This is a genomic window from Pseudomonas tolaasii NCPPB 2192 (assembly GCF_002813445.1).
GTDB lineage: Bacteria > Pseudomonadota > Gammaproteobacteria > Pseudomonadales > Pseudomonadaceae > Aquipseudomonas > Aquipseudomonas tolaasii.
This window is the reverse complement of sequence record NZ_PHHD01000001.1, coordinates 5,837,504-5,894,420: the sequence shown is the minus strand read 5'-3', so window position 1 is coordinate 5,894,420 and position 56,917 is coordinate 5,837,504. Positions and strand designations below refer to the sequence as shown.

The 56,917-nt window shown below is 61.9% G+C and carries 51 protein-coding genes and 1 pseudogene (2 of these 52 cut by a window edge); 34 read left to right on the top strand and 18 right to left on the bottom strand.

Annotated features, from left to right (window positions below; genetic code table 11):
• The 4 genes in view from ATI14_RS26780 to ATI14_RS26765 are tightly spaced (at most 57 nt apart) and all read right to left on the bottom strand, a layout consistent with a single transcriptional unit that may run on beyond the window.
• Window positions 1–463 carry the beginning of an LLM class flavin-dependent oxidoreductase gene (locus ATI14_RS26780; protein WP_016971874.1) on the bottom strand. 527 nt of this gene lie to the left of the window's left edge, so 463 of the gene's 990 nt are visible here — the first part of the coding sequence; its start codon is at window positions 461–463; its stop codon lies off the left edge, out of view.
• Complete coding sequence (locus tag ATI14_RS26775; RefSeq protein WP_016971873.1) at window positions 460–1,374, bottom strand: 5'/3'-nucleotidase SurE; 915 nt, start codon at window positions 1,372–1,374, stop codon at window positions 460–462. The genes ATI14_RS26780 and ATI14_RS26775 overlap by 4 nt, the downstream gene beginning before the upstream one ends.
• A complete protein-coding gene (locus ATI14_RS26770) occupies window positions 1,371–2,708 on the bottom strand; it encodes an LLM class flavin-dependent oxidoreductase (protein ID WP_016971872.1) in 1,338 nt (445 codons plus the stop codon). Before ATI14_RS26770 ends, ATI14_RS26775 begins: the two co-directional genes overlap by 4 nt.
• Window positions 2,709–2,765: 57 nt before the next feature.
• The gene (locus ATI14_RS26765; RefSeq protein WP_016971871.1) at window positions 2,766–5,201 is read right to left on the bottom strand and encodes a TonB-dependent receptor plug domain-containing protein; all 2,436 of its coding nucleotides are present in this window, start codon (window positions 5,199–5,201) and stop codon (window positions 2,766–2,768) included.
• Between the two features lie 307 nt (window positions 5,202–5,508).
• Between ATI14_RS26765 and ATI14_RS26760 the strand changes: the two genes are divergently transcribed.
• Entirely contained in the window at window positions 5,509–6,504 is a 996-nt protein-coding gene (locus ATI14_RS26760) for a P1 family peptidase (protein ID WP_080520087.1), read from the top strand.
• 122 nt (window positions 6,505–6,626) lie between these two features.
• Here ATI14_RS26760 and ATI14_RS26755 read toward each other — a convergent pair whose 3' ends face one another.
• Complete coding sequence (locus tag ATI14_RS26755; RefSeq protein ID WP_016973366.1) at window positions 6,627–7,973, bottom strand: tetratricopeptide repeat protein; 1,347 nt, start codon at window positions 7,971–7,973, stop codon at window positions 6,627–6,629.
• A 316-nt stretch (window positions 7,974–8,289) separates the two neighbouring features.
• Here ATI14_RS26755 and ATI14_RS26750 point away from each other — a divergent pair, with 316 nt between their 5' ends.
• The 6 genes from ATI14_RS26750 to ATI14_RS26725 all read left to right on the top strand — a co-directional run bounded on the left by ATI14_RS26750 (window position 8,290) and on the right by ATI14_RS26725 (window position 14,939).
• A complete protein-coding gene (locus tag ATI14_RS26750; RefSeq protein ID WP_016973367.1) occupies window positions 8,290–9,873 on the top strand; it encodes an ABC transporter substrate-binding protein in 1,584 nt (527 codons plus the stop codon).
• Window positions 9,870–10,847: an ABC transporter permease gene (locus ATI14_RS26745; protein WP_016973368.1), complete on the top strand. Its 978-nt coding sequence runs from the start codon at window positions 9,870–9,872 to the stop codon at window positions 10,845–10,847. Before ATI14_RS26750 ends, ATI14_RS26745 begins: the two co-directional genes overlap by 4 nt.
• Window positions 10,847–11,674, top strand: coding sequence for an ABC transporter permease (locus ATI14_RS26740; protein WP_017254890.1), 828 nt, complete (start codon window positions 10,847–10,849; stop codon window positions 11,672–11,674). Before ATI14_RS26745 ends, ATI14_RS26740 begins: the two co-directional genes overlap by 1 nt.
• Entirely contained in the window at window positions 11,671–13,260 is a 1,590-nt protein-coding gene (locus ATI14_RS26735) for a dipeptide ABC transporter ATP-binding protein (RefSeq protein WP_080520457.1), read from the top strand. Before ATI14_RS26740 ends, ATI14_RS26735 begins: the two co-directional genes overlap by 4 nt.
• Before the next feature lie 64 nt (window positions 13,261–13,324).
• Entirely contained in the window at window positions 13,325–14,152 is an 828-nt protein-coding gene (locus ATI14_RS26730; RefSeq protein ID WP_016972039.1) for an alpha/beta fold hydrolase, read from the top strand.
• A 52-nt stretch (window positions 14,153–14,204) separates the two neighbouring features.
• Window positions 14,205–14,939 (top strand): ATP-binding cassette domain-containing protein, encoded by a 735-nt coding sequence (locus tag ATI14_RS26725; protein WP_016972040.1) that lies wholly within the window; start codon window positions 14,205–14,207, stop codon window positions 14,937–14,939.
• Here ATI14_RS26725 and ATI14_RS26720 read toward each other — a convergent pair.
• The 3 genes from ATI14_RS26720 to pmrG form a co-directional block, all read right to left on the bottom strand.
• Window positions 14,920–16,437 (bottom strand): ArnT family glycosyltransferase, encoded by a 1,518-nt coding sequence (locus tag ATI14_RS26720; RefSeq protein WP_016972041.1) that lies wholly within the window; start codon window positions 16,435–16,437, stop codon window positions 14,920–14,922. The genes ATI14_RS26725 and ATI14_RS26720 overlap by 20 nt on opposite strands.
• A gap of 27 nt (window positions 16,438–16,464) precedes the next feature.
• The gene (gene arnT, locus ATI14_RS26715) at window positions 16,465–18,120 is read right to left on the bottom strand and encodes a lipid IV(A) 4-amino-4-deoxy-L-arabinosyltransferase (RefSeq protein ID WP_016972042.1); all 1,656 of its coding nucleotides are present in this window, start codon (window positions 18,118–18,120) and stop codon (window positions 16,465–16,467) included.
• Between the two features lie 187 nt (window positions 18,121–18,307).
• Window positions 18,308–18,982: a lipopolysaccharide core heptose(II)-phosphate phosphatase PmrG gene (gene pmrG, locus ATI14_RS26710; protein ID WP_031320017.1), complete on the bottom strand. Its 675-nt coding sequence runs from the start codon at window positions 18,980–18,982 to the stop codon at window positions 18,308–18,310.
• Between the two features lie 273 nt (window positions 18,983–19,255).
• Between pmrG and ATI14_RS26705 the strand changes: the two genes are divergently transcribed.
• Genes ATI14_RS26705 through ATI14_RS26695 form a run of 3 tightly spaced genes read left to right on the top strand, consistent with a single transcriptional unit; the run spans window position 19,256 to window position 23,442 of the window.
• On the top strand, window positions 19,256–19,924 hold the full coding sequence (locus ATI14_RS26705; RefSeq protein WP_016972044.1) for an ABC transporter ATP-binding protein: 669 nt from the start codon (window positions 19,256–19,258) through the stop codon (window positions 19,922–19,924).
• 1 nt (window position 19,925) lies between these two features.
• Entirely contained in the window at window positions 19,926–22,388 is a 2,463-nt protein-coding gene (locus ATI14_RS26700) for an ABC transporter permease (protein WP_016972045.1), read from the top strand.
• The gene (locus tag ATI14_RS26695) at window positions 22,378–23,442 is read left to right on the top strand and encodes a lipocalin-like domain-containing protein (RefSeq protein WP_016972046.1); all 1,065 of its coding nucleotides are present in this window, start codon (window positions 22,378–22,380) and stop codon (window positions 23,440–23,442) included. The genes ATI14_RS26700 and ATI14_RS26695 overlap by 11 nt, the downstream gene beginning before the upstream one ends.
• Window positions 23,443–23,515: 73 nt before the next feature.
• Here the strand turns inward: ATI14_RS26695 and ATI14_RS26690 are convergent, their stop codons facing one another.
• A complete protein-coding gene (locus ATI14_RS26690) occupies window positions 23,516–24,871 on the bottom strand; it encodes an aspartate aminotransferase family protein (RefSeq protein ID WP_016972047.1) in 1,356 nt (451 codons plus the stop codon).
• A gap of 193 nt (window positions 24,872–25,064) precedes the next feature.
• Between ATI14_RS26690 and ATI14_RS26685 the strand changes: the two genes are divergently transcribed.
• The 13 genes from ATI14_RS26685 to ATI14_RS26625 all read left to right on the top strand — a co-directional run bounded on the left by ATI14_RS26685 (window position 25,065) and on the right by ATI14_RS26625 (window position 38,123).
• Window positions 25,065–26,438: a glycerate kinase type-2 family protein gene (locus tag ATI14_RS26685; protein ID WP_016972048.1), complete on the top strand. Its 1,374-nt coding sequence runs from the start codon at window positions 25,065–25,067 to the stop codon at window positions 26,436–26,438.
• A gap of 15 nt (window positions 26,439–26,453) precedes the next feature.
• Window positions 26,454–27,152: a haloacid dehalogenase type II gene (locus ATI14_RS26680; RefSeq protein WP_016972049.1), complete on the top strand. Its 699-nt coding sequence runs from the start codon at window positions 26,454–26,456 to the stop codon at window positions 27,150–27,152.
• Window positions 27,153–27,178: 26 nt separating this feature from the next.
• Entirely contained in the window at window positions 27,179–27,574 is a 396-nt protein-coding gene (locus tag ATI14_RS26675; RefSeq protein ID WP_016972050.1) for a RidA family protein, read from the top strand.
• Window positions 27,575–27,608: 34 nt separating this feature from the next.
• Complete coding sequence (locus ATI14_RS26670) at window positions 27,609–28,901, top strand: NAD(P)/FAD-dependent oxidoreductase (protein ID WP_231124364.1); 1,293 nt, start codon at window positions 27,609–27,611, stop codon at window positions 28,899–28,901.
• A 50-nt stretch (window positions 28,902–28,951) separates the two neighbouring features.
• Complete coding sequence (locus ATI14_RS26665; protein WP_080520459.1) at window positions 28,952–30,007, top strand: ABC transporter substrate-binding protein; 1,056 nt, start codon at window positions 28,952–28,954, stop codon at window positions 30,005–30,007.
• Window positions 30,008–30,097: 90 nt separating this feature from the next.
• A complete protein-coding gene (locus ATI14_RS26660) occupies window positions 30,098–31,162 on the top strand; it encodes an ABC transporter ATP-binding protein (protein ID WP_016972053.1) in 1,065 nt (354 codons plus the stop codon).
• Entirely contained in the window at window positions 31,159–32,340 is a 1,182-nt protein-coding gene (locus ATI14_RS26655; RefSeq protein WP_016972054.1) for an ABC transporter permease, read from the top strand. The genes ATI14_RS26660 and ATI14_RS26655 overlap by 4 nt, the downstream gene beginning before the upstream one ends.
• Window positions 32,337–33,128, top strand: coding sequence for an ABC transporter permease (locus tag ATI14_RS26650; RefSeq protein WP_016972055.1), 792 nt, complete (start codon window positions 32,337–32,339; stop codon window positions 33,126–33,128). Before ATI14_RS26655 ends, ATI14_RS26650 begins: the two co-directional genes overlap by 4 nt.
• A 24-nt stretch (window positions 33,129–33,152) precedes the next feature.
• Entirely contained in the window at window positions 33,153–34,661 is a 1,509-nt protein-coding gene (locus ATI14_RS26645; protein WP_016972056.1) for an aldehyde dehydrogenase, read from the top strand.
• A gap of 80 nt (window positions 34,662–34,741) precedes the next feature.
• Window positions 34,742–35,494 carry a GntR family transcriptional regulator gene (locus ATI14_RS26640; RefSeq protein WP_231124365.1) on the top strand — a complete coding sequence of 251 codons (753 nt, stop codon included), beginning with the start codon at window positions 34,742–34,744 and terminating at the stop codon, window positions 35,492–35,494.
• A gap of 93 nt (window positions 35,495–35,587) precedes the next feature.
• Window positions 35,588–36,256, top strand: a complete 669-nt coding sequence (locus ATI14_RS26635; protein WP_016972058.1) for an RraA family protein — start codon at window positions 35,588–35,590, stop codon at window positions 36,254–36,256.
• Window positions 36,253–36,918: an RraA family protein gene (locus tag ATI14_RS26630; protein WP_016972059.1), complete on the top strand. Its 666-nt coding sequence runs from the start codon at window positions 36,253–36,255 to the stop codon at window positions 36,916–36,918. The genes ATI14_RS26635 and ATI14_RS26630 overlap by 4 nt, the downstream gene beginning before the upstream one ends.
• Window positions 36,915–38,123, top strand: a complete 1,209-nt coding sequence (locus tag ATI14_RS26625) for a pyridoxal phosphate-dependent aminotransferase (protein WP_016972060.1) — start codon at window positions 36,915–36,917, stop codon at window positions 38,121–38,123. Before ATI14_RS26630 ends, ATI14_RS26625 begins: the two co-directional genes overlap by 4 nt.
• Here ATI14_RS26625 and trhP read toward each other — a convergent pair.
• A complete protein-coding gene (trhP, locus tag ATI14_RS26620; protein ID WP_016972061.1) occupies window positions 38,120–39,433 on the bottom strand; it encodes a prephenate-dependent tRNA uridine(34) hydroxylase TrhP in 1,314 nt (437 codons plus the stop codon). The genes ATI14_RS26625 and trhP overlap by 4 nt on opposite strands.
• 248 nt (window positions 39,434–39,681) lie before the next feature.
• On the opposite strand from trhP, the pseudogene ATI14_RS26615 reads away from it, so the two are divergent.
• Both ATI14_RS26615 and ATI14_RS26610 read left to right on the top strand, forming a co-directional pair.
• Window positions 39,682–40,170: pseudogene (locus ATI14_RS26615) on the top strand (thioredoxin family protein); the annotation flags it as partial.
• Between the two features lie 107 nt (window positions 40,171–40,277).
• Window positions 40,278–41,345 (top strand): AI-2E family transporter, encoded by a 1,068-nt coding sequence (locus ATI14_RS26610; protein WP_016972063.1) that lies wholly within the window; start codon window positions 40,278–40,280, stop codon window positions 41,343–41,345.
• Between the two features lie 10 nt (window positions 41,346–41,355).
• Here the strand turns inward: ATI14_RS26610 and ATI14_RS26605 are convergent, their stop codons facing one another.
• The 3 genes from ATI14_RS26605 to ATI14_RS26595 form a co-directional block, all read right to left on the bottom strand.
• A complete protein-coding gene (locus ATI14_RS26605; protein ID WP_016972064.1) occupies window positions 41,356–41,535 on the bottom strand; it encodes a hypothetical protein in 180 nt (59 codons plus the stop codon).
• A gap of 94 nt (window positions 41,536–41,629) precedes the next feature.
• Complete coding sequence (locus ATI14_RS26600; RefSeq protein WP_016972065.1) at window positions 41,630–41,824, bottom strand: hypothetical protein; 195 nt, start codon at window positions 41,822–41,824, stop codon at window positions 41,630–41,632.
• A gap of 235 nt (window positions 41,825–42,059) precedes the next feature.
• Window positions 42,060–42,413, bottom strand: a complete 354-nt coding sequence (locus ATI14_RS26595) for a hypothetical protein (protein ID WP_016972066.1) — start codon at window positions 42,411–42,413, stop codon at window positions 42,060–42,062.
• A 156-nt stretch (window positions 42,414–42,569) separates the two neighbouring features.
• Between ATI14_RS26595 and ATI14_RS26590 the strand changes: the two genes are divergently transcribed.
• Window positions 42,570–43,388 (top strand): shikimate 5-dehydrogenase, encoded by an 819-nt coding sequence (locus ATI14_RS26590; protein ID WP_016972067.1) that lies wholly within the window; start codon window positions 42,570–42,572, stop codon window positions 43,386–43,388.
• 120 nt (window positions 43,389–43,508) lie between these two features.
• Here the strand turns inward: ATI14_RS26590 and ATI14_RS26585 are convergent, their stop codons facing one another.
• Window positions 43,509–44,156, bottom strand: coding sequence for a YceH family protein (locus ATI14_RS26585; protein WP_016972068.1), 648 nt, complete (start codon window positions 44,154–44,156; stop codon window positions 43,509–43,511).
• A 115-nt stretch (window positions 44,157–44,271) separates the two neighbouring features.
• On the opposite strand from ATI14_RS26585, the gene ATI14_RS26580 reads away from it, so the two are divergent.
• Window positions 44,272–44,781, top strand: coding sequence for a DUF1993 domain-containing protein (locus ATI14_RS26580; RefSeq protein ID WP_016972069.1), 510 nt, complete (start codon window positions 44,272–44,274; stop codon window positions 44,779–44,781).
• Window positions 44,782–44,942: 161 nt separating this feature from the next.
• Window positions 44,943–48,152 carry a hypothetical protein gene (locus ATI14_RS26575; RefSeq protein ID WP_231124366.1) on the top strand — a complete coding sequence of 1,070 codons (3,210 nt, stop codon included), beginning with the start codon at window positions 44,943–44,945 and terminating at the stop codon, window positions 48,150–48,152.
• A gap of 58 nt (window positions 48,153–48,210) precedes the next feature.
• On the opposite strand, the gene sstT is transcribed toward ATI14_RS26575, so the two are convergent.
• Window positions 48,211–49,431: a serine/threonine transporter SstT gene (sstT, locus tag ATI14_RS26570; RefSeq protein WP_016972071.1), complete on the bottom strand. Its 1,221-nt coding sequence runs from the start codon at window positions 49,429–49,431 to the stop codon at window positions 48,211–48,213.
• Window positions 49,432–49,672: 241 nt separating this feature from the next.
• Here sstT and ATI14_RS26565 point away from each other — a divergent pair, with 241 nt between their 5' ends.
• On the top strand, window positions 49,673–50,794 hold the full coding sequence (locus ATI14_RS26565) for an MFS transporter (RefSeq protein WP_080520460.1): 1,122 nt from the start codon (window positions 49,673–49,675) through the stop codon (window positions 50,792–50,794).
• 39 nt (window positions 50,795–50,833) lie between these two features.
• Here the strand turns inward: ATI14_RS26565 and nhaR are convergent, their stop codons facing one another.
• Entirely contained in the window at window positions 50,834–51,736 is a 903-nt protein-coding gene (gene nhaR, locus ATI14_RS26560) for a transcriptional activator NhaR (RefSeq protein ID WP_016972073.1), read from the bottom strand.
• Window positions 51,737–51,870: 134 nt separating this feature from the next.
• Between nhaR and ATI14_RS26555 the strand changes: the two genes are divergently transcribed.
• Window positions 51,871–52,122 carry a hypothetical protein gene (locus ATI14_RS26555; RefSeq protein ID WP_016972074.1) on the top strand — a complete coding sequence of 84 codons (252 nt, stop codon included), beginning with the start codon at window positions 51,871–51,873 and terminating at the stop codon, window positions 52,120–52,122.
• A 31-nt stretch (window positions 52,123–52,153) separates the two neighbouring features.
• On the top strand, window positions 52,154–52,903 hold the full coding sequence (locus tag ATI14_RS26550; RefSeq protein WP_016972075.1) for a TerC family protein: 750 nt from the start codon (window positions 52,154–52,156) through the stop codon (window positions 52,901–52,903).
• A 56-nt stretch (window positions 52,904–52,959) separates the two neighbouring features.
• Here ATI14_RS26550 and ATI14_RS26545 read toward each other — a convergent pair whose 3' ends face one another.
• Complete coding sequence (locus ATI14_RS26545; RefSeq protein WP_016972076.1) at window positions 52,960–53,661, bottom strand: hypothetical protein; 702 nt, start codon at window positions 53,659–53,661, stop codon at window positions 52,960–52,962.
• Between the two features lie 253 nt (window positions 53,662–53,914).
• Between ATI14_RS26545 and ATI14_RS26540 the strand changes: the two genes are divergently transcribed.
• The 3 genes from ATI14_RS26540 to hemB all read left to right on the top strand — a co-directional run bounded on the left by ATI14_RS26540 (window position 53,915) and on the right by hemB (window position 56,549).
• On the top strand, window positions 53,915–54,613 hold the full coding sequence (locus ATI14_RS26540; RefSeq protein ID WP_026083363.1) for a glutathione S-transferase N-terminal domain-containing protein: 699 nt from the start codon (window positions 53,915–53,917) through the stop codon (window positions 54,611–54,613).
• Window positions 54,614–54,616: 3 nt separating this feature from the next.
• Window positions 54,617–55,459, top strand: a complete 843-nt coding sequence (locus ATI14_RS26535; protein ID WP_016972078.1) for a PhzF family phenazine biosynthesis protein — start codon at window positions 54,617–54,619, stop codon at window positions 55,457–55,459.
• A gap of 115 nt (window positions 55,460–55,574) precedes the next feature.
• Entirely contained in the window at window positions 55,575–56,549 is a 975-nt protein-coding gene (gene hemB / locus ATI14_RS26530) for a porphobilinogen synthase (protein ID WP_080520461.1), read from the top strand.
• A gap of 92 nt (window positions 56,550–56,641) precedes the next feature.
• Here hemB and ATI14_RS26525 read toward each other — a convergent pair whose 3' ends face one another.
• Window positions 56,642–56,917, bottom strand: partial view of a hypothetical protein gene (locus tag ATI14_RS26525; protein WP_016974647.1) — the 3' portion only. 114 nt of this gene lie beyond the right edge of the window; 276 of the gene's 390 nt are visible here — the last part of the coding sequence; its start codon lies beyond the right edge, outside the window; it ends in the stop codon at window positions 56,642–56,644.

Sequence of the window (56,917 nt, the reverse complement as noted above, 5' to 3'; positions counted from 1 at the left end):
GCAAGCGCGAGCCGTTGTCGGTCAGCGGCGCATTGCCAAAGGCGTTGAGCAACTGTTGCAAGTGCTGTTCGTAGTCGCGGTGGCGTGACTCATGCTCGCGGCCAAACGCCAGGAACGTCTGGGGATCAAACCCCGCGCCAAGCCCCAGTTCCAGGCGGCCATTGCTGAGCAGGTCCAGTACCGCCGCATCTTCGGCCAGGCGCAGCGGCGCTTCCTGGGGCAACACGATGATGCCGGTGCCGAGGCTGATACGCCGCGTGCGCTGGGCAATCGCGGCCAGTAACACCAATGGCGAGGGCAGGCGCCCATGTTCGCTGGCGAAGTGGTGCTGGGCCACCCAGCCGCTGTCGAAACCCAGTTCTTCGGCGACCTTGAACAGCTCCAGCGTGTCGCGATACACCTTGGGGTCGAAGCCCGGGCTGTAGACCCGGCTCAGGAACCCCAGGGAAAAGCCTGCGCTCATGGTTTTACCTCCTGGGCCAATTGTTTTTGCAGGGCCGCACTGGCACTGATGGATTCCGGCAGGCCACTGAACGGGCTGATGGTCAGGTACCCCTTGTTCAGCCATACCGCCTCATCGTTTTGTTGCGCGGCAGTGGCGGCAGCGCTGTACTGGAAGCCGATGCCGGGTTTGCCCGGCAGGTTGAACTGTTTGAGATCGTCGGTGTACAGCGCCTCAAACCCTACATAGCTGCCGATTCGGGTGAGCTTCACGCCTTTGATCTGCGTGTCTTTGGGCAGGTTGATATTCAGCCCCAGGCCTTTGGGCAGCAGGGCGCCATCGGGCTGGCGATGCCTGTCGAGGGCGAGCACCAGCTGTGCGATCAACTGCGCGGCGCGTTGCGGGTCTTTCTCCTTTAAATCGGTACTCACTGCCAGCGCCGGAATGCCCGCCTGCACAGCAGCGCTCGCGGCGTTGAACGTGCCGGAGGCCATGTTGATGGCGCCCAGGTTGTTGCCGGGGTTGGGACCGACGATCACCAGATCCGGATGCGGCAGCAGTTTGTTCAGGCCCAGCAGCAGCGCCATTACCGGCGTGCCGCTGATCTCGATCTGCACGTCTTTGCCCGCGCAATCCGGGCTTTGGCACACGCCTTTTTCGGTGGTGCTGATGAAGTAGCTGTCCGGGTAGGCCGGGTCGCTGTCGTGGCCGACCGTGACCTCACGGCCAAAAAAGAACGCACCGCCGCGAGCACTCTGGTCACTTTGCGGCGCGGCAATCCTGACGTTATGCCCTTGGGCCTTGAGCTCGGTGTACAGCGCCCGGATGTTCGGGTGCTGATAGCCGTCGTCGTTGGTGAGCAGGATATTCAGGGCGAAGGCTTTGGAGGCAATCAAGCCGGTGCAGGCGAGCATCCATGCGCGGCGTTTCATGTTGGCGCTCCTTGGGTAAACCGATTGACAGGGCGGGGCAGGCCGAGGTTTTCGCGCAACGTGGCGCCTTCATATTCGCGACGGAACAGCCCGCGCGCCTGCAGCAGTGGAATCACGCGCTCCACAAACAGGTCGATGGCGCCGGGGAAGTACGGAAAGAACACATTGAAGCCATCGCAGGCGCGGGCCTGGAACCAGGCTTCAAAGTGATCCGCGACATCCTCAGCCGTGCCGATCACCGGGTTGCCACCGGCCAGGCGCAGGTACAGCTGGCGGATGCTCAGGTTTTCCGTGCGCGCCAGTTCCAGCACCTTGTCACGACGGCTGCCGCGCTGGCCTACCGGCGTTTGTGGCAACGGGCCGTCGAGGTCATGCCCCGACAGGTCGATGTCATCGCCCAGGGTGTCGGCCAGTAAACGCAGGCCCAGCACCGGGTCGATCAGGGCCTGGAATGCTTCGAACAGCGCCTGGGCCTGTTCACGGGTGTCGGCGATAAACGGCGTGACGCCGGGCAGGATCTTGACGTGATCCGGGTCGCGGCCAAACGCCTCGGCGCGGGCCTTGATGTCTTGGTAGAACGTCTGGGCACCTTCCAGGTTGTGGGCGTGGGCAAAGATCAACTCGGCCACGCGGGCAGCAAGGTTTTTGCCCGGCTCCGAGGCGCCGGCCTGCACCAGCACCGGGTGGCCCTGGGGCGGGCGCGCCACATTGAGCGGGCCGCGTACCGAGAAGTGCTCGCCACGGTGGTTGAGGGTGTGCAACTTGGCCGGGTCGAAGTACTCGCCGCTGGCCTTGTCGCGGGTGAAAGCGTCGTCGTCCCAGCTGTCCCACAAGCCCTTGACCACGTCATGAAATTCTTCGGCGCGTTGATAGCGGTCGCCATGGCCCACGTGGTGTTCGCGGCCGAAATTCCAGGCTTCGTCAGAGACGACCGACGTCACCAGATTCCACGCGGCACGGCCTTTGGACAGGTGATCGAGGGAGGCGAACTTGCGCGCGATATGGTACGGCTCGTTGTAGGTGGTGGTGGCCGTGGCGATCAGGCCGATGTTGCTCGTGACGGCAGCAAGGGCGGACATCAACGTCAGCGGCTCGAAGTGTTCGGCGCGGGCGGTGCGGCTCAGCGCGTCGTGGTGGTGGCCCCACAGCGCGACCACATCGGCAATGAACAAGGCATCGAACTTGCCGCGTTCGGCGGTCCGGGCGATGTGTTTGAAGTGGTCGAAATCCAGGCTGGCATCCGCCTGGGCCAGGGGGTGACGCCAGGCGGCGACGTGGTGGCCGCTGTTGGCCAGAAACGCCCCCAGCTTGAGTTGATCGGTGCGGCGGGTCATGAACAGGCTCCCATGCAGGTCAGGCACGAGGCCGGCAAACCGGCCCCGCGCACTGGGTTAGAAGTTGTAGGTCACGCCGGTGTACCAGTAGCCGCCGGTGGTGCCGTAAGGCGAGAAGTTGCCGTAGGGGAAGGCGCCCGAGCTGCTGGCCAGGCCGGTGCGTTCCGGGTACTTGTTGAACAGGTTGTTGGCGCCGGCATTCAGGGTGACGGCCTTGGTCAGGTGGTAGTCGACGTTCAGATCGGTGATCCACGCGGGCGAGAAGGTGCGGTCGTAAATCTCGGCGGTGCCGTACTGGGTGTACTCGCCGTAACGGGTCAGGTTCAGCGCCACTTCCAGCTTGTCGTAGGTCCAGGTGGTGCCCAGCAGCAGTTTGGATTGCGGCAAGCCGTACTTGAGGTTGCCCTGGCGCTGACGGTCGTAGCCGCCGTCCGGGCCCAGTGCCTGGGTGGCGACGGAGGAGGCGTGGATGGAGTCGATCTGGGTGGTGTTCCAGTTGAACCCGGCCGAGTATTTCAGGCTGCCGTAGGCACCGATGTCCTGGCGGTAGTCGCCCACCAGGTCGACGCCACGGGTGGTGGTGTCCAGGGCGTTGGTGAAGTAGGTCACCGCCTGGTTCGGGTTGAGGCCCGCAGCGGCGAGAATCGCGCTGATCTGCGGGGTGCCGCCGAGGTAGCCGGTCTGGGCGATGCGGTCCTTGATCTTGATCTGGTACGCATCGAGGGTGATGTTGGTGGCATCGGTGGGTTGCAGGGTAAAGCCGAGGCTGAAGTTGGTGGATTTTTCCGGCTTGAGGGTGTCGGCACCGAGGGCCTTGGCCACGTCGGAACCCACGGCCACGTTGCGGTAGTCGAAGAGTTGGCCGTTGACGCTGGTTTGCGAGGTCGAGCTGTAGATCTGCTGGGCCAGCGACGGCGCACGAAAGCCCGTGCTGAACGTGCCGCGCACGGCCAGGATAGGAGTCAGCTGATAGCGCGTGGAGAACTTGCCGTTGGTGGTGGTGCCGGAGCCGTCGTTGTAATGCTCATAGCGACCCGCCAGGTCGACGTGCCATTTGTCGGTGAAGTCCTGCCCGATCTCGCCGTAGCCGGCCAGGCTGATGCGGCTTTTTTCGGCCGCGTCGGCGGGCGTGGTGCCGGCGCCGGAAATGGTTCCCGGGGGAATCAACGCACCGTTGGCGCCGGTGTTGAACGGCCCGCTGGCGTAGGAGGCAACGTCGCCCTTGCCGATCTTGTAGTCCTCGTATCGCTGTTCCAGGCCCCAGGAAATCTGCGTCGGCTTGTACAAGCCAAGGTCAAAGGCGCGGGTCAGGTCGAGGTTGTTGGTCCACTGGCTGAAGGTTTTCACGCCGGTGTCCACCGAGGTCGGCGAAGTAGGGCCGTAGCTCAGGTTGTAGGTGTCGGTGAGGGTGGCGCGCGCATGGTCCTGGCCGTAGGTGCTCGACAGGTCATAGTCCCAGCCGGCAGCCTGGCCCTTGCCACCGAACGCGACCTGGAAGTCGTCTTCGATAAAGCGCAGGTTGTCTTCGATACCTTGGGGGTAGGGCGTCTGAATGCCGTTGAAGCTCGGTGGCTGGTGGAAGGCCAGGGGTTTTTCCGAATTGCGGTGGGTGAAGGTCGAGAACGAGTAGAGGGTCAGGGCGTCGTCCACCGGCAGCTCGGCGTTGTAGCCCAGGCTGAAGTTTTTCGCCTCGGGCAGGCCGGTGCCGTAGTAGGTGTGACGCTGGCTGGTGTTGCCGGCGGCGTCGGTGTACGGCGCGTCATCGGAACGGTCGGAGACGTTTTGCTTCTTCACGTCCAGCGCGAGGTTGATGAAGCCGTCGTTGGGCAGGGCCAGGCCGACGTTGCCGGTCTGGCGCACGGTTTCGCCGTCGCCGTTTTCATAGTTCTGGCCGTAGCTGGTGGACAGGCTGCCACCGTGGTCGGTCTGCTTGAGCACGATGTTGACCACGCCGCCGATGGCGTCCGAGCCGTATTGTGCCGAGGCGCCGTCGCGCAACACTTCAACGTGGTCCACCAGAGCGGTGGGGATCATGTCCAGGTCTACCGGCTGCGAGCCGGAATTGAGATAGGTGCCGTTGTTCAGCAGCGCGCTGTTGTGACGGCGCTTGCCGTTGACCAGCACCAGCACCTGATCACCGTTGAGGCCGCGCAGGCTGATGGGGCGGACCACCGACGTGGAACCGAAGCCCGAAGACGCCGGTTGGTTGAGCGACGGCAGCACTTTGCTCAGGGCACGGGTCAAGTCGCCCTGGCCGGTGGCGAGCAGTTGCTTGGACGAGATCACATCCACCGGCGCCGGGCTTTCGGCCAGGGTGCGCGCCTGCCCGCGGTTGCCGATGACCACCACGGTGTCCAGCGGGTTGTCGCTGGCCGGGGCGTCGGCTGCCAGGGTCAGGCTGCTGTAGCTCGCGGCCTCGCACAGGGCCATAAATAACAGGGTGTGGGCGAAGGCCTTGCCGGGTCGGCTGGCGGTGGCGCGTGATGCATTCATGATGGGAAACACTCCAGTGGTTGTAGGCGTTGGGCCTGATCGGGGGCGGCTTGTTGGGTGCAAGCTCTGGTGAAAGGCTGGAGAGCAAGGGCTGTGCCATCTGAAAAAAATGTTTATAAACAGATGGTTAGTGGTCTGTTGGCGAAGGTGTTGGTGTTTTTCTAACAGGCCGGAAGGCAGGCTGTTGTTTTTTGTGCAGAGGATTTCCGGGGCCAGGGAGTGGCGAGCCGCGTGGTCGGGCCGAGGCGGCTTGGCACATCCCTTGCTCTCCCCACGCCATACCTGAACCCAAGGAAGTTTTTTCTGTATGCCCAGACCCGGCCCACGCAACGCCCTTACTGATATTCCAGGCCTCACGGTCGGCCACGCCACGGACCTGCACGCCGACACCGGCGTCACGGTGATCCGCCCCGATGGCTTCTGGACCGCCAGCATCGACATTCGCGGCGGTGGCCCCGGCGGCCGCGAAACCGCCGCCCTCGAACCGGAAAACATGGTCGGCCAATTACACGCGCTGGTGTTCAGCGGCGGCTCGGTGTTCGGCCTTGGCGCGGCGGATGGCGTAGCGGCGAAGTTGTCTCAAGACGACGTAGGCCTGCATTTAAAACCCGGTGCCCCGGCGATTCCCATCGTGCCTGCGGCCGTGCTGCATGACCTGGCCAATGGCGGCGACAAGGCCTGGGGGCTTGAGCCGCCTTATCGACGCCTGGGGTTTGAGGCACTGGCCAACGCCGGCGAAGACTTCGAACTGGGCTCGGTCGGCGCGGGCCGTGGCGCCATGGCCGGGGTGCTGAAGGGCGGCCTGGGCACGGCCTCGCTGGATCTGGGCGACGGGTTGATCGTTGCCGCGCTGGTGGTCGCCAACCCTATTGGCTCGGTGTACATGCCCGACGGCAAAACCTTCTGGGCATGGCCCTGGGAAGTGGCGCGGGAGTTTGGTGGGCATCGCCCGGTTGACGTCATGGATTGCAGCGACCCCATGCCGGAGTTGTCGCGGCTTGATTCCATGGGCCGTTTGCAGGCCGGGGCCAATACCACGCTGGTGGTGGTTGCCAGCACCGCGCGGCTGAGCGTGGCCGAATGCAAGCGCGTGGCGATCATGGCTCAGGACGGGATTGCACGGGCGGTGCGGCCGGCGCATTTGCCGTTTGATGGGGACACGGTGTTTGCCCTGGCGTCGGCGGGGGTGGCGTTGACCGACGGGCCCCGCAGGCAGGTGGAGATCGGCCGGATTGGCTCGGCGGCGGCCGATTGTGTGGCGCGGGCGATTGCCCGAGGGGTGTTTGCTGCCAGAGGTGTTTGAGCCAGACTCGGTCAAACTGTGGGAGCTGGCTTGCCTGCGATAGCAACCTTTCAGTTAACAGAAATGTAGCTGACCCACCGCTATCGCAGGCAAGCCAGCTCCCACATTTGGATTGGTGTGTGTCAGGTGAATCGTGACACTCGGGCCTGGGCTTTGGCCGCCTGCTCCGGCAACCCCAACGCTTCATACACCTTCACCAGGCTGCGGTTCGTCGGCACATCCCAGCCGTCATACCGGCGCCTCAGTTCCAGGGTTTGCTGCGCGCCAAACCAGTCGCCCGCGCGCAACCGCGCATCCAGTTCCACCTGCGCAAACAGGTCACGCTGGGCGTGGCTGCCGCCGATCTCGTTCAGTCGCGGCAGGGCGATTGTCAGTTGCTCCAGTGCCTGCTGCCAGTCACCGCGCGCATGGGCCAGCAACCCCTTGGCCAGCGGCAAGGTCACCTCGCCCCACACGGGCCTCGCCTCAACGCTGTGCCTGCGCAGGGCTGCCAGCAATTGATCTGCCTCCGGCTTGCCCGCCCGCGCCAGCCCATACAGGTACTGCACGCTGAGAAACGGCTGCACCGTGTCGCCCATCCGGCTTTGCAGGTACGCCGCCAAATCCTGCCAGCGCTTGCCCACTTCAACCCCGGCCAGTTCCAGGCGTGCCAGCAAAGACACCGCGCCCACCTGGTCCTGGGAGTATTCCGGCAAGATGCCCCACACGTGCTGATCATAAATGTCCAACACCCGCTGATCTTCGCCGCGCGCCAGGTAGAACAGCGCCAGGTGCCACCAATTGTGGGTGTACATGAACGAATTCAAGCCGGCCCAGTGGTGCGCCACGCTCTCCAGAAACGCCGTACCCTCCTCGATACGCCCCTCGGTCAGCATCACATGGGCCAACGCATGCTGGGCCCACGGCTCGGACGGGTCCAGGCGCAGGGCTGCCAATGCGCTGGTCTCGGCCTCTTCGATCAGGTGGCACTGTTCATAGGCGAAGGCCAGCAGGCCGTGACTGTGGGCGATGTCCGGCGCGCCGGCCACCGCTTTCAAGCCAATGCGCAGCAGCGCCGGCCAGTTGCCGCGGTTGAATTCCAGGTATTGGTTGAGCTTGGCGGCAAACAGGTCACGCGGGTAATGGTCGAGCAACTGTTCGCTCAGGTGCAGGACGTGATCGAGATCGTCGCGTACCCACGCGTCGAGCAACGCCAGATAACGCCGGGCACGCGGGTGGTCGGTGTTCACGGCGGCGGCGCGCTGGCGGTAGTGTTCGGCCAGCGTCGGGCCTTCGGGGGACTCGATAAACATCAGCAGCAGCCCGGCGAAGGCATTGGCCAGCGCGGAGTCGGGGTCGGCATCGGCGGCGGCGAGAATGCCCTCGGCGCGGGGCTGATAGCCGAGGAAGCCGCCGATGAAATCGTCGAGGCCCTGGCGGGTGGCGGGGTGTTGGGTGTCGATGGGGTTGCCCAGGTAATCCAGTGACATGGTAGGGAGGCTCAGTGGTTCGGATGGAATGACAGGGGCAAACCTTGTGCCAGCTGACACCCTGCGATCCCTGTGGGAGCTGGCTTGCCTGCGATAGCGGCCTGCCAGTTAACAAAGATGTGGCTGATCCACCGCTATCGCAGGCAAGCCAGCTCCCACATTTGGTCTGCGGTGCTGTTGCTTTTTGCACAGTCACGCAGACCGCTGTGGTTTTTTCATCAGTTTGCCTGCATCAAAATCCAGTATCACTGGCCCAAACCCCCATGGCACAGCCCTTGCAAAATCCCTCGCCTACCTTTCAAGCCGAGGAGGCTCCATGCGCTCATTCTCTTTCCGCCGTGCCCTCTCGTCCGTAGGGCTGTGCGCCGCCTTGCTGGCTGGCCAGGCCCAGGCACAACCCCAGGATGGCGGGGTGCTGAACCTGGTCGCCCAACCGGAACCGCCGTCGCTGATGCACGGGGTGGTCAGCCATGTGTCGACCCAATACGTCAGCGGCAAGATCCTGCAGGGCCTGCTGACGTTCGACACCGACCTCAAACCCAAACCGGTACTCGCCAAAGCCTGGACGATCTCCCCGGATGGCCTGACCTACACCTTCGACCTGCAGGACGGTGTGCACTGGCACGACGGCCCGGCCTTCACCGCCGATGATGTGGTGTTCAGCTTCCAGACCTTCTACCCCGAGGTGGACAAGCGCCTGGGCGGGATCATCACCGAGTACGTCGACAGCATCACCGCCAAGGGCCCGCTGCAGGTGGTCTTCCAGCTCAAGAAACCCTTCGCGCCCTTGCTCTCGGCACTCGGTAGCGGCCTGCGGCCGGTGGTGCCCAAACACCTTTACGAGAACACCGATTTTCGCAACAACCCCTACAACCTCAAGCCGGTCGGCACCGGGCCGTTTGTGTTTGTGGAGTGGAAGCGCGGCGCCTACATCAAGCTGGCGAAGAATCCCGACTACTGGAAGAAAGGCCTGCCCCACCTCGACGGCATTGTTTTCCATGTGATCCCCGACGGGTCTTCGCGAGCAGCCGCTTTTGAGCGCAATGACGTGCAAGTGCTGCGCAGTGGCGATGCCGATTACTCCGACCTCAAGCGTCTGAGCGCCTTGCCGAATGTGCAGTCTTCCGAGAAAGGGTGGGAGTTGTACGCGGGCCTGGCTTTCCTGCAAATCAACACGCGCAAGCCGCCGTTGAACAACCCGAAAGTGCGCCAGGCGATTCTGTATGCGCTGAACCGTCCGTTCATCGTCGACAACATCTTTTTCGGCTCCGGCAAAGTGGCCCAGGGCGAGTTCGTCTCGACCACGCCGTACCACGACCCACAACTGCCGCAATACAGCTATGACGTGAAAAAGGCCAAGGCGCTGATAGCCGAGTCCGGCGTGGATGTAGGCGCGGTACGCATCCGCCTGCTCAATGGCGAGAAGGGCGGGGCGTGGGAACGCCTGGCCGAATACACCAAGCAGGCGCTGCAACCGCTCGGCTTCAAGGTGCAGGTGGTGACGTCCGACGCGGCGACCTGGTTCCAGCGCGTCAGCGACTGGGATTTTGACCTGACCTACAACTTCATCTTCCAGATCGGCGACCCCTACCTGACCAGTGCCTACCTGTATCGCTCCGACTACATTCTCAAAACCTCACCCTTTGCCAACGTCAGCGGCTACAGCAGCCCCGAGGCCGACGGGTTGTGGCAGAAAGTCGCCGATACCCCGAACGGGCCCGAGCGTACGAAACTCTACAGCCAGCTGGAAAACGTGCTGAACACCGACCTGCCGATCGCGCCAATCTTCGAGATGCGCTACCCGACGCTGTTCCACACCCAAGTGAAGAACCTGCTGCAAACCGCCACCAGCCTCAATGAGGATTACGAGAACGTTTACCTCGACGCGCCCGCGCCATGAACGGCGTGCTGTATGTCGGTGGGCGGCTGTTCAAGGCGTTGCTGATGGTGGTGGCAGTGCTGGTGTTGAGCTTTGTGCTGATCCACCTGGCGCCGGGCGACCCGGCGCTGTTGCTGGCCGGCGAAGCGGGGGTGGACGACGTGCAGTTTATCGAGCACCTGCGTCAGACCATGGGCCTGGATAAACCGTTGCTGCAACAGTTGCTGATTTACCTGGGCAATATCGCCCAACTGGACCTGGGGTATTCCTACCGTAACCAGACGTCGGTATGGGCGCTGATTGCCGAGCGCTTGCCGGCCACACTGGCCTTGATGGGCTCGGCGTTTGTGCTGTCGTCCGTGTTGGGTGTGACGTTGGGCGTGCTGGCCGCGCGGGCGCGTCAACAGCGGCACTGGCTCGACGGGGTGATTTCCCACGGTGCCCTGTTGCTCTACGCGATGCCGCCGTTCTGGCTGGCGATGCTGCTGATCCTGCTGTTTTCCGTGAGCCTGGACTGGTTGCCGGCGTTTGGCATGGAAACCGTCGGGCAGGACTTTTCGCTGCTCGACCGTGCGCAGCATTTGCTGCTGCCGTGCCTGTCGTTGAGCGTGCTGTTTCTTGCCTTGTACATCCACCTGACCCGCGCCGCCGTGCTCGACGCCCTCGGCCAGGAATACGTGCGCACCGCCCACGCCAAGGGCTTGCACCCACGGCGAATTCTCTACGTGCATGTGCTGCGTAATGCGTTGTTGCCGGTGGTGACCTTCGCCGGGCTGCAGCTGGGTCAACTGGCCAGCGGCGCGCTGTTGGTGGAAGTGGTGTATTCGTGGCCCGGTATTGGTCGCCTGATGTACGACGCCCTGGCCCAGCGCGATTACGGCGTGTTGATGGGGGGCTTTTTGGTGATTTCGATTTTGGTGGTGGGCTTTAACGTGTTGACCGATGTGATCTGCCGTTTTCTCGACCCGCGCATCGGCGCCGGAGGGCAGGGCTGATGGCGGTGTTCAAGCGCTTTATCCGCCAGCCGTCGGCGCTGGTCGGCGCGGTGTTTTTACTGCTGCTTGCGGCGCTGGCGATTGCTGCGCCGTGGCTCACAAACAGCTCGCCGTGGGAGATGAATACCCGGCCGATGCTCGCGCCGTTCCAGGATCCGGCCCACTGGCTGGGCAGTGACTTGCTCGGTCGCGACCTGGGCAGCGGTTTGCTCTATGGCGCGCGGGTGTCCCTGGCCGTCGGCGTGCTGGCCAGTCTGGCGACCTTGCTGGTGGGGCTGTTTATCGGTGCGCTCGCCGGTTACTTCGGAGGCTGGCTCGACGCAATCCTGATGCGCATCGCCGAGTTCTTCCAGATCATCCCGCAACTGGTGTTGGCGGTGATTCTGGTGGCGGTGCTGGAGCCGTCCCTGGGCACCATCGTGCTCGCCATTGCGCTGGTCGCGTGGCCTGGGGTGGCACGGCTGGTGCGCAGTGAATTCCTGACCCTGCGCCAGCGCGAGTTCGTGCAGGCCGCGCGGGTATTGGGGCAATCGCCGCTGGGTATCATCACCCAACAAATTTTGCCGAATGCCCTGGCGCCGTTGCTGGTGGTGATGACCTTTGTCATGGCCACCGCGATCCTTACCGAAGCGGCCCTGGCATTCCTCGGCCTGAGCGACCCGGAAGCCATGAGCTGGGGTTACATGATCAACGCGTCCCGTGGGCTGCTGCGTGATGCGTGGTGGATGAGTTTCCTGCCGGGCCTGGCGATTGTGCTGTGCGTGCTGGCGGTTAACCGGGTGGGCGAAGGCTTGCGCGTGGCCTTTGAACCGGGGAGGTCGCGATGACCCTGTTGAGTGTGGAAAACCTGCGCATTGCCCTGCCGGCAGGCGCGGACCGCAGCCATGCGCTGTATGACCTGTCGTTGCAACTGAACCGTGGCGAGTGCCTGTGCGTGGTGGGCGAGTCCGGCTCGGGCAAGTCCATGTTGGCCAAGGCGCTGCTGCGCCAATTGCCGGTGCCGTTGACGCTGGAAAGCGGCCGCCTGCTGTTTCGTGAGCACGACCTGGCCGCGCTTGGCGAAGAGGGCATGCGCCAGCTGCGCGGACGCGATATCAGCATGGTGTTTCAAGAGCCCATGAGTGCACTGAACCCGCTGCTGCGCGTGGGCGAGCAGATCGATGAAACCCTGCGAGCCCATGGCGTGAAATCGTCACGCGAGCGTCATCGGCGTGTGGTGGCGTTGCTCGGCTACGTCGGTTTGCCGGACCCTGAGCGCTTGCGTCTGGCCTATCCCTTCGAGCTGTCCGGCGGCCAGCGTCAGCGCGTGGTCATCGCCATGGCGCTGGCGTTTGATCCGGCGGTGTTGATCGCCGATGAGCCCACCTCGGCGCTGGATGTGACTACTCAGGCGCAGATTCTGGATTTGTTGCGCAAAATTCAGCAGGACAAGGGCATGGCACTGTTGTTTATCACCCACGACTTTGCCGTGGTCGAGGCGATTGCCGACCGCGTGCTGGTGTTGGAAAAGGGCCACGTGGTGGAGCAGGGCAGTGCCGGTCAGGTATTGCGTGAGCCGCAGGCGTCGTACACGCGGCAACTGCTGGCGGCGGTGTCGGCCCAACCATTGGCGCCGCGGGCGGCAGTGGCGGGTGCCGTGGTGCTCAAGACCGAGCAGTTGAGCAAGGTATTCAGCACGCGCAGGGGTTGGCGGACCCGGCGCACCACGCGTGCGCTGGACGCGGTTCAGTTGCAGCTGCGTGAGGGGGAAACGCTGGGGATCGTGGGGGAGTCCGGCTCGGGTAAATCCACCCTGGGTCGTTGCCTTGTGCGTTTGTTGCAGGCTGACAGCGGCCGGATTCAATGGCTCGGGCAGGACGTGGCGGGGCTGTCTGAAAGGCATCTGCGACCCTTGCGCCGTGACGTGCAAATGATCTTCCAGGACCCGTTCGCCTCCCTCAACCCGCGCCAGACGGTGGGCCGCATCATCATGACCGGGCCACTGGTGCAGGGCCATTCCAGCGCCGAGGCCGAACGGCGTGCGCGCGAGTTGCTGACGCTGGTGGGCCTGCCGGTCACGGCGTCTGAACGCTACCCCCACGAATTTTCCGGCGGCCAGCGCCAACGCATCGGCATTGCCCGTGCCTTGGCCGTTGAGCCTAAAGTGTTGATTGCCGATGAGTGTGTGTCGGCGCTGGATGCACTGATTCAGGTGCAGATTCTGGAACTGTTGGAGTCGCTGCAACGGCGTTTGAAATTGAGCATTGTATTTATCACTCATGATCTGAGGGTGGCGGCGCGTTTGTGTGACCGCATTGCCGTGATGCAAAACGGGCGGGTGGTGGAGCAGGGTGAAACCGGTAGTCTGTTTGCCGAGGCACGGCACCCCTATACCCGGACGCTGCTGCAGTGTGCATTGGCTGACGCGATTTAATGTGGGAGCTGGCAAGCCAGCTCCCACAGGGTTTACCGAGTTTTCATTGAGGAATGGGGTATTTATGAGTGCCGGTTTTAGTGAACTGCCTGTAGTACGCGGCGAAACCGTGGAAATCCGCCCTAACCGCCACTTGAGTATTGCCCTGCACCAGGGCACTACCCAGGCAGGCACCGTGGTGTTCTTCTGCCACGGCGCCGGCGGCAACAAGGACCAATGGCGCCTGCAATGGCAGGCGTTGCAAGCGCAAGGCTACAGCCTGGTCGCCTGGGATTTGCTCGGCCACGGCCAGAGCGCCAAACCGCGTCAGGCATCGGCCTACGCCTGGGCGGAACTGGTAGCTGATTACGGCGCGATTCTTAAACGCTACGCCGGGCCGCGCAACCTGATCGTGGCGCACTCTTTCGGCACGGGCCTGACCCTCAGCACCTTGCTGACCCGTCCCGCAGCGCCTGTGGAGGCGGTGCTGTTGTTGGGCACGCTGCTGCATCGCCCCGTGGCCAGCGGCGGCTTGTTGTCGCTACCCGCGTGGATTCTGGAGTGGCTGCGGCCGTTGTTGGCCAAGGGGTTCCGCGAGCGCGCCTGGCATTCATCGGCTGACCCTGCGTTGGTGGCCTACGAGGAAAAGCTCACCGAACGCAACCCGTTGTACATGTTCAAAGCCCTGATGAAAAACGCCAGTTGGCCCGACGTCGAACAGATTCCCGACCTGGCCTTACCCATCAGCATTCTGGCCGGTGACAGCGATGGCCTGACCCCCGCCAGCGCCGGGCAGGCATTGGCCGAGCGATTGCCCAACGCACGGTTTGAGGTGCTTGCGCGCTGTGGCCATCAACTGATGCTGGAGCAACCCGAGGCCGTGCTTAAAGCTTTCAGCGCTTTGACGGAATAAACCGGCGCGCTGAGGCGTTGTAGTGACTCATTGTTTCGTTTAGAGATTTGCCATGAGCCACACCACCGAGCCCCTGCTCCGTGTCAGTCACCTGAGCAAGACTTTCGGCGCCGTACAGGCGCTGGATCAGGTCGACCTGACTATTTATCCCGGTGAGGGTGTGGCCTTGCTCGGTGCCAGTGGCGCCGGCAAATCAACGCTGGTGAAAGTCCTCGGCGGCCAGTTGGCGGCGCAGGCTGGCGAGTTGTGGGTTGACGGCCAGCGGCAACGTTTTACCTCGCCGTTGTCGGCGCGACGCGTGGGCATCGTCGCCGTGCATCAGCGCCCCGATGAAGGCATCGCCCCCGGCTTGAGCGTGGCCGAAAACCTGTTGCTGGATGAGCTGTGCCTGCCCGGCGCGGACTTTCTGCTCAACCGCAAAAACCTGCTGCTGCGCGCCGAAGCCATCGCCGCCGTGCTGGGCCTCGACCTGCCGTTGCAGCATCCGGTAGAGCGCCTGAGCCAATCTGACCGGCAACTGCTGGTGCTGGCCCGGGCGTTCGCCTTGCAGCCCCGGCTGTTGATTCTCGATGAGCCTACGACCGCCTTGTCGGACGCCGACGCCGAACGCCTGCTGGGCCTGATCGAACGCGAGCGTAGCCGTCGTGGCATGGCGGTGTTGTGCATTTCACAACGGGTGGCGGATTTGCAGCGGGTGACCAGCCGGGCGGTGGTGCTGCATGAAGGGCGCATGGGCTTCAATCGCCAACGCGCCAAGGCGCAGGCGGTCAGCGCGGCGTGGGGATAAACGCCACACTCCCATCCTCGCGCTTCTGAAACAGCCGCTCGCCGTTATCCGGCTGGGTGGTGATCACCTGATGATCGGCGCCCAGATAAGCCAGCGGGGTCGGGTCTTCCTTTGAGTACTGCGCAAGGATGATCGTGCGTTGCGGGTCGAAGTGGCGGCCGCTGGTTTTATCCAGCCAGGCCATGAGCGCGGCGCTGTCGCCCTGGCGCGGGAAGTCCTGGGTTTCGCTGACGTAGTAGAACGGTTTTCCGCCGTTTTGCAGGTACATCGGCAGCTTGTTGTCGACTTCCACCATCACCATTTGCCAGTCGCTCCAGGGCGCGGTTTTCTGCGCCTGGGTTTGCACGTCTTCAGCAAAACGGGTGACGCCGCCGTTGCCGGTGGTCCAGGGGTAGATCACGCCCAGCACCAGTAACAGCAGCCCGGCGGTGCAGCCGAAGCCCTTCTGCCAACGTGGCCAGCTGGCGGTTTTTCTCTCCAGCCGTTCGCTCAGCCACCAGGCCGCCAGCAGTTGGGCAAAGGGCACCAAGGGCAGCACGTAGTAACTGCGACGGCTGCCACTGGCAGTAAAGAACACGAACAACAGGCCCAACCCCCACACCAGCCAGCGGACGTTGGGCGGCGTCTGGCGCCAGTGCCGCAGCGCCAGCCACAGGCCGAGCATCCAGCAGGGCGCCCATGGCAAGGTGTAGGCGGGCAGGTAGATCAGGTAGGTGTAGATCGGCCCCATGTGGTCGAAGGGGTCGAAAAAGCGCACGACGTTTTCCTTGAACACCAGCGCCAGGCCGCTTTCACCGTAGGTGGGCGCACCATAGAAATGCGACAGCACAAACGGAATCGCGTAGAACGCGGCGGCGATCAGCAAGGCCAGCATCAGCCGCCCATTAAGGTGGCGCTTGTAGCGATGTTCGCTGAGCAGGTGCGGCAGTAGCACCAGGCCGGGTAATACGAAGCCGATCAGGCCTTTAAACAGTGAGGTCGCCGCCAGCAGCAGGAAAAACACCGTGTAGCGGCCCAGCCGTGTGTCGTCCGGCCCGCGCCAATACCACCACACGGCCGCCAGCACGCCGCACACGGTGAGCACGTCAGCTGTGGCGACGCGGGCCCAGAACAGAAAATAGAAGCTGGTGGCAAGCATCCAGCCGGCAATCAGCCCGGTGCCTTTGCGAAACAGGCGTTCGCCGATCAGGTACACCAGCCAGATGCTCAGCCATGCCGCCATCACCGACGACAGGCGCAGCGACCACGGCCCCAGGCCGCCCATCAGCTTGGCTGCGCCTGTGATCAGCCAGTAGGAAGGCAGCGGTTTGTCGTAGTACGGCGCGCCCTTGAGGTAGGGGTCGAAGTAGTCACCGCTTTGCAGCATTTGCAGGGCGATGTTGGCCCAGCGGGTTTCCGGCCCCCACAAATCGCGGCTGCCCAGGCCCAGCAGCAGGAGAAGCGCCGAGACGCCCAGCAACAAGATCAAGGCGCCGCGGTCGGTTTTCCAGAAGCGCATGGGGTGGTTCCTGTGGCAGGCCTGATATCAGGGAAGCTGCGGGTAAATGATCATGAGCATGGGGCCTTTGCGATAACGCTTGCCGCCCGCAGGCAACTGGCCTTCTTCACGGTGTTCGCTGGTGCTGCGCACACGCATCAACACGCCGACCGAGCCCTCCTTGCGGGCTTCGCTCAGCCAGGGCTGGATGTTCTCCAGGCTGACTTTGCGATGGGCCGAGTCCTCGTATTTGAGGCCGTAGCGCAGTTCGCCTTCGGTGTCGTAAAACGCGACTTGCGGCCTACGCAGGCGCCAGGACAACGCCGACGCCGTGCCCAGTTCGTTGCTGATCAAAGCATGGGTTTGTTGCAATTCATCCAGATGCTCAAGCACAAACTGGTCGGGCATCTCGGTGTCGGTGATTTCTTCCGGCATGCCGGCGGGCAACAGCGCCACCAGCAAGCCGATTGCCAGCGCGGGCATCGCCCACAGCGTGAGTGGCCGCGACACCTGCAACACGTTGGCGAGGATCCAGCCCAGCAACACGATAAAGCTCAGCGACAGGCTGAACATTTCCGCGTGGCTGTTGCTGTACAGCGGGTTATCGATTTGCAGGTAAATCAGCGCGGCCATCGCACCCACGCCAATGACCAGGTTAACCACGCCGTTGGCACGCAGTGAGCGCGTCTTGCCGCTGTTGATCAGGTCGATCAGCGTGTGGCCCATCAGCAAGGCCAACGGCAGCAGGCACGGCATGATGTAGGTCGGCAGTTTGCCGCGGCTCATGCTGAAAAACGCCAGGGGCAGCAGCAGCCACAGAGCGAGGAAACCAATCGCCGGTTGGGCTTTTTCTTTCCAGGTTTTGAGCAGGGTGCCCGGCAACAGCGCAGCCCACGGCAGGCACGCCACCACCATGATCGGCAGGAAGAACCACCAGGCTCGGGCGTGTTGGGCATTGTCCGAAGAGAAGCGGCGAATGTGCTCATGCCAGAAGAAGAAACGCCAGTAGTCCGGTTCCTGCACATGCACCGCCAATACCCATGGCAGGCAGACGAGCGCCGCCACCAGGATCGCCAGCGGGCCGTGGCGCAGCAGCTCGCCCAGGCGCCGTTGCCAGGCCATGTACGGCACGGCAATCAGCACGGGCAGCAGCCACGCGAGGAAACCCTTGGTCAGAAAGCCCATGCCACACGCCAGCCCCAACAGCGCCCAGGCGCCCAGCCGATGTTTGGGGGTGCGGCCATCGAGGGCAAACCACAAGGCCACCAGGCTGAGGTTGACCCAGAACGTAAATTGCGGATCGAGGTTGGAATACCCGGCTTGCCCGGCAACCAGGCCGAAGCTCATGTAGAGCAGCGCACAGGCAAAGCTCTTGCGCGGGTCGTTCCACAGGCGCCGTGCGATGAGGTAAGCCAGCAGCACGCTAAGGCCGGTGGTCAGGGCCGAGGCGATGCGCACGCCGAACAGGTTTTCGCCAAACACGGCCTGGCCGATGGCGATCAGCCAATAGCCGGCGGCCGGTTTTTCGAAGTAGCGCACGCCCATGAAATGGGGGCTGATCCAGTTGCCGCTCAGCAGCATTTCCTGGCTGATTTGGGCGTAACGGGTTTCATCCGGGATCCACAAACCATGCAGGCCCATGGGCAGCAGGTAAAAAACAGCAAAGGCCAATAACAATAAAGGCAGGGGTTTGACACGGGTCATGAAAACGTCGCTCCTTGACGTTCGATGGCGGGGAATGTGTGGATAAAAGTAATAGAAGAAAAAGTCACAAAGTTCACTAAGTCGCTGAAATTATTCATGACGCCGTCAAATAGCGGGCGCAGTTAAACATGCCAGAAGAGGCCTGTCGTTTTGCTGAACATGAAAGAAGGTATATGTAAAAAAGTGTCTAGAGCTTCTTCAAAACTGCGAGCCACGCCGGGCTGTTCATAACGCCCAGGGTCTCGAATTTGCCGTTGGGCAACACGCGTACAAACAAGGCGCTGCCATAGTGGGGAAAGGTGGCGCGAGGGTAGCCCAAGGCACTTTCGAAGTCGGCGATGCAGCCGCTGTGGGTGACGAACACCAGGTTGCGCCCGGCCTGTTTGCGACTGAGCAATTCCTCGCCCATGGCCGCACCGCAGATGGCTTGCTGGCCGGACGTCAATTGCGCAGCGCCGAACATGGCGTGGGCCGTCTGGGCGGTGCGCACAGCGGGGCTGGCAACCACATCGCTGTTCTGCATGCCCATTGCCTTGAAGGCCTTGCCCAGTTCTTCGGCGCGCTGGCTGCCGATCACGGTCAGGCCTTCCAGTGGGCCGAGGCAGGGGTTGGTCGAGCGGTCGCAGCGTTCTTCATGGCGCACCAGCACGATCAAATCGCCATCGCGCCAGGTCGGTAAAACCTTTGAGGTGAGCAGGCGATTGCCCACGCCGAGGTCACGCGGCGATGACGGCCAGAACATGAAACCGGTCAGCAGCAAACCGACAACGGCGACGCCTGCGCCCCACTTGCGTAATCGCTTGATAGTGGCGCGGCGCGAGCGCGGTTTCGTCAGGGTAAGGTCAACCACATCATTCACCATGGGCACTGTCGCAATGTTTTATTAATTAGGCGCAACGCTGTTACGGATGCCCGTAGTTGAGCGAGAGCCTGTCACAGGGCTGCTGTCTTTTGGCTGAACATTCAGCAGGTAAAAGTTGCCGCGTACGGCAACTAACAAGTTGCCGGTTAGCAGCCATTGGCGGGCAATTTAGAGAGGCGAGGGTGGGCGGCCAGTGAAATCCATGTGAAAAATTTGCGTAGGCGCGGCGGTGAGCCGTTATTCTCGTTTGCAGTCCTTCAAGCGAGCGTTTTTATGTTGCAGGTGCAAGGTGTGTTGAAAAGCTACGCCACCCCTCAAGGGCCACTGACGGTACTGGCGGGCGTCGACCTGCACCTGGGCGAGCGCAGCAGCCTGGCGCTGATGGGCGAGTCGGGCAGCGGCAAGAGCACGTTGTTGCACCTGGTGGCCGGGCTCGACCGCATGGACGGCGGCCGCATCCAGGTGGGCGAACAGCAGCTGGACCAATTGAGCGAAACGCAACTGGCCCACTGGCGTCGTACCGAAATCGGCCTGGTGTTCCAGCAGTTCAACCTGATCGGCAGTTTGCGCGTGGACGACAACCTGGCCTTCCAGGCCCGTCTGGCCGGGCGTTTCGACCCGCAGTGGCAAGCCGAGTTGGTAGAGCGCCTGGGCCTGGGCGACTTGCTCAAGCGTTATCCCGAACAACTCTCCGGCGGCCAGCAACAACGGGTGGCGGTGGGCCGCGCGTTGGCCTCACGCCCCGGTTTGCTGCTGGCGGACGAGCCCACCGGCAACCTCGACGAAGCCACCAGCGATGACGTGCTGCAACTGATGCTCGACCTGCTGCGCGACAGCCCCACCAGTTTGTTGATGGTCACCCACAGCCCACGTATTGCTGCACGCCTGGATCACCAGGTGGTGCTGCATCGCGGGCGCGTGGTGCCGGCGGACGCACGCTGAGATGGCGGTATTTTATTGGGCGTTGCGGGCGCTGCTCAGCCATTGGCGGCGCCATCCGGTGCAGTTCTTCAGCGTGCTGACCGGCCTGTGGCTGGCCACCGCGTTGTTGACGGGCGTGCAAGCCCTCAACAGCCAGGCGCGGGACAGTTACGCACGCGCCAGCCAACTGATCGGCGGTGAACCCCAGGCCAGTTTGAGCACGCCCGACGGCGCGGCTTTTCCGCAAGCGTGGTTTGCCGAACTGCGTCGCGCAGGCTGGCCGGTGTCACCGGTGGTCCGAGGCCGTCTGGTGCTCCAGGGGCACGATGACCAACGCTTGCAATTGATGGGCATTGACCCGCTGTCGTTGCCCGGCAGCGGTGCGGTGGCCGGGCAGCGTTTGAGCCAGGCGCAGATGCTCGCGTTTTTTGAACCGCCGGGGCGCACCTGGATAGCGCCGCAAACCTTGCAGGCGCTCGGGTTGCACGAAGGCGATCAGCCACTGGCCACCAGCGGTCAAACGCTGCCGCCCTTGCAGGTTCAACCCGATATGGCCCCCGGCCTGTTGCTGACAGACATCAGCTTCGCCCAGCCGTTGCTGGCGATGCCCGATCAATTGTCGCGCCTGTTGCTGGACAAGGCTTTCGCCGCTACCCATCCCACGCCACCAGTGGCGCTGCAACTCAAGCTCGGCGAAGACAACAACCTCGCGCGCCTGACCGAGAGCTTTCACTTGAACCTGGATGCCCTGGGCTTTTTGTCGTTCGTGGTGGGGCTGTTTATCGTCCACGCCGCCATCGGCCTGGCGCTGGAGCAACGGCGCGGGTTGCTGCGCACGTTGCGTGCCTGTGGGGTGAGCGCGCGCCTGTTGATCCTCAGCCTGGGCGTCGAACTGGGCGCCTTGTCATTGCTGGGCGGCGTGCTGGGGGTTGCCAGTGGTTACCTGTTGGCCAGCCTGTTATTGCCGGATGTGGCCGCCAGCCTGCGCGGTTTGTATGGCGCCGAAGTGCCGGGGCAACTGAGCCTCAGCCCATGGTGGTGGCTGGCGGGGTTGGGCCTGAGTTTGTTCGGCGCCTTGCTCGCCGGTGCCAGCAGTTTGTGGCGGGCGGCGCGCTTGCCGCTGTTGGCGCTGGCCAATGCTCAAGCCTGGCACGAGGCCCACGGCCGCTGGTTGCGACGTCAGGGCTGGGTGGCGGCGACGGCACTGGTGATCGGGCTGTTCGCGCTGTGGCTGGGGGATAGCCTGGCCGCCGGTTTTGTGCTGATGGCCGCGTTGCTGCTGGGCGCGGCGCTGGGCTTGCCGGTGCTGCTCAACGGATTGTTGAAGGCCGTTTTGGGGCGTAGCCGTTCGGTGCTGGGGCAATGGTTTCTCGCCGATTGCCGCCAGCAGTTGCCCGCCCTGAGCCTCGCGCTGATGGCTTTGCTGCTGGCGCTGGCGGCGAATATCGGCGCGGGGTCCATGACTTCCGGTTTTCGCCAGACGTTCAACAACTGGCTGGAGCAACGCCTCACCGCCGAGCTGTACGTCAACCCGCAAAACCCGGCTCAGGCCGAGCAATTGGCGACCTGGCTGGCGCAGCAGCCGCTGGTTCAAACCGTGTTGCCGGCCTGGGAGGTCTCGCTGCAATTACAGGGCTGGCCTGCCGACTTGTTTGGCGTGATTGACGATCCGACCTACCACCAGCACTGGCCTTTGCTGGAGGCGGCCAGCGAGCCGTGGTCGCAATTGCTCAACGGCGACAGCGTGATGCTCAGTGAACAAATGGCGCGACGGTTGAATGTTCATTTGGGCGAGTCGATAAACATCCCGGTGCCGCAAGGTTCCTGGGCGCCCCGCGTCGTGGGTATTTACGCCGACTATGGCAACCCGAAGGGGCATTTGATCGTTAACTATCGGCACCTGCTGGCGCATTGGCCGACGCTGGCCCCCGTGCGTTTCAACCTGCGCGTGTTGCCGCAGAACGTGCCGACAGTGGTGCGTGAGATGCAGCACGTCTTTGCCCTGGAAGACAGCCGTATCGTCGACCAGCAGCAACTCAAAGGCTGGTCGAGCCAGGTATTTGAACGCACGTTTTCCGCCACGGCTGCGTTAAACAGCCTCACCCTCGGCGTCGCCGGCGTGGCGCTGTTTATCAGCCTGCTGACCCAGAGCCAAAGCCGCCTCGGCCAGCTCGCACCGCTTTGGGCTCTGGGCGTAACCCGACGCCAACTGATGCTGCTCAACCTGGGTCAAACGTGGTTGCTCGCCGTACTGACCCTGATTCTGGCCTTGCCGCTCGGCCTGTTGCTGGCGTGGAGCCTGGACGCGGTGATCAATGTGCAGGCGTTCGGCTGGCGCCTGCCGTTGCAGGTGTTCCCGTGGCAACTGGCGCAATTGTTGGGCCTGGCCATGCTCGCGACGTTGCTGGCCTCCGCCTGGCCGCTGTGGCAGTTGTACCGCAGCCGCCCGGCGGATTTGTTGAGGACTTTCGCCCATGAAGATTAGAGCGCTGCTGTGCGCTGCGCTGTTGCTGCTCAGCGCCTGTGACAAGGCGCCCGCGCCGCCAGAGAGCTTCGCCGGGCTGGGCAGCGCCGCAGCGGACTTCGCCCAGGTGGTGCCGGGCAAGGTGTTCAGCTTTCCCGAAGACCACGGTCCCCACGACGGCTTTCGCATCGAGTGGTGGTACGTCACCGCCAACCTCAAGGATGCCGAGGGCAATGTCTTCGGCGTGCAATGGACATTATTTCGCAACGCGTTGAAAGCCGGGCCGACACAGCCGGGCTGGCACGACTCGACGGTGTGGCTTGGTCACGCCGCCGTCACATCGGCCACCCGGCATTACGCGGCGGAACGGTTTGCCCGTGGCGGTGTGGGGCAGGCAGGTGCTCGGGCGGTGCCATTTGATGCCTGGATCGACGACTGGCGTTTCACTTCTCGCCCGGGCGCCTCCACTGCCTTGGCCGACATGCAGCTCAAGGCTGGCGGGCCGCAATTCGCCTACGATTTGCACCTGACGTCGAGCCGGCCGCTGGTGCTGCAGGGCGACAACGGCTACAGCCGCAAGTCCGATCAGGGGCAGGCGTCTTACTACTACAGCCAGCCGTTTTTCACCGCTGCCGGCAGTGTCAGCATCGACGGCAAAACCTATGAGGTCAGCGGCTCAGCCTGGCTCGACCGCGAGTGGAGTAGCCAGCCCCTGGCCGCCAGCCAGACCGGCTGGGACTGGTTTTCCCTGCACCTGGACCGTGGCGAGCAACTGATGCTGTTTCGCGTACGGCAAACCGACGGCGCCGGTTACCTGACCGGCACCTGGATCGACAAGGAAGGCCACACCCAGACCCTGCACAATGCCGATATTCAACTGGCGCCGCTGGCAACAACCGACATTGACGGGCGCCACATTCCTACACGTTGGTCGCTGAAAATTCCTGGCAAGCAACTGGATATCACCCCCGAAGCCGTCAACCCGAAGGCGTGGATGAACCTGAGCATTCCTTACTGGGAAGGGCCGGTGAAGTTTGACGGCGGGGTGGGGTATCTGGAGATGACGGGGTACTGAAACCAGGCAGCCGACGGAGGCTGAATGGCTATCACTGTCCCCATGGCGAGCAGACTCGCCATGGGGTTTGGGTTTACTTCAATAACGTCGCCAGCACCGCCTCGGTTTCCGTCAGCAGGCGCGTGGCGTCCTTCTCGGAAAACACCAGCGGCGGCCGGATCTTCAATGTGTTGGCGGTAAAACCTGTGGCTGAAATCAGCACGCGGCGTTCGCGCAATCCATTGACGATGGCACTGGTGAGCGCCGCGTCCGGGGTCTTGGCCTCGCGGTCGCTGACCATCTCCACGCCAATGTACAAACCTGCTCCGCGCACGTCGCCAATCTGTTCATAGCGGCTGGCGATGTCTTCGAAACCGGCGCGGATAAAGCGGCCCACGCGCTCCGAGTTCTCCAGCAGCTTCTCTTCATTGATCACATCAAAGGTGGCCTGCGCCGCTGCGATGGCCACTGTGTTGCCACCGAAGGTGTTGAAGTAGCGCATGTCCTGGCCGAACCGCGCGACGATTTCCGGCGCGATGGCGATGGCCGCTACCGGGAAGCCGTTACCCATGGGTTTACCCATGGTGATGATGTCCGGGTCGATGCCGTGGCGCTGGTAGCCCCACAGTGCATCGCCGGTGCGCGCAAAACCGGACTGCACTTCATCGGCGACAAACAGCCCGCCGGCCTTGCGCACTACCTCTGCCACCGGCCCGAGCAGGTCGGTGGGGTCGGAGAACACGCCGTCGGAGGAGAAAATCGAATCGACGATGAACGCCGCCAGGCCTTCGCCACGGCGCTCCAGGTCCTGGATCTGCAGGCTCACCTGGTCGGCGAACCATCGGCCCATGGTTTCCTTGGGAATGCGGTACGAGTCCGGCGTCGGCACGCGGCGCACCCAGGTGCCCAATGGCGAGCTGGCGCCCAGCGACGGCGAGAAACCGGCAGTGAGGTGTGAATTCCCGTGGTACGCCTCGGAGGTAATGATGATGCCTTTCTTGCCGGTGTGGTGCTGGGCGATGCGCATCGCCAGGTCGTTGGCCTCGGAGCCGGTGCAGGTAAACATCATGTGCCCCGATTCACCCACGCGCCCGCCAAAGGTACCGAGCAATTGCTCGGCATAGTCGAGGATGCCGTCCTGGATATAGCGCGTGTGGGTGCACAGCGTGTGCGCCTGGCGGCTTATCGCGTCCGCCACTTTCGGGTGCGCATGGCCCACCGACACCACGTTGTTGTAGGCATCCAGGTATTCATTGCCGTGCTTGTCGTAGAGCAACACGCCCTGGCCACGGCCGACTTGCACCGGGTTTTGATAGAACAGGCGATAGGCCGGGCCCAGCAGGCGGATGCGCCTTTCGATCTGGTGACGGGTGTCAGCGTCGAGGTTCTTCAGGCTTTCGGGGTTGAAAGCGTTGACCATCGTGGCGTGACGCTTGGGCGTGTCAGTCATGGTGCACTCCGGGCGGGCAGGGCGGTTCGCCTGCGGGTTTAAGGTGGTTCAGACAGCAGGGAAGACAGGTGCCAGCATACCCATCAACTTTATTGTCGACAATAATCAATTTATTATTTCTAGCGTATTGTAATATTGTCGACATTCTTCAATAATCGATTTCGCCACCTTATCCACCGCCAGGAGAAACCCGATGTCCGGCACCACCATCAAGAACCGAGAGGTATTGCAGGGCAGCGGCGACACGGCATTGCGCCGCCTGGCCCTGAGCATTGCAGAGGCGGGCATTGCGTATGCCGACCCTGGCAATGCGTTGCCGCGTTTTGTGGCACTGGAAGGCGACACCCTGGTGGTTGAGAGTCGGCGTTATTCACTGGCAGACGGCGTGCGGGTGTTCGTGGTGGGCGCCGGCAAGGCGAGTTTCCCCATCGCCAAGGCGCTTGACGGGTTGCTCGGTGCACGCATCCATAAAGGGCTGGTCACCTGCAAATACGGGCAAGAGGGCAGCCTCGACCATATCGAACTGCGCCTGGCCAGCCACCCGATTCCGGACGAAGCCTCGTTGAAGTCGGCGACAGACACCGTCGAACTGCTCAAGGACGTGCGCGCCGGCGACATTGTGCTCGGCTGCTTCACCGGCGGCTCGTCATCCTTGTTCGTGGCGCCGGTGCCGGGCATTTCATTGGCCGAAAAGGCCCAGGCCAACGACCTGCTGCTGACCTGCGGTGCGAACATCGTCGAAATCAACGACGTGCGCAAACACCTCTCCACCGTCAAAGGCGGGCGCCTGATTCGCAACCTCGCCCCTGGTGCGGTGCTGATCAACCTCACTGTGTCGGACGTGATCGGCGACGCGCTGGACTACATCACTGACCCCAGCGTGCCCGACCGCTCCACCTTCGCCGACGCCCAGGCCGTGCTCGACAAATACCACCTGTGGGACCGCATGCCGGTGGCCATCGCCGCTTATTTACGCCTCGCGCCGCCGGAGGATGAAACCGTGCGCGCCGAAGAACTGGCGCACCTGACCTGCCAGGACGTGATCCTCGTGGCCGCCGACGCCGCCTGCATCGGCGCCTCCAACGAAGCGCGGCGCAATGGCTACAACCCGCTGTTGCTGTCGACCTTTTTTGAAGGTGAAAGCAGCGCCCTGGGCCGCAACCTGGTGGCCATCGCCAAACAAATCGCCCTCGACGGCCGTCCTTTGTTTCCGCCTTGCGTCTTGATCGGCGGCGGTGAAACCACCGTGACCACCGGCGGCCAGCGCGGCAGCGGCGGGCCCAACCAGGAATTCGCGGTGAGTGCCGCCCTGGAGTTGCAGGATACGCGCGGCATCGTGGTGCTTGGCCTCGACACCGACGGCACGGACGGGCCCACACGCTATGCCGGCGGCATCGCCGATGGCAGCACCGCGCAATGTGCGCTGGAGCTGGGTGTCGACCTGCACCAGGCCTTGGCCCGGCACAACGTGACGCCGGCGCTGGAGCAGATTTTCCATGCCATCGAGACAGGCGCGACGGGCACCAACGTCAACGACCTGAAACTCGTCCTGATCGCCAAACCGTAAACAAAGGAGAACCCCATGCTGACGGGCCAAAAACCGACCTGGCTGACGTTCGATTGCTACGGCACCCTGATCCAGTGGGATGAAGGTGTCCGCGCCGCATTGACCGAGATCCTCGAACGCCGTGGGCGTATCGACATCGACCTGAAACAGGTCATCGCCTGGCACGACGAGCGTGAACACGTGCTGGAGCAGTCGGTGCCGTTCATGAAGTTTCGCGCCATCGTGGCCCAGAGTTTTGTCGAGGCCATGACCCATTTCGGCGTGCCCACCGACCTGGCCGATTTCGATTTGCTGCTGCAACGCATCTCCGCCATGCCGCCGTTCCCCGAAGTGGTCGCCGCGCTCACCGAGCTCAAGCGCATGGGCTTCAAGCTGTGCATCGTGTCCAACACCGAAGACTCGGTGATCGCCGGCAACGTCGCGCAACTGGGCGGCACCATCGACCGTGTGATCACCGCCGAACAGGCGCGCGCCTACAAGCCTTCGCCGCAGCTGTTCAACCACGCTCACCGCGAGCTGGGCGTGGACAAGGCCGAGGTGGTGCACATCTGCGCCTCGCCGCTGCTCGACCTCACCGCCGCGCGGGACATTGGCTTTCGCTGCGTATGGATCGACCGGGGCACGGGCCGCAAGGCGCCCGCCGATTACACCCCCGATGAAATCTTCCCGAACCTGTCCCACGTTCCTGCGCTGTTCAAATCCCTGGGTTGGTAAACCCGCATATCACTACTGGAGGCACCATGTTTACGCGTTTGAATTACTCGGATCGCCCGGCACCCACCACGCAGTTTTCCGAAGCCGCGCTGGTAAACCGTTCCACGCGCCTGCTGATCACCTCCGGGCAGATCGGCGTCGGCCCCGATGGCCGCTTGGGCGAAACCGCTGAAGAGCAGATCGACATCACCTGGAAAAACATCCTGCAATTGCTCAAGGAAGCCGGCACTTCGCCCGAGTACATCGTCAAGGCCACGACTTACCTGACCAGCGCCGATGACATTGCGATCTACCGCAGCATCCGCAACCGCTACATCCCGACCGTGCGCGCCTGTTCCACGCTGGTGATCGTGCCGGCCCTGGCCGACCCGGGCTACAAGGTCGAAGTCGAACTGATCGTGGCCGTCCCCGACGCTGCCTGACCTCCGCCAATCCCCCCGCAGACAGGGTGCGCACATGAGCAAGATGAAGCTGAACTCGATTCTCCAACCACTGGACCGCGCCGCCTGGACGGCCACGGCCGAAAGCGCGCCGGTATTGCAGGCGTTGCAGGAAGATTTGGTGGTGGATGTGGCGATTGTCGGCGCGGGGTTTACCGGGTTGTCGGCGGCCATTGAGCTGGCCTCGCGCGGCGTGTCGGTCGCAGTGCTGGACGCCGGGCTGGTCGGCGGCGGCGCCTCGGGGCGCAACGGCGGGCAGATCAACCCCGGCCTCAAGCTCGACCCGCATGATGTGCTGGCCAAGCACCCGGAGATCTCCGACCACGCCCTGGATTTTTCTGGCCGTGCGCCCGATGTGGTGTTTGATCTGGTTGCGCGTTACGACATCCAGTGCCATATCAAACGCACCGGCTGGCTGATGCCCGCGCACCGTGAAAGTGCCGAGGCTGACCTTGAACAGCGCGCCAAGGGCTGGATCAGTCGCGGCGTGCCGGTGCGCACGTTGGGCCGCGACGAAACCCGGCGCATCACCGGCAGCCCGGCCTACACCGGGGCGATCATCGACCCGCGCGGCGGCAATTTGCAGCCGTTGAGTTATGTGCGCGGTTTGGCCCGTGCGGCGGTCAGCGAAGGGGCGCGCGTGTTTGAAAAGACCCCGGTGACCGCGCTGGAGCAAGCCGCTGATCAATGGCTGCTGACCACGCCCAAGGGCCAAGTGCGCGCGGCGCAGGTCATCCTTGCCACCAACGGCTACACCGACGGGCTATGGCCGGGGCTCAAGCAAACGATTATCCCGATTCACTCGTTCCAGATCGCCACGGTGCCGCTGTCGCCGGCGCTCGGCGCGACGATTTTGCCCGAAGGCCACCACGCCGCCGACACCCGTCGCCTTATCCAGTACTTTCGCCGTGACAGCGCCGGGCGGTTTTTCCTCGGTGGCGAAGGCAAGGCGGGCGGTGCCAAGACCCCGTCGGACTTCTCGCACCTGTACCGCCTGATGGTCCAGGCGTACCCGCAACTCGAAGGCGTGGCCATCGAATACGCCTGGTCCGGCCAGTTGGCCGTCACCCCGGGTTACTTGCCGCACGTGCATGAGCCTGCGCCCGGCATCAGCGCGGTGCTCGGTTGCCAGGGCCGCGGCATTGCCATGATGACCGCGATGGGCCAATCACTGGCTGCGCATTTGCTCGACCGATCTTCAGCGCTGGGCCTGCCCGTTACCCGTCTCAAGCGCATCCCGTTTCACGGACTGAACCAGCTCTACGCCGCCGTGGCCTCGAGCTGGTTCCGCATGATGGATGTGAACTGAAACCCTGCGCACGACAGGGCCACGCGTGACTTAACGATCAGGGGAATACCATGTTGAAGCACTTCAGATTGGCGCGTTGTATCGGCACCCTTGCAGTACTGACCTCGGCGGTTGCCGCAGGCCAGGCCTCGGCCCGCGACTTCACTGTGGTCGGGTGGGGCGGTGTGACCCAGGATGCGCAAAGGGCAATCTACTTTGCCCCGTTCTCCAAGGCCGTCGGCAAGCCGGTGCTGGAAGACTCCTGGGACGGCGGTTACGGCGTGCTGCAAGCCAAGGTCAAGGCTGGCAACCCCAACTGGGACGTGGTGCAGGTGGAGTCCGATGTGCTGGAGCTTGGCTGCGCCGATGGGCTGTTCGAGAAGCTGGACTGGAGCAAGATCATCCCCAGGGACAAGTTCCTGCCCGACGCCATCAGCACCTGCGGCGCCGGCGTTTACTACTGGTCGGTGGCCATGGGTTACGACGCCGACAAGTTCCAGGTCGGCCCGGCCAACTGGGCCGATTTCTGGGATCTGAAGAAATTCCCCGGCAAGCGTTCGCTGCGCAAGGGCGCCAAGTACAACCTGGAATTCGCGCTGCTCGCCGACGGCGTGGCGCCGAAGGATCTGTACACCGTGCTCGACACCCCGGAAGGCGTGGATCGCGCGTTCCGCAAACTCGACGAACTGCGCCCCAATATCCTTTGGTGGGACGCCGGTGGCCAGCCGCTGCAATACCTGGCCTCGGGTGAGGTGGCGCTGGCGGCGGTGTACAACGGCCGGCTGACCAACATCAGCAAGACCGAGCACAAGCATTACAAACTGGTGTGGCCGGGCAGCATCTATGCGATGGACAGCTGGGTGATCCTAAAGGGCGCCGAGCACAAAGACCTTGCCACCCAATTCCTGGCGTTCGCCAGCCGCTCCGAAAACCAGGCGAAGTTCCCGAGCCTGGTCTCCTACGGCGTGCCCAACCGTGACGCGGCGGCGCTGATTCCACCGGCTGATTACGTCGACCTGCCGAGCAACCCCGAGAATATGAAAGAGGCGATTCCACTGAACACCACGTTCTGGAACGACCATCTGGAAGACCTGACCGCCCGCTACAACGCCTGGCTCGCCAAGTAGGGCGCGCCTGGCTTTTGCACGTCCTGCCACGGTGAAGAGTGCGCCCCGCGTTGCGGGCGCACGACAAAAATACGCTCAGAGGATGCCGTTGTGACTGATTTCAGAATACGTTTTGCGGGCGTCACCAAGCATTATGGTGCGATCAACGTGATCGACAACTTGTCCCTGGACATTCAGGCCGGTGAGTTCGTCAGCCTGTTGGGACCGTCCGGCTCCGGCAAAACCACCTTGCTGATGATGCTGGCCGGTTTCGAAACCGCCAGCCACGGCGACATCATCGTCAACGGGGTTACCGTCAACGACCTGCCGCCGCACAAGCGCGACATGGGCGTGGTGTTTCAGAATTACGCGCTGTTCCCGCACAAGACCGTGGGCGAAAACGTGGCCTTCCCCCTGCGTATGCGCGGGGTCGGCCGCAGTGAAATCCAGCAGCGCGTGGCGCGCGCCCTGGACATGGTGCAACTGAGTGCCTTGAGTGACCGCCACCCCACCCAGTTGTCCGGCGGCCAGCAACAGCGGGTCGCCCTTGCCCGCGCGCTGGTGTTCGAACCGCGTGTGGTGCTGATGGACGAACCCCTCGGCGCGCTGGACAAACAGCTGCGCGAACAGATGCAACTGGACATCCGCGAGCTGCATAACCGCCTTGGCCTGACCATCGTGTTCGTGACCCACGACCAGTCCGAAGCGCTGACCATGTCCGACCGCATTGCTGTGTTCAACAAGGGCAAGATCGAACAGATCGGCTCACCGCGCGACATCTACGACCGCCCGCAAACACGCTTTGTGGCGCAATTTATCGGTGAAACCAACCTGCTCGAAGGGCGCCTGGTGAGCATCGACGGCGAGCGCGCCGAGGTGCTGCTGGGCAGTGGCGTGACCATCCGCGTGCCGGCGTCGGGCTTGAATGTGGGCCAGAACGTGATGGTTTCGGTGCGCCCCGAGCGCCTGACGCTGTCGGACACGCCACGCCCGGTCAACTCGCTGCCGGTGCGCATGGTTGATGCGGTTTACCAGGGCGACCACCTGCGCGCGCAACTGGCGGGCGACAACCTGACCCTCACTGCACGCCTGTGCCGCTCGCAGCCTGAACATTCCAACGGCACGCAGATGCAGGCGCATTTCGACCCCCGGGACTGCTGGATGATTGCCTCATGAGCACGCTGACCGTGGCCAAACGGCGCTCGGCGATCCTGCTGGTGCTGCCGCTGTTTCTATTTATGCTGGCGTTTTTCCTGTGGCCGCTGGGCACCGTGATGCAACAGGCGGTCTCGGACAAATCCGTGCTCAATGTGTTGCCGCTGACCCAGGCAGCTGCAGCGCATTGGGACGGCCAGTCGCTGCCGGGCCCGGCCATCGAGCAGGCGTTTGTCAGTGATATCCGTAATGTCGACGACCAGCAGCACATCGGCGAAATGGTGCGCCGGCTCAACAGCGCCTATCCCGGGTTTCGCACCCTGATCAGCAAGACCCAAGCCGCCATCCAGGCCACCGACGGCCCGGTGGACCTGGTAGGCGTCGACAAGCGCTGGGCTGAGTTGCGTTATTGGCAGACCATCCGCGATGCGCTGGCGCCGGTGACCGACCGCTTCCTGCTGGCGGCGGTGGACCTGCAGCGCGACAGCCTCGGCGCCATCGTCGATATGCCAGGCGACGCCTCGGCCAACCGCACCTTGATGCTGCGCACCTTTGGCATGACCGCGACCATCACCGCACTGTGCCTGTTGTTGGGTTACCCCTACGCGGCGCTGCTGGCGAGCGTCAGCGGCTGGCGGCGCACCGTGTTGCTCGGCGCTGTGTTGCTGCCGCTATGGACCTCGCTGCTGGTGCGCACCACGGCGTGGTTCATCGTGTTGCAGGACAACGGCATCGTGAACCGCGTGCTGATGTGGCTGCACATCACCGATCACCCACTGGCTCTGGTGTTCAACCGTACTGGCGTGATCATCGCCATGACCCATGTGCTGCTGCCGCTGATGGTGCTGCCGATCTACAGCGTGTTGCTAGGTATCCCGCGCAACCTGATGCCGGCCGCCGGGTCGTTGGGCGCCAAACCGTGGCGCGCGTTCATTGAAGTGACGCTGCCGCTGAGCACACGGGGGGTTACCTCCGGCGTGTTGCTGGTGTTCATGTCGGCCGTGGGCTACTACATCACCCCGGCGCTGATCGGCGGGCCGAAAGACCAGATGATCAGCTCGGTGATCGCCTTCTACGCCACCGGTGCCGCCAACTGGGGCATGGCCAGCGCGCTGGGCCTGGTGCTGCTGGTGATTACGCTGGTGCTGTACACCGTGTACAGGCGCCTTTCCACCCGTGAACAGGGAGCGGACGAATGAAAACCAACCCGTTGCTGGCCATGTTCGGCGCCTGCATGGTGGTGTTCCTGCTGGCACCGCTGCTGGCCGTATTGCCGCTGGCGTTCACCTCGAGTTCGTTTCTGGTGTACCCGATTCCGTCTTTCTCGCTGCGCTGGTTCGAGCGGCTGTTCACGGCGCAGGCCTGGCAATTGTCGATCATCAACAGCCTGATCATGGCCGTGGGCGCGACCTCCCTGGCTACCTGCCTGGGCACGTTGGCGGCCCTGGGGTTGCGGCGCAAGGGCGTGCCGTTTCGCGGCGTGGTCAACTCGCTGTTCCTGTTGCCGATGGTGGTGCCCGCCGTGGTGCTGGGCGTGGGCATGCAGATGTTCCTGCAAACCCTCGGGCTGACCAACAGTTACAGCGGCGTAATCGTGGCGCACACAGTGCTGGCGGTGCCGTTTGTGGTGATCAGCGTGTCCGGCGCGCTGGCCGGAATCAACCCCAAGCTGGAACTCGCCGCCGCCAGCCTCGGCGCGAGCCCGTTGACGGTGTTGCGCACCACCACCTTGCCGCTGGCGCTGCCGGGGATTCTGTCCGGTGCGGTATTGGCCTTTGCCACGTCGCTGGATGAAGTGGTGCTGACGCTCTTCGTCGCCGGCCCCGGCCAGCGCACCCTGGCGTTGCAGATGTTTTCCAGCATCCGCGAAAACATCAGCCCGGAAATTGCCGCGGCTGCGTTTCTGTTCATCGCCGGCACCGTGCTGATCGGCTTGAGCGTGGTGCTGCTGCGCCGCCGCCGTCAGCGCCGGTTGCTTAGCGTTTAACCTCAACTTCACAGGATGTTCGCAATGAAAAACTACGTGGGCGCTTCCTATTACCAGCGTGTCGCCGACACCCTGGTGCTGCCCGACCGGCCCTATATCAACGGGCGTTTTGTCGACGGCAAGCCTGACGGTACTTACCAGAACACCAACCCGGCCACGGCCCAGGTGTTCGGCACCGTGGCGTTCGGTGGGGCAGGGCATGTGGACCAGGCGGTGGTGGCGGCGCGGGCGGCGTTTGATTCCGGGGTGTGGTCGCGCTCCAAGCCGGAATACCGCAAGGACGTGCTGTTGGCGCTGGCGCAACTGATCCGCGTGAACGCGACGGAACTGGCGGTGATGGAGTCCCTGGACAGCGGCAAGCCGATCAAGGATTGCCTGCATGAAATCGGCACCGAAGTGCCGAATTTCTTCCAGTGGTACGCCGAGCTGATTGACAAGACCTTCGGCAAGGTCGCGCCCACCGGCGAAGACGTCACCGCGTTTGTGCTGCAGGAACCTATCGGCGTGGTCGGCGCAATTGTGCCGTGGAACTTCCCGCTGTTGATGACTGCCTGGAAACTCGCCCCGGCGCTGGCGGCCGGCTGCAGCGTGGTGCTCAAACCCGCCGAGCTGACCTCGTTGACCGCGCTACGGCTGGCGGAACTGGCGTCCATCGCCGGCCTGCCCGACGGTGTGCTCAACGTGGTGCCGGGCGATGGTCATGAAGTCGGCCAAGCCATGGGCCTGCACCCGGGCATCGATGCAATTACCTTCACCGGTTCCGGCCCGGTCGGTGCGCTGCTGCTGGAATACGCGGCCCACAGCAACCTCAAGCCGGTCGGCCTGGAACTGGGTGGCAAGAGCCCGTTCATCATTCTCGATGACGCGCCGCTGACCGACGACCTGATCGCCAATGCGGTCAACGCGGCGTTCTGGAACGGCGGACAAAACTGCACGGCGAACATGCGCCAGATCGTCCATGCCAGCCGCAAGGACGAATACTTGGAAAAGGTGCTGGTCAATGTGGCGGCGCTGAAAGTCGGCGACCCGCTGGACCCGGAAACCGAAATCGGCCCGCTGGTCTCGGCCAAACAGCGCGAGCGGGTGCAACGCTATATCAACCGGGGCCTGGAGGAGGGCGCACGCTTGGTGGCGGGCAACCGCGCGCTGGATTTGCCGGGCTTCTACGTCGACCCGGTGGTGTTTGATGAGGTGAAGCCGGGCATGGTCATCGCCACCGAGGAAATCTTCGGGCCGGTGCTGGGCGTGATCACCGTGCAGGACGACGAGCAGGCCTTGCAGGTGGCGCGTGACACCGAGTTCGGCCTGCATGCCACCGTGTTCACCCGTGATATCGACCGTGCGCTTCACTTTGCGCGGCAGTTGCCGTGCGGCGTGGTGGGCATCAACGGCTTCACCGAGGGTGACGTCAAGACGCCGTTTGGTGGCTATAAACGCTCGGGTTCGCTGTCGCGGGACAAGGGCGTCGAAGCCCTGCAGCAATATGTGCAAACCAAGACGGTTTGGGTGCGCTCGCTGCGCGGTGTCAGCTGATCGGGCGGGGGCTTTTAATAATTGGCGACAATCTTGTGCGTTTGCTAGAGTGCCTGCACGAAAATGAGTCGAGCATCGCCGTGAGCCTATTAAAAGTCCCCAAGGTCGTGAAACTGTCTGCGGAAATGCAAGCGGCCGAAGTGCTGCGCGAGTCCATCATGTCGGGCACGATTCTGCCGGGGGCGCGGGTCACCGAAGTGCAACTCGCCCAGGAGATGGGCCTGTCCCGCGCCACCGTGCGCTCGGCCCTGCATCAGCTGGAAAAGGAAGGCCTGACCACGCTGATCCCTTACACCGGCTGGACCGTGATTTCCCTCACGCCCAAGGATGTGTGGGAGCTCTACACCCTGCGCTCCAGCGTGGAGCGCCTGGCCGCACAACTGGTGGCGGCGGGGATGGACGACGCCAAGCGCGCCTTGCTGAGTCAGCATTACCAGGCGCTGGTCGAGGCTTGCCACGCCGGCAAGGCCGAGGCCATCGCCGAAGCCGACTTCGCGCTGCACAAGACGATCATCACCCTGGCGGACCATAGCCGCCTGTTGTCCCAGTACGAATTCATCGAGCGCCAGATTCGCCTGTATATCCGTTCCAGCGATTCGTTGATTCACGACGCCGAGGCCATCATTGAGCAGCACCGGCCGTTTGTGGACGCGATTCTGGCCGGTGATGCCGAGACGGCGGGGGCCTTGTCCGAGACGCACAACCTCAGCGAAGGCGCCAAGCTCAATGACCACCTGCAAGGCCTGATGACCGAAGATGCCTCGCCATTGGCAGCCGACGGGCGCCTGAAACACCTCAAGCCGCGCCGCGCCAAAGCAGCCGTCAAACCATAGGTTGAGCGTATGTTGGCCTTACGTTAATACGAATATACCTGGCACACCTCGTCGGTAAGACTTGAGCCCCAACCACAACAGGGGCTCACCTCAATGCCACTTGCCGACCCGCTTCAGCGCCTGGCTGAACTTGATACCAACACCGTTTCCGATGCGCTGGACTTTCTGCAATTGCCGGGCGCCGTCGTGGGTATTCGTCCGTTGTGGGATTGCCCGAAAGTGGTGGGCCGCGCCAGCACGGTGAAGCTGGCACCCAAAACCGATGCCGCCCCCGGCGTGCACCTGATTTCCCCGGTGATCGACGCCATCACCACCGACGACCGTGTGCTGGTGATCGCCGGTGGTATTGAAGGCATTTCGTGCTGGGGCGACATCATCGCCAATGCCGCCGTGGCCAAGCAGATTCGTGGTTCGGTGATCGACGGCTTCAGCCGCGACATCGACGGCAGCGCCTCCATCGGTTACCCGGTGTACGGCCGTGGCGTGACCATGATCAGCGCGCGCAACCGCGTGGTGCAGGTGGACTCCGGCGTGACCATCAACGTCGGCGGAGTCGCCGTGTCCGAAGACGACTACGTGATCGCCGACCGTTGCGGCAGCGTGTTCATTCCCGCCGCCGTGATCGAACAGGTACTCGACCTGAGCGAGCGCATCGCTGCCCGTGAAGCTGGCATGGTCGATGCCGTGCGCAGCGGCCGCTCGGTCGCCGATGTGATGCATGACAGCCAATTTGAAGCCATCCGCGTGGAGACTGCCCGATGAACCCTGAAGATCAGCAAATCGTCGCCCTGTTTGAAGGCCTGGACACCCCCGGCGTTTCCGACGCCATGGACAAGCTGGGCATTCCCGGCCAGTGCCTGGGCATCGCGCCGCTGGATAACTACCGGGGCACGGTGGTTGGCCCGGCCTTCACCGTGCAATACGTGCCCGCCAACACCCCGCCGGGTTCGGTGGGCGACTTTATCGAAGACGTGCTGCCGGGGGACGTGGTGGTGATCGCCAACGCCGGTCGCACCGACTGCACCGTGTGGGGCGACATCATGACCCAGTACGCCGGCGTGCGCGGCATCGCCGCCACCGTGATCGACGGCGTGTGCCGCGACGTCAGCAAGGCGCTGGGCGACGGTTACCCGATGTTCACCCGTGGCCGTTACATGCGCACCGGCAAGGACCGGGTGGAAGTGCTCGCGGTGAACCAGCCGGTGGCGATAGGCGAGGTTCGCGTGTGTTCGCGGGATATCGTGGTGGCCGACGCCAACGGCGTGCTGGTGGTGCCCCGTGCCCGCGCCGCTGAGGTAGCGCGTGTCGCGCGCCAGATTGAAGATGTGGAATCGCAGATCCGTGCCCAGCTCGAGGCGGGCAAGACCTTAAAGCAGGCTCGCGAATCCCTGGGTTACCACACGTTGCAAAGGAAAGGCTCGTGAACCTTCAACGCCTCAACAAACGCCTGGCCCAGGCTCAGCCTTCGGCCACTTACCGCATCATCGACCGCGTGGCCGAGCGCCGTGCCCAGGGTGCGAAAATCATCTCGCTGTGTGCCGGCGAGCCGGATTTCGACACCCCGGAGCACATTCGCCAGGCCGGTATCGACGCGATCCGCAACGGCCACACGCGGTATACCCAGGTGGCCGGCGTGCGGGCCCTGAGGGAAGCCGTGGCGGAGAAATTCCGCCGGGAAAACGGCCTCGACGTGACCTGGCAGGACACCATTGTCAGTAGCGGCGGCAAACATGTGATCTATAACGCGCTGGCCGCCACCCTGAACGAAGGCGATGAAGTCATCGTGCCCGCGCCGTACTGGGTCAGCTACCCGGAAATGGTCGAGCTGTGCGGCGGCACCTCGAACATCGTGGCCTGCAGCGCCGAGGACGGTTTCAAGCTGACGCCGGCGGCGCTCGCCAAGGCAATCAAGCCGACTACCCGTTGGGTCATCCTCAATTCGCCGTCCAACCCCACGGGCGCCGTGTATAGCCAGCAGGAGCTGCGCGGGTTGGCGGACGTGCTGCTCGACCATCCCCATGTGCTGGTGCTGGCGGACGACATTTACGAACACTTGCTGTTCGACGGCCAAACCTTTCACACGCTGGCGCAAGTCGAGCCGCGCCTGGTGCCGCGCGTACTGACCATGAACGGCGTGTCCAAGGCCTACGCCATGACCGGCTGGCGCATCGGTTTTGCCACCGGGCCGCGCTGGTTGCTGGAAGCCATGGAAAAACTCCAGGGCCAACAGACCTCGGGGGCCAGCGCTATTTCCCAGCAGGCGGCCATGGCCGCGCTGACCGGGCCGCAGGACTTTGTGCACGCGTCGCGGGCGGTGTTTGAAAAGCGCCGTGACTTGGTGGTGTCGTTCCTCAACGCCACGCCGGGGCTGGCATGCATGAACCCGTCCGGTGCGTTCTACGCCTTCGCTTGCTGCGCCGGCTTGCTGGGGCGCACCACGCCGGCGGGCAAACTGCTGCAAACCGACGAAGACGTGGCACTCGCCCTGCTCGACGAGGCCAATGTGGCCGTGGTGCACGGCAGCGCCTTCGGATTGGCGCCGTACCTGCGCATTGCCTATGCCCTGGATGACGATTCGTTGCTGCAGGCCTGTGAGGCGATCCGGCAGTTCTGCGCGGCGACCCGTTAAAGGTCGCGCATCAGTAAGCCAAAGCGCAGGTCCATCGTGGCCGGGAGCGGCACATACACGGTGTGCCCGTCTCCCGGTGCCACCTCGATAGCCTGGTGTTTGGTGTTTTGCAGCGTGTTCAAGTCAAAGTGAAAGTTGCCGCCGGGGGTCATCAACTCCAGATGATCGCCCACGGCAAAGCGGTTTTTCACCTTGACCTCGGCTAACTCACCCCGACGCTCGCCGGTCAACTCCCCGACAAACTGCTGACGCTCGGACACTGAGCTGCCGTTCTGATAGTTCTGGTACTCGTCGTGCACGTGGCGGCGCAGGAAACCTTCGGTGTAGCCGCGTTGCGCCAGGGATTCGAGGTCGGTCATCAGGTTGCGGTCAAACGCGCGGCCGGCCACGGCGTCATCAATGGCCTGGCGATAAACCTGGGTGGTACGCGCGCAATAGAAGTGGGATTTGGTGCGGCCTTCGATCTTCAGCGAATGCACGCCCAGGCGGGTCAGGCGCTCGACGTGTTGCACGGCGCGCAGGTCCTTGGCGTTCATGATGTAGGTGCCGTGCTCGTCTTCGAAGGCGGGCAGGTGTTCGTCGGGGCGGTTGGCTTCCTGCAGCAGAAACACCTGATCGGTGGGCGCGCCGATGCCCAGGGTGGGTTGAACGTGCTGGACGATATCGCCGCTGGCGTTTTCCACCGCAGGCGTGGCCTGGTACTTCCAGCGGCACGCGTTGGTGCACGTGCCCTGGTTGGCGTCGCGCTTGTTCATATAGCCCGAGAGCAGGCAGCGCCCCGAATACGCCATGCACAGGGCGCCGTGCACAAACACTTCCAGTTCCATGGCCGGGGCTTGCTCGCGGATTTCGCCGATCTCTTCCAGTGACAATTCCCGCGACAAAATCACCCGGCAGATCCCTTGCTGCTGCCAGAACTCCACACTGGCCCAGTTCACCGTGTTGGCTTGCACCGACAAGTGAATCGGCATCTGTGGGAAGTGGCGACGCACCAGCATGATCAGGCCCGGGTCGGACATGATCAGCGCGTCCGGGCCCATGGCGATCACGGGCGCCAAGTCCTTGAGGAAGGTTTTCAACTTGGCGTTGTGCGGGGCGATGTTCACCACTACGTAGAAGCGCTTGCCCTGGGCGTGGGCTTCGTGGATGCCGAGCGCCAGGTTGGGGTGGTCGAACTCGTTGTTGCGTACCCGCAGGCTGTAGCGCGGCTGGCCGGCGTAGACCGCATCGGCGCCGTAAGCGAAGGCGTAGCGCATGTTTTTCAGGGTGCCGGCGGGGGCGAGCAATTCGGGGGCGAGGATGGGAGGCATGGGCTCTGGTCGCAAAAGGTCGCGAGGGTAGCCGGGTGTGCGGCGGGGTTTATTGATCCAGATCGTCTTTTGCCGATTTTGTATCGCTGTGTATCGCCAGCGGCTGGTCGACACAGGCGAGATACCTCAGGCGGTTCCAATAGCGGCTCTGCGAAACCCACAAGGTAACCCCCATGCGACCCCTCACGATTTTGCTCGCCAGCCTGCTTCTGATGCTTGCACTGATGTGCGCCCTGGTGGTCTGCCAGCAGACCAAGGCCGACGCGCCGCTGACCCGCCAGGGCGCCATGCCTTCACTGGCAGGGGCGGTGGGCTGGCTTAATTCGCCGCCACTGGGCGTACAGGACCTCAAGGGCAAAGTGGTGTTGGTGGATTTCTGGACCTACGACTGCATCAACTGCCAGCGTGCGTTGCCCTATGTAAAGGAATGGGCCAAGCGCTATGAACAGGAAGGGTTGGTGGTCATCGGCGTGCACACCCCGGAATATGCCTACGAACACGTCACTCGCAATGTTCAGCAACAGGTGCGCAAGCTGGGCATTACCTACCCGGTGGCGATCGACAACAACTACGCGATTTGGCGCAGTTTCGACAACCAGTTCTGGCCCGCTCACTACCTGATCGATGCCCAGGGGCAGGTGCGTTACACCCATTTTGGCGAAGGCCGTTATGACGCCCAGGAGCAGGTCATTCAGAGGCTGTTGGCCGAAGCCAAAGCACAAGCGTCCGGCCCTTGATTGAGGCGGTCTATGCTTGTTCGATAAACCAGGGCACTCCCAGGTTTCGCCGCGGACTAAGCAACAGGGCCTACGAAGGCCCTCTGCTTTTCTGACATGGACCGGACATGAACCAAACCAACCTGCAATTCAAAACCCTGCTGCTGTTGCTCGCCCTGGTGACCGTCGCCTTTATCTGGATATTGCTGCCGTTTTACGGCGCGGTGTTCTGGGCGGTCATCCTCGGCATTATCTTTGCGCCGATGCAACGGCGCCTGCAGCAGCGGTTCGGCTGGAACCGCAACTTCACGTCCCTGGCAACCCTGACGGTGTGTCTGGTGATTGCGATCCTGCCGGTGATCATCACCAGCGTGCTGCTGGTGCAAGAGGGGGCGACGCTCTACAAAAACGTCGAAAGCGGCAAATTGGATGTGGCGGGGTATATCGAACAGTTCAAGAACTTCCTGCCGCCGTACTTCCAGCATCTGCTCGACCGTTTCGGCATGGGCAACCTCGAAGGCCTGCGCGAGAAGATCGTCAAGAGCGCGATGCAGGGCAGCCAGTTCTTCGCCACCCAGGCGTTCAGCTTCGGCCAGGGCACCTTTGATTTTCTGGTGAGCTTTTTCATCATGTTGTATTTGCTGTTTTTCCTGCTGCGCGATGGCCCTGAACTGGTGCGCAAAGTGCGCACGGCGGTGCCGTTGGCTGAGCCGCAGAAGCGCCGCTTGCAGCTCAAGTTCAACCGCGTGGTGCGCGCCACGGTCAAGGGCAATGTGCTGGTGGCCGTGACTCAGGGGGCATTGGGCGGGTTGATTTTCTGGTTTCTGGACATTCCCAGCGCGTTGCTCTGGGCGGTGTTGATGGCGTTTCTGTCGCTGCTGCCGGCGGTGGGGGCGGGGATTGTGTGGGGGCCGGTCGCCGCTTACTTCCTGTTAAGCGGTTCGATCTGGCAGGGTGTGGTGCTGGGTTTGTTCGGTGTGTTCGTGATCGGCCTGGTGGACAACGTGCTGCGCCCGGTGCTGGTGGGCAAGGACACCAAGATGCCGGACTACCTGATCCTGATCTCGACGCTGGGCGGCTTGTCGGTGTTTGGCCTGAACGGGTTTGTCATCGGGCCGCTGGTGGCGGCGTTGTTCATGTCGAGCTGGGCATTGTTCGTGGAGAGCAAGCCACGCACCAAACTGCCATTACCGTAAAACGATGGATTCAGGCTTCAAGCTTGAAGCTGCAGGCCTGAAGCTGCTTTTCTGCTGCTTTTAACGAGGTGAGCGGGCCGCTGATGGCCTCGCCATCGCGTACCAGATACCAGCAGGCCAGCAAGCCATGCTCCCGAAGAGGGGCGGGAACGGCGCTGCCGATGACGGACATGATTTGAACAGTGGGCATAACAAGTACCTCCAATCGCTATGGAGGTCACCTTACGGGCCGGCGGCCTTCAGGAAAAATCATCCGTCTCGATAGTCGACATTAACGGCACGCGTCAATCCACCACCTGATCGAGCATGATCACCACTTCCTGTTCGCTGAGCAGGCCCTTGCGCACCAGGTTTTCCGCGAGTAAGGCCAGGAATTTCGCGCTGCGGTGGCCCTCCAGGGCCTTGAGTTCAGTCAGGGCGCTATAGACTTTGCTGGACGTGCACAGGCCAGCGGTGCGGTGCGGGTTTTGCGTGGGCATGGTCGATCGTCCTTAATTGTTATTGGGTGGACAAAGGTCAATAGTGAGTCTGTTTCGTGACGTAAACATGACAGGATGACCCTCGGCCGAGCAAGTAGACATTGGACTGTCATGATGTGGGATTAGCGCCCGTGCATTGTCCTCACAGCGACCTCGGCGGCTTGAATCCGGACCTTGCAGGCAAAAAAAGGCCCCGCGTGTGGGCGAGGCCTGGTCCTGTCATTTCAACTGTGTGTTACCAGCCGCGGCCGTAATAGCCGTGGGGAGGGCCGTAGTAACCGCGCGGTGGGCCGTAATACACCGGCGCCGGGCGGTAATAAACCTGTTGTTGCACATACACCGGCGGTGGGGGCGCGTAGTAAACCGGCGGAGGCGCGGCATAGACCGGTTGCGGCTGGACGTACACCGGTTGCTGCACGTAGACCGGCTGCGACTGGCTGGCGACTACGGAGCCGACAACGGCTGCGCCGATCAAACCACCCAATATGGCCGGGCCACCCCAACCACCACCGTGGGCGGAGGCTTGGCCTGCCATAGCGAGTGCGCCGATCAGCAAGGCGATTTTGGGGAGTTTACGAATCATGGTCATTCCTCGGTTAGCCCCTGCGCTTGTGGTCTGCAATCAATAGACTCAAGGATTGTCGCGGGGATACTTTTAAGACAACGTATTTCTGAAAAACAGCACAGCCGATAGGTAAAGGTTGTGTAAGGTCTGTACCGAATTGCTTACTCAAAGGAGTTTTCCATGCAGATGCACCCCAACAAGGACACTCAACTGTGCATGTCATTGTCGGCGCGCCCCGGTAATTTTGGCTTGCGGTTTCATAACCATCTGTACGAGCAGTTGGGTCTGAACTTCTACTATAAAGCGTTCAGCAGCCAGGATTTGCCCGGCGCGATCGGTGGTATCCGGGCGCTGGGGGTTCGCGGCTGCGGCGTTTCCATGCCCTTCAAGGAGGCTGCCATTGCTTTGGTGGACGAACTGGACGATTCGGTTCAAGCCATTAATTCCTTGAATACCATCGTCAACACCGATGGCCATCTCAAGGCCTACAACACGGACTACATTGCCGTCGAACAATTGCTGAAAAAGCACGCCGTGCCGAAAGACTCCACCTTCGCCCTGCGCGGCAGCGGCGGCATGGGCAAGGCCGTGGCCAGTGCCTTGCGTGACGGCGGTTATGCCAACGGCGTGATTGTGGCGCGCAATGAAGCCTCGGGCCGGGCGTTGGCACACAGCCTTGGGTATGAGTGGCAGGCTGAGTTGGGTGATTTACGCCCGCAGATGCTGGTCAACGTCACGCCGATCGGCATGACTGGAGGGCCGGAAGCGGATCAACTGGCGTTTGACGCCGAGGCGGTCGATGCCGCGGACACTGTCTTCGATGTAGTGGCAATCCCCGCCGAAACCCCGTTGATCGTACGCGGTCGCGCCAAGGGCAAACGCGTGATCACCGGGCTGGAAGTGATCGCGATTCAGGCGTTGGAGCAGTTTGTGCTGTACACCGGCGTAAGGCCGACGGATGAGCAGTTTCAGAAAGCAGTCGAGTTCGCACGTAGCTAAATCACTGCACGGTTCCAAATGTGGGAACGGGCTTGCCCGTGATGGCGGTGTGCCATTCACCGATAGTTGATCTGGTACACCGCTATCGCAGGCAAGCCAGCTCCCACAGGTTTGACCGTGTTATGCCTGTTCCAGCTGCGCCAATCGCTCTTCCAGCGCAGCAATTCGGGCTTCCAGCTCTTCAATCTTGTCTGCAGAAACCCCGGCACCGCGCTCTACCGGATTCCCGCGCGCCGATAAAATGGCTTCGATATCCGCCGGATCACCCAGCGCATGGGTATACCGGTCTTCCCGCTGCCCGGCCTGACGCGGCACCAGCAGCGCCAGCCCGCGTGCAATCAATCGCTCCAGTTGGTGCACCACCTGTTCGGCATCTTCAAAGTCATGCATGCGCCCGCTGCGGGTGAGCAATTCATTGACGGTCTGCGGCCCGCGCAGAAACAGCAGCCCTATCAGAATCACCTGGGCCGGCACCAGTTCCAGCGCCTTGTCCACACGATGCTCCCAACGGTCGGCCCGGCTGCCCATCACCAGCCGGGTAAAACCCTGGCCTTCGAGTGCACGCAGGCTCTGGCCGACCTGGCCCTGGCTGAGGTTGGTGACCGGTTCGCGGCTGGTCTTCTGGTTGCAGGCCAGCACCAGCGCGTTGAGGGTGAGGGGGTAGGTTTCCGGGTTGGTGGCCTGTTTTTCGATCAGGCAGCCCAGAATGCGGATTTCCGTGCTGTTCAGGCGCGGCTCAGGGGTGTCGGTGTCGTGCTCGGCGGTCATCGCGCTTTCCCTATGCAGTGAAGTGCCTAGCCTAATCCTGAAAAAATAAAAGACAAGCGACCGGCAGGTCTATAATCGCGGCTGGTTCCAACCCTGCCATCACCGTGAGACTGTCATGACTATTTCCCTGTACGCCGCTTCCATCCCGGTCTTCAAGCAAATGCTCACCGCCCTGAGCGATGTGCTGAACAAGGCCGAAGCCCACGCCACCGCCAAAAACATCGAGCCAAACGCCTTGCTGCAAGCGCGTCTGTTTCCGGACATGTTCCAGTTGGTGCGCCAGGTACAGATCGCCGTCGACTTCGCCAAGGGTGTGTCCGCACGCCTGGCCGAGATCGAAGTGCCGAAATATGAAGATAAAGAAGTCACCTTCGCCGACCTGCAAGCGCTGATCGCCAAGGTGCTGGCTTTCGTCGATACCATCCAGCCCGAGCAAGTCGACGGCAAGGAAGGCATCGAAATCATCACCCGCCCAGGCACTCCCAAAGAAAAGCGCTTCAGCGGCCAATCCTACCTGCTGACCTACGGCCTGCCGCAATTCTTCTTCCACGTCACCACGGCTTACGCACTGCTGCGCCATAACGGCGTGGAAGTGGGCAAGCGTGATTACATGGGCGCTTTCTAAGCTCGCGACGGCTCTTGCAGCCCGGGTCGGTTCATGAATGAACCCCCGGGCTTTTTTACGCCCGTTTTTTTGTTACATGAACCGGCGGAATCAAGTGCGTCAGATAACTCAATAAGAGGGTCGGATCAGTCCTGTTTGTCAAAGCCTTGGAGGCTAACTGTTTGAATATCTCGCCCGTTTTCGTAATCAAGGAAAACCCTAATTCCGGCTTGATGCCCGATTTGCCCAATGCGGCAAAGCTCACTCGGCCCCGGCGCGAAGTGTCAAGCGATGAGTCCGTGCCTTCGCGGTCTGCACGCGAAGAAGGCAACCGTGAACTGGCAGTCCGGTATGCCGAAGCGCTTGAAAGTCATTCTGACCCCTACGCTGCGGTTATCTCGAACATACCGTCCGACTCAACGTTTGGCCAATGGCGATCACAGTTACGCAGCGCACTTGAAGACAAGGACTTCCAGGAGTGGCTTCGCAAGGAAGGATATGACCCGTCCAGCCTCGAAATTTTTCCGCAGCAAGGGACTCTGAGTGTGCGAAATCCCAAGGGGCTTACACAGTTCAGCTTGAAGGATTATTCCGCTTGGGCAATGTTCGCCGACCCCATTTTGACCGCTGCCAAAGCCTATGCTCCCGACGGTATTACCCATTCGGCACTGTACGCCGACAGTGTGCCACTCAGTCAGGTCGCACAATTTCACGCAGAGGAGATTCATAGCGATTCGACCCGCAATCGACAACGGGCTCAAGCGGTGAAGCAGGACAACGCGTTGACAACGGCGGGCGCAGGTGTCGAACGGTCTGAAGAGAGGCTGGAGGCTCAAAAAGCGCTGCTCGGCAATAAGCGCGACTTGCACACGTTCAGGGACGCATTGATCCGCGCCTTGGTGGATGTTGGAGATTATTTGAAACAACAGTCGGCATTGCATGCTTACCACCACCGAAACTCACCCGTCCCCCCTCCCTACGATGCGGGCGCAGGGTTGCAGTCTTATCTGCGATCGCAACAGATCAGACTGGATCCTGACTCCGGTTTTCACCTGGGCAGCGAGCCCATGGCCGGCAAGTCCGTCAACCTGTTGCAGTTCATGACCGGCAACGGATGGGAGCATCCGGCCAATGAAGACGAACTCGATAACATGGGGAGGGAGTTGTTCCGTGCTGTGGAACCCCGTCAACACCTGGGTGATCTTGGTGGCGGGTTGTCTTGGCCTGTTCCGCCCGATACGCAAATGCAACAGGATATCTACGACGCCGTTTCTTTCAACGCGTTGCAATTGCCTGAGTTCGAAAAGCTCAGGCTGAGCCAAAACGCCTTTGGTTACCTGGCTCAAACCGTGGACTGGACCCAAGAGGAACTGAATAATCCCCGGCAGGCGATCGTTAAGCTGCTGAACAGCCCCGTCGCAAAAAAATTGGGCGAAGTGCTGCGCGACGAGTTTGACGGCGCGGGGAGTGGTGATGATTGGGTACTGATGGCACTGCAGGTAGGTCTTAACCGTGACGCAGTGTTAAAGCCTGACGAAAAGAACAAAGTGGCCGGGTTTGATTTGTCGGCACGGGAGCACTGGGGCAAGCCGCTGTCCTCCGTCGTGGCAGGGCTAAACCGGCATCTGAGCAAATCCTATGGCCACAATGCCCCGATTGCAGCCTACCTGCTGCTGTCACACCACGCCCCGGAATTGTTGGTCAAGCACCTGCCGGATCATGTGACCTATGGCTCACCAGCCTGGGTCAGCCTGAAGTCTATCGTCGCCAAGGCCGAAATGCGTACACCTGGGCTTGCCGTGACCAAGGCCTATGAGCAACTGTTGAAAGAAGACCTCAAACCCATTACCGCCGCCGAAAAGGAAGTTGAAACCCAGGCAGGTCGGGAAGGCTTGATTCATTGGGCAGTAGCCGATGGTGCCATTGAAAAGCGAGCTGATAACAACTACACCGCAGAAGAAATCGAGCGTGCCGCAGTGCTCGCCGGTGAGCGTTTCGATACGTTGGAGACTGCCTCGCGAGCGCAACGTGCGACGGTTCCCAGTCGTAAGGCGTTGGCGCTCAACCTATTGAAAGAGCATTTGACCAAGACGCTGGGCAACATCGACTTTGAGAGAAAATTTCTCGAGCCTTCCGAACTGCACAATAACTTGAAAGGCCCGTATTCGATACTCGATATCTATCTAAGCCCGCAGTCGCAGACGGTATGGGTCTCCAACGATCCCGCCGTCGACGTTGGCTCGATATCTCACACACTTCGTTCATTGCCACCTGTTAACGAGCTGTTTGAAAAAAACGTCACGGAGTTTGCCGACGGGTTCAAGGGTGCGTTGGAGGTTTCCGTTAAAAACATGATGTCGACGTTGCCTGTGAGCGATAAGGAGGCGCTGGAAAAAGGTGAATTGAAGTTCTATACCCAGGAACGTTTCACACGTACTACTCGGTACTCGGGGTCTTCAAGAATCTCGAGCGCCTCGCACAGCGATACAGTTGACAACAAAGCGGTATTGATCGAGTCGATGCACCAGGGCAAGCGAAGAATCTACGAAGTAAACACCCAGCGTGGCACCCTTCATGAGCGAGCCGATTTGACTGAAGGGGTGAAGGTGGGGCTAGGCGAATGGCAATCTTCAGGGTCGAAGAATCCGATGATTAGTATCCGCTCCAACATCAGGGTCTCTGAAGTCAAGACCGAGGCCGCCCAGCCCGCCACGAGGCCTGATATCTCCTCCCTGGTTCAAACGTTCAATTCCCCAAGAACGCAGTTCATTGCCGATACCGTCGCCAATCAAATGTTTACGCGCGACGAGCGCGAAACATTGATCCGGAACGCCAGAGGCGTCACCACTTTCGATACCGAAGTGACGGTGTTCGAGCAAATTCAGGCGGTGGCCCGAGCATTGATCCTTTTTGCGTCCGCGATCCACAGCTTTGAGCAGGGTAAGGTAGGCGAAGGACTGGTGTTCCTGGCGTTCGATGTCTTCGGGTTTGTGGTGGGCGGTGCGGGTGCCGTCAGTAGAATCTCCAAGGTCGTGAAAGTCGGCGGTTCGGCAGGAGGCAAAGCGGGCAGGCTGGCGCGAGGTTTGCTGAGTGCCGCCAACCCGTTCGCAGGTGGCAAGGCCATCGTCACCCGAGGGTTGCCACTGCACTGGTCGGCACTGGGCAAAGGAACGTTTTCATGGAAAGTCATTTCGACCAACCGCAGTGTTGATCGGGTGTATCAGAGTAAACCCAAAGACGTTGTGGCTGGCACCGACGGCAGTACCGGCGGGGTGCAAGTTTTGGCTCAACAAGATCCGCTCACCCAAAACTGGTACCGGTATGACCTGAAGACCCATAAGCGGTATGGCACGCCGCTTGAGGCGTTCGAGGTCGAAAGCGCTGCGGCTTGAGACGATATTCGCTCATATCTGTATGGCCCGACTCCTTGGACTCGGGCCTTTTTACAGGTCAGTGCGTCTGCGGGCCTTTGTCCAGGCAAGCTGCCGCCGTAAATATGACGTCGGTGGACGAATTCAGCGCCGTTTCGGCCGAGTCCTGCAGCACACCGATAATGAAACCGACGGCCACCACCTGCATGGCGATTTCACTGGGAATACCGAACAGGCTGCACGCCAGCGGAATCAGCAGCAGCGAACCACCCGCCACCCCGGAGGCACCGCAGGCACAGATGGCCGCGACCACGCTGAGCAGCACGGCGGTGGGCAGGTCCACGCTGATGCCCAGCGTATGCACGGCCGCCAGGGTCAGCACGGTGATGGTGATCGCCGCGCCGGCCATGTTGATGGTGGCGCCAAGCGGGATCGATACCGAATAGGTGTCTTCATGCAGACCCAGGCGTTTGCTCAGCGCCAGGTTGACCGGGATATTCGCCGCCGAGCTGCGGGTAAAGAACGCGGTGATGCCACTTTCACGCAGGCACATCAACACCAGCGGGTAGGGGTTGCGGCGCAGTTTCCAGAAGACGATGGCCGGGTTCATCACCAGCGCCACGAACAGCATGCAACCGAGCAGCACCAGCAGCAGGTGCATGTAGCCGAGCAGGGCGCCGAAGCCGGACGTGGCCAGGGTCGAAGCCACCAGGCCGAAGATGCCCAGGGGCGCAAAGCGGATGACCACGCGCACGATCAGCGTCACGCCGTTGGACAGGTCATCGAGCACCGTGCGCGTGGTCTCACCGGCATGGCGAATGGCAACACCCATGCCGATGGCCCAGGCCAGAATGCCGATAAAGTTGGCATTCACCAGCGCATTGACGGGGTTGTCGACCACGCTGAGCAGCAGGCTTTGCAGGACTTCGCCAATCCCGCCGGGGGCGGTGATGGTGGCGTCGTGGGTGGCGAGCACCAGCGTCGAGGGGAACAGCATGCTGGCAACCACCGCAACGACGGCGGCGGCGAAGGTGCCCAGCAGGTAAAGGAACAGGATCGGTTTGATGTGAGTTTGCTGGCCGTGCTTGTGGTTGGCGATTGACGCCATCACCAGCACAAACACCAGAATTGGCGCCACGCCTTTGAGCGCGGCGACAAACACCTTGCCGATAAACCCGGTGGCCTTGGCCGCTTCGGGTAACAGCAGGGCAAGCAGAATGCCGGCGATCAGGCCAATGATGATTTGCGTGACCAGGCTGACGCGTGTCAGGCGTTGAAAGAGGGAAGGGGCAGCAGTCATAAACAGGTGTCTCTGGTTTTTTTGGTAGAGCGCAACAGTGCAGGCAGAAGGCGCTTTGGGGAGCAGGCGCAAAGTCTAACATGCTGTAGGAAGTGTCCCGTTTGGTGCGGCATTCCGTCACCCGCGTTTGTAGGCTTTGGCCAAAGCCGGACACACTCTGTTAAGATTCCTGCCTCTCATCTTTCCTGTTCGTCAGCGGGCCCCTCGGGCAATCGTTGATGTCGTCGTTTGCGGAGTTTTTATGTTGTTCCCCATCCTGCTGCTGTCGGCCGCCGGTTTTACCGTGCTGACCACAGAGTTCGTCATCGTCGGCCTGTTGCCGTCGATCGCCCGGGACCTGAATGTCAGCGTGTCCCAAGCCGGGTTGCTGGTGACGTTGTTCGCCTTTACCGTGGCCGCCTTCGGCCCTTTTCTGACAGCGTACTTCGCGCGTTTCCCACGCAAGCGCCTGTTCATCTCCATTCTGATCATGTTCGGCGTGGCCAATACGGTGGCGGCACTGGCGCCGAATATCTGGGTGATGGCCTTGGCTCGCTTGATTCCGGCTCTGGGTCTGCCGGTGTTCTGGGCGTTGGCCAGTGAGACGGCAGTGGATATCGTCGGCCCGGAATATGCCGGGCGTGCCATCGAGAAGATCGGCTTTGGCATTGTCTGCGCTACGGTGTTTGGCATTCCGGTGGGCACGCTGATCTCCGACCTGTTCGGCTGGCGCACCGCATTTGCCATCTTGGCGGTGGTGGCCCTCGCCAAGGCGTTGCTGCTGTTGATCTACCTGCCGGTGACAACGCCGAAAAATGATCAAGTGACGCTGCGTGCGCAATTCAAGATCCTGCGCAACCCGCTGATGCAAGGTCATATTCTGCTGTCGATCCTGGTGTTCAGCGGCATGTTCACGGCCTACACCTATTTGGCAGATATCCTTGAGCGCCTGGCCGGTTTCGACGGCACGCTGGTGGGCTGGTGCCTGATGGGCTTTGGCGCCGTCGGCCTGATCGGCAACTCCCTCGGCGGGCGTGCGGTGGATCGCCATCCGTTGATGGCGTCCATGGTGTTTTGCGGGTTCATGATCGCAGGCATGGTGGCACTGGTGCCGGCGATTCACTCTACGATCGGCCTGGCGGCGGCCATGGCTGTGTGGGGTGTGACCCAGGCGGCGCTGTTCCTGGTCAGCCATGTGCGTCTGATGAAAGCAGCACCTCACGCGCCGGCATTCGCGGCATCGCTGAACATTGCCGGCGGCAACCTGGGGATTGGCTTGGGCGCCCTGGTGGGCGGGCATGTGATCGACACGCTCGGCCTGGGCAGCCTGGGGTTTGCGGCGTCCGGATTCATTCTGGTGGCAATTCTGCTGGCGCTGTGCTGATGACCGCCAAGCAACCGGTCGCGCCCAGCGCCTGAGCCGTCAGGGCAGGGTGGTAAACAGTTCCCGTCGAGCCCCTTCGGTAATCGCCACGATGCCCGGGTGCTTGACCTTGCGTTCCACCGAGATCGCATAGAACGACTCGGTGACTGCATCGGTCTGGCCAATCAGCACCACGCCGTACTGGCGCACCACTTCATCAGCGATCACGCTGGGGGCGATGAAGACCCCGCTGCCGGACTGGCCGAATGCCTGCATCAAGGCACTGTCGTCGAACTCGCCGATGATCTTTGGCTGAATCTGCTGCTCGGCAAACCAGCGCTGCAAACGGCTGCGCACCACCGTTTCTGCTCCCGGAATCAACAGCGGCGCACCCTGCAAACATTGTGGGAAGTTGCCTTTGTATCTGTCAGCCAATGCTTGAGTGGCGAAGAAGCTGATACCGCATTCCCCCAGCTTCTGGCTGTAGCCTTTGATGTCCAGGTGCGTAGGCATCGGGCTGTCCGAGATCACCAGGTCCAGGCGCTGGATCGCAAGATCCGCCAGCAGGCGTTCGAGTTTGTCTTCGCGGCAGGTGATCCGGATCGGTTCGCTTAACTCCATGGTCGGCGCAATCAATCGATAGACGATGGATTTGGGCACCACATCCGCTACGCCGACCCGGAACAGGATCTGCTGTTCGTCGGGTTGCGCACGCAGCATCGCCTCCAATTCGTTGCCGGTCTGGAACATCTGCTCTGCATAGGGCAAGGCCTGACGCCCGGCTTCGGTCAGTTCAAGCTGGCGCCCTACACGTTGGAACAGTGCAATGCCGTAGGTTTGCTCCAGCAGGCTGATCTGCCCACTGATGGTCTGGGGGGTGAGGTTCAATTGCTCACAGGCGCGCACGATGCTGCCCGTCTTGGCGACCACCCAAAAGTAATGCAGTTGTCGATAATTGAGCATGACCGTCTACACTTCGTAAAAATCGAAGTATACGCGAGAAAAATACGAATTTTCCTGAACTGTTCGCCTGCATAGAATGCCTCGCTATCGAGGGGCCACTATTTGGACCCAAAGGTTCTAACGAGGAAGACATCATGAAACTCAATTCCCTGGGCGCGGCCTCGCTGCTTGCGCTTTCATTAGTGATGATCAGTGGTTGTGATCAGGTGGAAAAAAGCGCGCAACAAGTGTTGGGCAAGGCCACCGAGTCGGCCAAACAGGCCATCGATGACACGCACAAGGCTGCCGAGCAGGCATTGAGTGAAGCGACCCAGGGTCTGATAAACCCTGAGAAGAAGGACGAAGAAGCCGGCAACGCCTCTGAATCCGACACCAAAGAAACCTAATTCCCAAGCATCACCACGTCAGGACTGACCTATGGACTACCTTTTACAACTGGCCGCCAGCCCCACCGCGTGGATTGCCCTGGCGACCTTGATCGTCATGGAAATCGTGCTGGGCATCGACAACCTGATCTTTATCTCGATCCTCACCAACAAATTGCCTGAAAAGCACCGGGCCAAGGCACGGCGCATCGGTATCAGCATGGCGTTGGTCCTGCGTCTGGGCCTGTTGAGTACCATCGCGTTCATCGTGCAACTGACGGCGCCGGTGTTTGAAGTCTTCGGCCAGGCGTTTTCGTGGAAAGACATGATCCTGATCGCCGGCGGCCTGTTCCTGGTGTGGAAGGCGACCACTGAAATTCATCACAGCATGGACCCGGAGCCTGAAGAGAAGGCAAGTGTCAGCAATACCGTCACCATCGGCTTTGCTGCGGCGATTGGTCAGATTCTGTTGCTCGACCTGGTGTTCTCCATCGACAGCATCATCACTGCCGTGGGCATGACGGAACACTTGCCGATCATGATCATCGCCGTGGTGGTCTCGGTCATCGTGATGCTGGTAGCGGCTGAGCCACTGGCCAAGTTCATCCACGATAACCCGACCGTGGTAATGCTGGCCCTGGGCTTCCTGATCATGATCGGCATGACGTTGATCGCCGAAGGCTTCGGTGCCCATGTGCCAAAAGGCTACGTGTATGCGGCGATGGCGTTCTCGGCAGCGATCGAGTGCCTGAACATCGCGCGACGCAATCGTCACCAGCGTTTGCTGGCTGCCAGGCAGTAACGGCAGAAACCAAAAGGCCGGCTGTGCTTTCCCGAGCACAGCCGGCCTTTGTTGTTTCAGATATCTGAACTGACTTGGGTCGCGTCGGGGCAGGTCTGCTGACCGTTGTCCAGGCCCTGCTTGTAGTTGCGGCTCAGCAGCGAAGCCTTGCCGTCGTGCCAGGTCAGCGTCAGCACATACAGCGAATCGTAGTCACTGCCGGACCAGTCGTCGGTAATGGTGTGCTTCTCGCCGGATGCTTCACTGGCTACCTTGTTGATCAGTTCCGGCAAGTAACCATGAGACCAAGCGGTGTAGATGGTTGCGTTGTGGTACTTGTCTTCGACCAGTTCGTCAGCGAGGGCGCTGGTGTCGTTGGCGGAGAAGTTGATGTTCACCGGCAGGCCGAGCTTGATTGCACTGGGGCTGATGGTCATCAGTGGGCGAATGTAGCTGTAGGAATTGTCGTGCTCACCTTCCTCGACATTGCGCGTAGGGTTCGCGGCAAACACGTAGTTGGCCTTGCCGAATTTTTCCGGCAACACAGTGGCCAGGTTCATCGCGCGGTTCAGGCCCTGACAGTTCAGTTGGCCCAGGCCGCCGACAGGTTTCTCACCGTGGCGCAGGAATACCAGGGTTTGCACGCCGTCTACCGGCCCGGCGCTGCTGGTGCGCGCTTCGAGGGTCAGTCCGATTGCGCCGCCGACCAGTAGCACCGGCAAAAGGATGTAGGAATAGCGTTTGAGTCGTTGCGCAAGGCACAGAGGCTTGATCGTCATTATAGGTTCGAGTCTTCGTGCTTCGAGTGAGGGCGGACAGGCCCGGCCCCAGTGACGCTTGCTGCGTCCTGTGGTTTTCCGTGTCGTTGTAACCAGGTGTCTCCTTTCACCGTAATAACGCACTTAAGAGTCCACATTGGCTCTTTGGTTCGCCTGCGCGGCACATTAGCGCAGCCATGTTGCGTATTGATGACCCATGCAGGACGCCGGGCAGGTGGCTATGATGGTGGCTTTATGCTCAGGGGACTTTCCGATGAACGCACTCGCAGCCTTCCCGATTAACAGCAAATGGCCCGCCCAGCACCCGGAGCGTTTGCAGCTGTATTCGTTGCCTACGCCGAACGGTGTCAAAGTCTCGATCATGCTTGAGGAGCTGGGCCTGCCTTACGAGGCACACAAGGTCAGTTTCGAGACTCAGGACCAATTGTCCCCGGAGTTTTTGTCGTTGAACCCCAACAACAAAATCCCCGCGATCATTGACCCGAATGGTCCGAGCGGCCAGCCTCTGGCGTTGTTTGAGTCCGGAGCGATCCTGATTTATCTGGCGGAAAAAACCAGCCAGTTGCTCCCTGAAGATCCTGCATCTCGCTACGAGACCCTGCAGTGGCTGATGTTCCAGATGGCCGGTATCGGCCCGATGTTCGGCCAGGTGGGGTTTTTCAACAAGTTTGCCGGCAAGGCCTACGAGGATAAGCGCCCGCGCGACCGCTATGTGGCCGAGTCCCGACGTTTGCTGGAAGTGCTGGAAAAGCGTCTTTTGGGCCGCACCTGGATCATGGGCGACGATTACAGCATCGCCGACATCGCGACGTTCCCGTGGATTCGCAACCTGATCGGATTTTACGAGTCCGGTGATCTGGTGGGCATTGCCGACTTCCCTAACGTGCTGCGCGTGCTGGACAGTTTTGTCGCACGCCCGGCGGTGATTCGTGGCTTGAGTATTCCGGGTTAACGCATGTCGACTTTCGATTTCAAGCAACTGGATGTTTTCAGCTCCGTCGCGCTTAAGGGCAACCCGCTGGCGGTGGTGCTTGGCGCGGACCGCCTGAACGATCAGCAAATGGCCGACTTCGCCAATTGGACCAACCTCAGTGAAACCACGTTTTTGCTGACGCCACGTGATCCGCGGGCCGACTACCGGGTACGAATTTTCACCACGCTTAAAGAACTGCCATTCGCCGGGCATCCGACACTGGGCAGTTGCCAGGCCTGGTTGCAAGCCGGAGGCGTGCCCAAAGGTGACGAGATTATTCAGGAGTGTGAAATCGGTTTGGTGCGCATCCGTCGCCAAGGCGAGCAATTGGCATTTATAGCGCCACCTTTATTGCGTTCCGGTGCGGTGGAGGCGCCGTTGCTGGAACGCGTGCGCCTGGCGTTGGGCTTGCCGCCCGAAGCCATTGTGCGGAGCCAGTGGGTCGACAATGGTGCGGGTTGGCTGGCGTTGATGCTCACGGATCGTGAGTGCGTGCTGGGAGTACGTCCCGATTACTCGCAACTGCACGGTTTGGCCGTGGGCGTGATCGCCCCGTGTGATCCGGCCCGTGACGGTGTGGATACGCACTTTGAAGTCCGCGCTTTCATCGCCGGTGATGGCGCCCAGGAAGACCCCGCCACCGGTAGCCTGAATGCCGGTATCGCCCAATGGTTGCTGGCGCAGGGCCTGGCACCCGACCGCTATGTGGTCAGCCAGGGCACGGCGATTGGACGAGCGGGGCGCCTGCACGTCGAGCGTCAAGGCGATGAAATCTGGATAGGTGGCGCGGTGGCGATGTGCATCGAAGGGCGTGTACAGCTCTAGATCAATGAATTGTTACGAGCTGCGCAATACACTGTTGGCCCCCTGGCGTTTGTGCTGTGTGGGCCGGTGGGCATAAGCTTTCGCCCCAAATATTTTCCCATTTTCCAGGACCGCCATGACCAGCCAGTTCCCTCAAGCCCGACCACGCCGCCTGCGCCGCTCCCCGGAGCTGCGGGGCCTGTTTCAGGAAACCGAATTTACCCTCAACGACCTGGTACTGCCGATTTTTGTCGAAGAAGAAATCGATGATTTCGTGCCGATCACCAGCATGCCCGGCGTGCAGCGAATTCCTGAAAAGAAACTGGCCGCAGAGATCGAGCGCTACGCCCGCGCCGGCATCAAATCGGTGATGACCTTTGGTGTGTCCCACCACCTGGACGCCAGTGGCAGTGACACCTGGAAAGAACGTGGCCTGGTTTCGCGCATGTCCTCGATCATCAAGGACGCCGTGCCGGAAATGATCGTGATGTCCGACACCTGCTTTTGCGAATACACCGATCACGGCCACTGTGGCGTGATGCACGGCGCCCATGTCGACAATGACGCCACGTTGATCAACCTCGGCAAACAAGCCGTGGCAGCCGCCCGCGCCGGTGCCGACGTGATCGCGCCTTCGGCCGCCATGGACGGCCAGGTCCAGGCAATCCGGCGCGCTCTGGATGATGCCGGCTTCACCCATATTCCGATCATGGCCTACTCCACCAAATTCGCCTCGGCCCTCTACGGCCCGTTCCGCGAAGCCGGCGGCAGCGCCCTGAAGGGCGACCGCAAAAGCTACCAGATGAACCCGATGAACCGCCGCGAAGCCGTGCGCGAATCCTTGCTCGACGAACAGGAAGGCGCCGATGCGCTGATGGTCAAGCCGGCCGGTGCTTACCTCGACATCATCCGCGATATTCGTGAGGCTTCGCGCCTGCCGGTGGCGGCGTATCAGGTCAGTGGTGAATACGCGATGATCAAGTTCGGCGCCCAGGCGGGAGCGATTGATGAGGCCCGGGTAGTGCGTGAGACGTTGGGGTCGATCAAGCGTGCGGGTGCGGATTTGATTTTTACGTACTTTGCGATGGATTTGGCGGTGGCGGGGATTTGATTGAGCCCTGCTCGCTTTGGGGCTGTTGAGCAGTCCGAAAGCGGGTGGGCTTTTCAGATTGGAGAGGCTGCTGGGTATAGAAGGCAAAGCCGTTACGCCCAAATCACACAGTCGTGATCATCCATATGCACCAGGAATGTGAGATTGCTGTCGGTTACCCAGAATGGAAAGCCGGTTGTTTCGCCCAGGATCGATACGAGATGTTCTGAGCTTTTTATCTCCCAGGCGCTGTACGTTGAGTCGAATACCAGCAGGATCAAATCTTTTTCGTGAATGCGCTGGTGTACTTCCTTCCAAAAGTTAGGGTTGTGCTCTGTATTTTTTTCATTCAGTTCTACCGGGTCCAGGATGTTGCTTTCTGATTGAAA

Coding starts and splice junctions, on each gene's coding strand:
- ATI14_RS26775 (WP_016971873.1), bottom strand. CDS start 1,374: ATGAAACGCCGCGCATGGATGCTCGCCTGCACCGGCTTGATTGCCTCC.
- ATI14_RS26770 (WP_016971872.1), bottom strand. CDS start 2,708: ATGACCCGCCGCACCGATCAACTCAAGCTGGGGGCGTTTCTGGCCAAC.
- ATI14_RS26765 (WP_016971871.1), bottom strand. CDS start 5,201: ATGAATGCATCACGCGCCACCGCCAGCCGACCCGGCAAGGCCTTCGCC.
- ATI14_RS26760 (WP_080520087.1), top strand. CDS start 5,509: ATGCCCAGACCCGGCCCACGCAACGCCCTTACTGATATTCCAGGCCTC.
- ATI14_RS26755 (WP_016973366.1), bottom strand. CDS start 7,973: ATGTCACTGGATTACCTGGGCAACCCCATCGACACCCAACACCCCGCC.
- ATI14_RS26750 (WP_016973367.1), top strand. CDS start 8,290: ATGCGCTCATTCTCTTTCCGCCGTGCCCTCTCGTCCGTAGGGCTGTGC.
- ATI14_RS26745 (WP_016973368.1), top strand. CDS start 9,870: ATGAACGGCGTGCTGTATGTCGGTGGGCGGCTGTTCAAGGCGTTGCTG.
- ATI14_RS26740 (WP_017254890.1), top strand. CDS start 10,847: ATGGCGGTGTTCAAGCGCTTTATCCGCCAGCCGTCGGCGCTGGTCGGC.
- ATI14_RS26735 (WP_080520457.1), top strand. CDS start 11,671: ATGACCCTGTTGAGTGTGGAAAACCTGCGCATTGCCCTGCCGGCAGGC.
- ATI14_RS26730 (WP_016972039.1), top strand. CDS start 13,325: ATGAGTGCCGGTTTTAGTGAACTGCCTGTAGTACGCGGCGAAACCGTG.
- ATI14_RS26725 (WP_016972040.1), top strand. CDS start 14,205: ATGAGCCACACCACCGAGCCCCTGCTCCGTGTCAGTCACCTGAGCAAG.
- ATI14_RS26720 (WP_016972041.1), bottom strand. CDS start 16,437: ATGCGCTTCTGGAAAACCGACCGCGGCGCCTTGATCTTGTTGCTGGGC.
- arnT (WP_016972042.1), bottom strand. CDS start 18,120: ATGACCCGTGTCAAACCCCTGCCTTTATTGTTATTGGCCTTTGCTGTT.
- pmrG (WP_031320017.1), bottom strand. CDS start 18,982: ATGGTGAATGATGTGGTTGACCTTACCCTGACGAAACCGCGCTCGCGC.
- ATI14_RS26705 (WP_016972044.1), top strand. CDS start 19,256: ATGTTGCAGGTGCAAGGTGTGTTGAAAAGCTACGCCACCCCTCAAGGG.
- ATI14_RS26700 (WP_016972045.1), top strand. CDS start 19,926: ATGGCGGTATTTTATTGGGCGTTGCGGGCGCTGCTCAGCCATTGGCGG.
- ATI14_RS26695 (WP_016972046.1), top strand. CDS start 22,378: ATGAAGATTAGAGCGCTGCTGTGCGCTGCGCTGTTGCTGCTCAGCGCC.
- ATI14_RS26690 (WP_016972047.1), bottom strand. CDS start 24,871: ATGACTGACACGCCCAAGCGTCACGCCACGATGGTCAACGCTTTCAAC.
- ATI14_RS26685 (WP_016972048.1), top strand. CDS start 25,065: ATGTCCGGCACCACCATCAAGAACCGAGAGGTATTGCAGGGCAGCGGC.
- ATI14_RS26680 (WP_016972049.1), top strand. CDS start 26,454: ATGCTGACGGGCCAAAAACCGACCTGGCTGACGTTCGATTGCTACGGC.
- ATI14_RS26675 (WP_016972050.1), top strand. CDS start 27,179: ATGTTTACGCGTTTGAATTACTCGGATCGCCCGGCACCCACCACGCAG.
- ATI14_RS26670 (WP_231124364.1), top strand. CDS start 27,609: ATGAGCAAGATGAAGCTGAACTCGATTCTCCAACCACTGGACCGCGCC.
- ATI14_RS26665 (WP_080520459.1), top strand. CDS start 28,952: ATGTTGAAGCACTTCAGATTGGCGCGTTGTATCGGCACCCTTGCAGTA.
- ATI14_RS26655 (WP_016972054.1), top strand. CDS start 31,159: ATGAGCACGCTGACCGTGGCCAAACGGCGCTCGGCGATCCTGCTGGTG.
- ATI14_RS26650 (WP_016972055.1), top strand. CDS start 32,337: ATGAAAACCAACCCGTTGCTGGCCATGTTCGGCGCCTGCATGGTGGTG.
- ATI14_RS26645 (WP_016972056.1), top strand. CDS start 33,153: ATGAAAAACTACGTGGGCGCTTCCTATTACCAGCGTGTCGCCGACACC.
- ATI14_RS26635 (WP_016972058.1), top strand. CDS start 35,588: ATGCCACTTGCCGACCCGCTTCAGCGCCTGGCTGAACTTGATACCAAC.
- ATI14_RS26630 (WP_016972059.1), top strand. CDS start 36,253: ATGAACCCTGAAGATCAGCAAATCGTCGCCCTGTTTGAAGGCCTGGAC.
- trhP (WP_016972061.1), bottom strand. CDS start 39,433: ATGCCTCCCATCCTCGCCCCCGAATTGCTCGCCCCCGCCGGCACCCTG.
- ATI14_RS26610 (WP_016972063.1), top strand. CDS start 40,278: ATGAACCAAACCAACCTGCAATTCAAAACCCTGCTGCTGTTGCTCGCC.
- ATI14_RS26605 (WP_016972064.1), bottom strand. CDS start 41,535: ATGCCCACTGTTCAAATCATGTCCGTCATCGGCAGCGCCGTTCCCGCC.
- ATI14_RS26600 (WP_016972065.1), bottom strand. CDS start 41,824: ATGCCCACGCAAAACCCGCACCGCACCGCTGGCCTGTGCACGTCCAGC.
- ATI14_RS26595 (WP_016972066.1), bottom strand. CDS start 42,413: ATGACCATGATTCGTAAACTCCCCAAAATCGCCTTGCTGATCGGCGCA.
- ATI14_RS26590 (WP_016972067.1), top strand. CDS start 42,570: ATGCAGATGCACCCCAACAAGGACACTCAACTGTGCATGTCATTGTCG.
- ATI14_RS26585 (WP_016972068.1), bottom strand. CDS start 44,156: ATGACCGCCGAGCACGACACCGACACCCCTGAGCCGCGCCTGAACAGC.
- ATI14_RS26580 (WP_016972069.1), top strand. CDS start 44,272: ATGACTATTTCCCTGTACGCCGCTTCCATCCCGGTCTTCAAGCAAATG.
- sstT (WP_016972071.1), bottom strand. CDS start 49,431: ATGACTGCTGCCCCTTCCCTCTTTCAACGCCTGACACGCGTCAGCCTG.
- ATI14_RS26565 (WP_080520460.1), top strand. CDS start 49,673: ATGTTGTTCCCCATCCTGCTGCTGTCGGCCGCCGGTTTTACCGTGCTG.
- nhaR (WP_016972073.1), bottom strand. CDS start 51,736: ATGCTCAATTATCGACAACTGCATTACTTTTGGGTGGTCGCCAAGACG.
- ATI14_RS26555 (WP_016972074.1), top strand. CDS start 51,871: ATGAAACTCAATTCCCTGGGCGCGGCCTCGCTGCTTGCGCTTTCATTA.
- ATI14_RS26550 (WP_016972075.1), top strand. CDS start 52,154: ATGGACTACCTTTTACAACTGGCCGCCAGCCCCACCGCGTGGATTGCC.
- ATI14_RS26545 (WP_016972076.1), bottom strand. CDS start 53,661: ATGACGATCAAGCCTCTGTGCCTTGCGCAACGACTCAAACGCTATTCC.
- ATI14_RS26540 (WP_026083363.1), top strand. CDS start 53,915: ATGAACGCACTCGCAGCCTTCCCGATTAACAGCAAATGGCCCGCCCAG.
- ATI14_RS26535 (WP_016972078.1), top strand. CDS start 54,617: ATGTCGACTTTCGATTTCAAGCAACTGGATGTTTTCAGCTCCGTCGCG.
- hemB (WP_080520461.1), top strand. CDS start 55,575: ATGACCAGCCAGTTCCCTCAAGCCCGACCACGCCGCCTGCGCCGCTCC.